This window comes from Mesorhizobium sp. CA8, assembly GCF_020164955.1.
In the GTDB taxonomy this organism is placed as follows: Bacteria; Pseudomonadota; Alphaproteobacteria; order Rhizobiales; family Rhizobiaceae; genus Mesorhizobium.
Genome location: NZ_JAIUHG010000032.1, coordinates 1 through 57,123 on the forward strand (window position 1 = coordinate 1; position 57,123 = coordinate 57,123).

Here is a 57,123-nt window from a genome sequence, read left to right on the forward strand (position 1 = left end):
ACGGCGACAGCGCGCCGGCCGGCAACCTGGTCATCAACATCGTCGACGACGTGCCGACGGCGCATGCCGATACCGACAGCATCGCGGCCGGCCAGTTCGGCCCGGCGACCGGCAATGTGCTGACCGGCGGCACCGACGCGGGCGACGCCAACACCACCGACGGCAATGCCGACACCCAGGGCGCCGACGGCGCAACCGTGGTCGGGGTCGTTGCCGGCACGACTGCCGGTGGCGAGGACGCCAATGTCGGCACGGTCATCCAGGGCCTCTACGGCAAGCTGACGCTCAATGCCGACGGCTCCTACTCCTACACCCGCGACGCCGGCTCGCAGGGCGGCCATGACGACGTCTTCACCTACACCATCAAGGACGGCGACGGCGACCTGTCGCACACCACGCTGACCATCTCGATCGGCGACTCCACGCCAACCGACACCATCCCGGCGCCCGGCGGCGCCGACACCACCGTCTATGAAGCCGGCCTGGCGGCCCGGCCCGGCGAGTCGGCCGGCTCGAACGCGGCGGCAAACTCCGAGACAACCTCGGGCAGCATCGGCTTCACCTCGCCCGACGGCATCCAGACCGTCTCGCTCGGCGGCCATGTGCTGAGCGGCGTGCCCCAGACCTTCACCGACGCCACCGGCTCGCTGACGGCAAGCTATACCTACAATCCGGCAACCGGCATCGGCTCGATCAGCTACACCTACACGCTGCTCGACAACACTTCCGGCGACAACACCCATGCCTCCTTCGCAGTCGTCGTCACCGACACCGACGGCGACAGCGCGCCGGCCGGCAACCTGGTCATCAACATCGTCGACGACGTGCCGACGGCGCATGCCGATACCGACGCCGCCCAGTCGGGCGAGACGGTCACGGGCAATATCGAGACCGGCACCAGCACCCACGGCACCGGTGCGGCCGACACGGCGGGAGCCGACGGCATCGCCTCGATCGCCTGGACCGGTTCGGTCACCAACGCCGGCATCACGACCGTAACGGGCACCTATGGCGTGCTGACGGTGCAGGCCGATGGCAGCTACAGCTACAAGGCCTTCGCCAACACCTCCGGAACGGACGTGTTCACCTACACCATCAAGGACGGCGACGGCGACACCTCGCCCTCGACGCTGACGATCAATGTGACCAACGGCCAGCCGCAGCCGGTGGCAGCGACCGTGCAGGTCGATGAGGCGGCGCTGGACACCAGCGCTGTCGGCGACCTGGCGGCCTCGACGGTGACAGGGTCGAACCTCTCGAGCACCAATGAGACGAAGACCGGCACGCTGACGCTGGGCGATCCAAACAGCCCGCATATCACCAACATTGTCGGTGCGGTCACGCAGTCGGCAGTGGGCGGCTCTGCGGTAACCGTGCAGGGCAACTACGGCCTGCTGCAGATCGACCAGAACGGCAACTACACCTACACGCTGACCAAGCCTTATACGACAAACCCGGCCACCGACAACGGCGCCGAGGTCGAAGCCGGTAAGGACGTGTTCACCTACACGGTGACCGATGCCTTTGGCAACACCAGCACCTCGACCATCACCGTCGACATCAAGGACGACGTACCGACGGCAGTCTCGTCGGACTATGCCGTCCTCTCTAACGGCGCGGGCGCTGCAGTCTCATTCTTCCTCGATGCAGACCACAACGTAGCAAACAACTACGGCGCGGACGGCGCCGGTACAGTGCGCTTCGCGGCGTCTCTCGACGGCACAGACAGCGGCCTCACGTCTGGCGGCGCGCACATCATCTATGACGTATCGCAAGACGGCCATACCCTTACCGGTACGGCCAATGGCGTTACGGTGTTCACCGTCGCTCTCAATCCAGCGAGCTCTACCTACTCAGTGGATATGGATGGGCCGGTCGACAGCTTGTCGCAAGTCACTTTCACCAACGGATCATATGCATTCTACGGGGGAAACAGCCCTTGGGCTGGCTTTGTGCCTACAGGACAGCAAAGTAATCCGGTCAACGATGACTCGAGGGACGTGCTTTTCACTCCCCTCGGCACCGGTTCGACGATCAACGGGAACGCTAATTCCTTTGGCGTCGGTGGCGGCTTCGCCGGACAGAACATCGGCTCAGGTGAAGGCATCCGGGTTGATTTCGTTCAGGATTTGACCGGTTCCGCGATGACTGCCGGCGCTCAGATCTTCGACAGCCATTATATCGCTAACGGCACCAACTTCACCTTCGGCGATGGAACCGCAAACTCTGTCCTTCAGATTACCGCCCGTGATGATTACAACGGCCTCGGCCCAAACAACACAGGCACCGACGGTAACTATGTGGTTGGCGACGGCCATTACGATTCGATCTCGTCGATCGTAATTACGTACAATGGGCAATCGCAAACAGTCGACTTCGCGGACACCGCGGCCCATTCGTATACAATCGGCGGCAGGACCTACACGGTTCAATTCGTCGATGTGGATCCCACCGCCGCGGTTCATTATGCCGCCCAAGTAACAGGCGTGCTCGATACGAGCGTATCGATCGCCACATTCACTGCCGACGGCTATAGCAGCCTGGAACTCTCCAATATTTCACCGCTCAAAGGCAATGGCCAACCCGACACCGGGACCGACTTCGCCATTACCGGCTTTGGCTCGGCCGTGCAATCCAGCGATCCTGTCAGCTTCACCCTTCCGGTCCAGGTCGTGGACGGCGATGGTGATACGGCTGCAAGCTCGATCGGCATCACACTAACCGGTACTGCGACCCAGGATCATTCGACCGATCTCGTGGGGGCTTCCCACGTCTACACATCTACGTCGGCCCTGCCCAACATCATCGGGTCCAACTTCGATGACTCTCTCACCGGCGACAGCTCCGCGAACGCATTGTACGGCGGCGCCGGCAACGACACGATCAATGGCAATGGCGGCAATGACACGCTTATAGGCGGAGCGGGCAACGACACCCTCGTCGGTGGGGCGGGCAACGACACCCTGATCGGCGGCGCAGGGGCTGATACGCTCACCGGTGGCACTGGCGCCGATACGTTCAAGCTTGATCACCTCGAGCTGAACATCAAAGATCTCATCACCGACTACAATAAAGCTGAGGGAGACCAGATCGACCTGACCGCGTTGTTCGACAAGGCGGCCGCCGGCAACATCGCCGACTATGTCCATTACGACACCAGCACTAAGACGCTGAGCGTCGACACGGACGGTACGGGCAATGCGGCTAACTTCGTAGATGTCGCGGTGCTGCAGAACGGACCGACTACCACCGGCACGATCAACATTCTTTACGATGACTCGAACCATCAGCAGCACACGGCAACGATTTAACACTTATGCGCGGGCATGCTGTCATGCTATGCATCAGCGAACCGTGAATTGATAATTCGGAGAGGGGTTTACATGAAACATTCCGTAAGATTGCTGGCTTCGGCCGCCGCGCTGCTGGTGGCCGGGTCGACGGGTTTCGCCGCCGACATCATTGGCGAGCCGGCGGTGAATTATTGCCGCACCGTCGGCACGTCGGACCTGGTGCTGACCGACAACATGGTCGAGCTCAAGGCTCATGTGGTGAAGCTGATGGACGAATCGGTCGCCGTCGCCAACAGCCCGGAATGGATCAACTCGTCGCGTCCCGCCTTCGTCTGGGCCTCGGAAGCCAAGGTCGCCTGCGGCATGGCCTATGGCTACCTCAAGACGAACTACAAGGACGAAGACACGCTCAACAAATGCGAGTGCTTCCACGACCGCATGGTCGAGTATATGCACTGAGCTGACAGGCAAGCGAACGCCGGCTGGCGCGATGGTGGCCGACGGAGAACCGGCGAAGGCGATCGCGCTGGACCGGTCCGCCGTTTCACCGAAACGGCGAAACGGTCTATCTCTTGTTTCGGCGCAATTGCGAACGGAAGACCGCTACGCTCCTTTCCTGGAGTTGCCCTGGCGGTCGCCTTGCTTAGCCTGGGGCAAACACCTGTCCACGCCAACTGGCTGGAACGACCACAACCGCCGGGCACGCAGCCCGTGCAATGCGACGCGGCGCCCGAGCGGACGCGCGAGACATTCAAGGCATTCGCCACCTGCCAGGCCTCGCTCTACGGCCTCGAGCCGGTGCTGGCGCATGCGGTGATGGAGATCGAAAGCGGCTTCGATCCCGGCGTGCGCGGCGCCGACGGCGAGGTCGGGCTGATCCAGGTCATGCCGGCGCCGGCGCGCATGCTCGGCTTTCGCGGTTCGCTCGAGGAGCTCGGCTAGCCAGCCACCAACATCGCGTTTGGCGTCAGATATCCGGCACAAGAAAAATGCGGGACGGCGGCGAGCAAGACGTTAAGGTCAGGTAGAAGATAGACCGGGATAATAGCTGGCGGCACATGGTGGAAGCGGCATGAAATCTGAGCGGCACGAACCGCGTTTACGGCACATTGTTCTGGCGCTGGTTGCGGCACTGTCCGGATGCCAGTCCAAGAGCGGCGCGTCGGACGTGCTCGATCCGTCGGCGATCGCGGCACCCGCCGGCCAGACGGGCGCCGCCGCGGCGCCCGCCCAGCAGGCCAGTGGTCAGACCTTGAGTCCGGCCTTGGGCAGCACGACGTCGGGCGGTCCGACATCGGTCGTCGCCGCCAAGGCCCAGCTGACGCTCGGCACGGGGCCGACCAAAGTGGCCATGCTGCTGCCGCTTTCGGCGCCCGGAACCACCGGCGAGAACGGCCGGAAAATGTATGACGGCGCGCGCCTCGCGATGGCCGATCTCGGCGACAAGCTTCTGACGCTGACGATCGAGGATACGCGCGGCGACAGCGGCTACGCGAAGGACCTCGCGGTGAAGGCGATCACCTCGGGCACGGCGAAGGCGGTTATCGGGCCGTCCGAGCTTGCGGCCGCGCAGCACCTTGCCAAGCTTTCTGGCTCCAAGCGGCCGCCGGTGCTGGCGCTGGCCGACAATTTCGCCGGCGGCCCCGGCGTCTATTCCGTGCGGCTCAGCGAAGCCGACAGCGCCGCAGCGGGCGCCGCGGCAATCGCCAGCAAGGGCGCGAAGAAATTCGTGCTGCTGGTGCCGGCGGGCGCGGCCTCGAGCGCCATTGAATCCCGGGTGGCCAACGCGCTCAGCATCTATGGCGCCACGCTTGCGGTGACGCTGCCCTATTCGCCGACCGATGGCGGCGCCAAGGTGGTGTCGGACATGGGCTCGCTGGTCGAGGCGCCCGACGCCGTGGTCGTCGCCAGCGGCGGCGGCAGCCCGACGGCGGTGCTCGCAGCGCTGAAGGCGAAAGGCATTCCAGGCAAGACGGTGACGCTGATCGGCACCGACCGCTGGCTCGAGCGCCCGATGGATCCGCTCTATGAGAGCGCCTATATCGCGACGCTCGACGAGAGCGAGACCGGGCCGATCGCCGACCGTTTCAAGGCGACCTACAAGTATCAGCCGGATGTCAACGTCGCCTATGCCTACGACATGGTGGCGCTGAGTGCGGGCATCGCGAGCGCGGCCGGCCCCGACGGCTTCAACAAGCAGGTGCTGGAGAACACGACCGGCTTCCGCGGCTCGACCGGCCTGTTCCGCTTCCGCAGCGACGGCTCGAGCCAGAGGTCGATGCCGTTCTTCAGGGTGGAGAAGGGTAAGCTTAAGCTGGTAGAGAAGCAGACGGCGGGGTTTTAAATTTCATTGGATGGGCGGGTCGTTGGATCTTCTTAGAAAGCTTCTTATCCTAGCAGTCGCTGGCGCGGTGGCAGCGGGTGCCGTCGCGCTCATTGAACAGCTGGTGTTCGAGGCGCCAAGGCCAGCTATTTCCGACGAGCCGCTGCCGGCGCCGTTCGTTAAGGGGAAGCCGGTTCGGCAATGGAACCGGCACCTGACATAGCTGCGAAATGAACGGGGCGGTCAGCCCTTTGCTTGCACGTCGTACCCGGGTTTCGCTGCTCAACTGGAGGTTTTGGAAGGCATTCCCGGGGAACCCGTTTCCGTCGCAGGAGCACAGAGCGTCAACCTTTGGTTAGTGGGAAAACTGCCGGGGCATGGGCTTCCCCACGATCGTAAGAGGCGATCGCCCTGACGGTAACAATGGAAGCAACGGCAACCACTGCGCCCGCAATCACGTCGATGAGGTGGTGTCCGCCTTCTGGAAGTGTGCTGACAATCATTACGGCATTCAGGCACCCGACAGACCAGAACAGCCAGCGGTAGTCTCGAAGCGCGTAGACTACCATGATGCCGAGTGCGGTATGATAGGACGGGAAAGTGACGAGACCTTCGGCCCTGGTCACGAGTAGGTTAAATGGCTCTCCTGATCGTATCCTCATCAGCTCGGTGAAGTGCCACATTCCCGCTCGTGCCGTGAAATTGCTGAAGTCGATTGGTCTCGGCTGGAAATACGCACAGGCTCCCGCCGCCGGCACAAGCGACATCAAGGTAGCGGTCAGCGCCGACGAAACCGCCAGCAAGGCGATGAACTCGGTAAGACGAGGACGCTTTGCAAAGGCCAGCAAAAGGAGCAGAAGCGGAAGCTGCCGCGCAAGCGCGTGATAAGCGAAAACGAGCGCCCCTGCCACTATCGGCTGCCTGTTCGTGAGGTCGAGAAAGGCTCGCCAGTCGAACCCTATAGCTGCGTCTAGCGCAGCCAATGTTTGGTCCATCAGCGGCCTGTCAGTTGCAGAAGCCAGATACATGAACCAGACCGACGCAAAACTCATTGGAACGAAAAGGCAGCCATTTTTGGCGAGCGAGCGGACGGCGGCGGCACTGGCCGCGATCAATCGCCCCACCAGTGAGCTGTCTTCTTCGATTCGCCATTCCACGAGCATCATCGCGACAATGATTGCCGCGAGCACCATCATAACTTTGGCCAATTCGAACCAATTGTGCGAATCGAGAATGACGCTGGAGCGTGGGAAATAGAAGAAGTCCACAACAAAGAAAGCTAGGGTGACAGTTGCTATCGTTGCAGCCAGTCTGAACTCGCTACTGCGCACCGCGACGCCTCAGTTTGGTCAGTTGAGTTGCTCAAGTATGCCGGAACTGGTTGCAACCACCACAGCGTGATACATCTGCAAAACTATTGCACAGATCGCCGCCATCGAAATTGGCACGCCGAACGGCACGACGCCCTTGCGGTCCATATGCTGCACATAATGGCGGAACATTCCTGCCGGCAACAGGAAGGGATTCTTGACCAAAGCAGCCGTGGCGACCGCGAACACCAGCAGGAACACGGAAAATACCGCGAGATTGCTCCCGCCCACCAAAAACGGAGTTACGCTCATCAGCTTGACGTCGCCGGCGCCAATCTTGCGCAAAAGCCAGAATGGAAAAAGCGCAAGAAACAGCGCGGCGCCGCCGAAGGCGCTAATTCCCATTTCCAGCCATGAATGAGTTTGCAACGCCTGGAATTGCAAAGCTCCTAGGCCGAGGCAAAGCAGCAGCAGCACGTCACGGTTGGATATCCGCTGCGTGGTGAAATCCGTCCAGGCAATTCTTACCAGCAGCAGGATCGCCAACGCCTTGAACACAAGTGACGCGGCAAGCAAAAGGCTCATGACCGCTCTATGTTCCGCACGCTGGACGACAGCAGCTTCAGATTGTTGGCCACGGTCGGATCGTTGGGGGCCAGTTCATAGGCTTTGAGGAAGTTACTGCGCGCGTCCTGCAGCTTGCCGCGCAGCAGATAGGAATAGCCGAGATTGTTGTAATATTCCGGCGTCGCGCCGAGCAGTCGGTAAGCCCTGCCATAGGCCATGTCGGCCAGATCGAACCGCCGGATGCGGTCGCATGAGGCGGCAAGGCCCAGCCAGGCGACGCCGTCGTTCGGAGCGAGTCGAGTGGCCTTGTAGAACAAAGCGCCGGCATTGCCGTAATTTTCGGAACGGAACTGCGTCTTCGCTTCGGTGATCGCCTGGTCCGAGGCGTAGTAGTCAACGTCGCTTATCGTCTTCAGCCCGTCGAAGGTATCGCCGAAGGCCGTGTAGTCGCCTTTGGCCGGCTCGTTGGTGCGGACCACCCCGCCGGTGGTGTCGTGCGTCTGGCATCCGGCCAGGAAGATCAGCAGCAGGCTGGTCGCGACTGCGAGGCGCTTTGTCATTATGTGTCCCACGAGTCCCCGACTCTGTTTTAGAATCTAATCATATGACGCACTAGAAGAAAATGCCCTTCATGCGAATGATCACCGGCAGCATAATGATCATCAGAACCACCGGAAAAATGCAGAGGCCAAGCGGAATTGTCATCTTGACGGGCAAGGAGTTGGCACGTTCTTCCGCACGCAGAATGCGCTGATCGCGCATCTCGGCGCTGTAAACGCGCAGGGCGTCGGTGAGACTGGTGCCCAGCTCTTCCGATTGCCGGAACAGCACCGCCAAGGCCTTGGCCTCATCCAGTCCGATGCGATCGGCTAGCTCACGCAATGCTTCGCGCAACGGCTTACCCGCCCGCAATTGCAGGTTCATGATCGTAAGCTGGATGCCCAGCCATTTGTGCGTGCCCGCCAGTTCCTGGCTCACCCGCTCGACCGCCGCCTCCAGGCTCATGCCGGCATCGGCGCAGGTGATCATCATATCCATGAAATCGGGAAAAGAGCGACGGTAAACCTGCTTCTGCGAATTCTCGAAACGATCGAGCATGATGCTCGGAATGACGATGCAGCCGAGGCCGATCAGACCCGCGCCCGCAAAGGCGAAGATGCCGGGCAATCGCGGCGGCAATACCCTCGAGAGGAGGGCATACATAAGCAGAAAACCTATGGCGACGGCCCCCAGCCGGCAAAGTGTATAGATAAGCGGTGCGCTCGCGCCATAAAAACCGGCGCGAAAAAGCTTGGCTTCCAGAGCGTCAGGCTCGTTGCGCTCCTTCTCCATGGATCTGAAGTAGGCTTCGACCGGCTTTTGCGCCGCGGCTCGGACGAGGTGGTCCTGTCCCAGGATTGAGCGGCGATCCACGGACCCATCGCCGACGAGACTGTCCGTCACCAGCCTGCGCGTCTGCATCGCGGGCAGGAAAACGAGCGCGGCAAACAGGAACAAGGTCACCGCCGCCACGAAGACGGCGAGCGACACCAGAAAGGTCAGGTCGTTCGTGTTCGAAAGCAGGTTCATGGCCGCGCCTAGAAATCGAAAGTGACCATGCGATACATGATGTACGTGCCAAGCAGCGCCCAGCAACCGAATGACAAGAACACCGGCAGGATCAATGGGCTACCCCAGATTTTGCCATAATAAGAGGGCGCCACAAGCATCAGGATCAGGAACATAAAAAGAGGAAACAGCGAGATGATCCATGCCGATACCCGCCCCTCGGCCGAGAGCGCTCTGATCTTCAATCCAAGTTTCCGCCTTTCGCGCAGAACGGACGACAGGTTCGCCAGGATCTCGGTGAGGTTGCCGCCTGTTTTGGCCTGGATCGAGAGCGAAACCGACAGCAGATGAAGGCCCTCGAAGCCGACCCGCTCCGACAATTTCCGAACCGCCTGCTCCATACTGAGCCCGAAGGTGATCTCGTCGGCGACGATGCCGAATTCCGTCCCAAGCGGATCGGGCATTTCACGCGCGACGAGACCGATTGCGACCGAGGCCGGGTGGCCGGCGCGGAGCGAACGGACGATCATATCGAGCGCATCTGGCAATTGCCCAGCGAACTTCAGGATTCGCTTTTTGCAGGCTCGCCGCAGGAAAAGCAGCGGTAATGCGAACCCCACCCCCAGGAAGATGAGGAAAGCCGCCGGCGCCGAGACACCAAACAGAAACCAGACAAGCAGCGCCAGCCCAAAACCGGCGAGAAGGAACGACACCGCGAAAGTCATTGGGTTTCCGGTTATGCCGGACCGGGTGTATAGCCGGTTCAACCAGATAAGGTTGGACGCGAAGTCTCCTGAACCAGTCAGGCCGCGCTCGCGCAGCAGGCTTTGCAGGGTCTGCTCCGCCGGCGCCTCGTCGGCGAGGCGACGAAGCCGGTGGTTGACCGCGAGCAGGTGCGAACGCCGGCGCGTGAGGGAGAGGTAGAATGCCTCGCCGGCAAGGATGACCGAGGCGGCCGCGACCACATAGATGAAATAGAGCAGCGTCTGTCCCGTCAGCATTACATCGCTACCTGCGGATTGAAGGCGTCCTTGGCGAAATGGAGGCCGAGCGTCGCTGCCTCAGAGGCAAAACGGGGGCGAACGCCGGTGGCGCGAAAATCGCCGACGATCGTGCCGTCGGCGGCAACGTCGCGCCGGACATAGTGATAGATTTCCTGCAGCTGGACGACATTGCCTTCCATGCCCGTGATCTCCGAAATCGAGATCACCCGCCGGCCGCCATCGGAAAGACGCTGCGTTTGCACGATGATGTCGATGGCGGAAGCGATCTGAGCGCGAATAGAGTCGTGCGACATCGGCATGCCCGCCATGCCGACCATCTGCTCCAGTCGGGAGATGGCGTCGCGCGGCGTGTTGGCGTGGATGGTGGTCATCGAGCCTTCGTGGCCGGTGTTCATGGCCTGAAGCATGTCGAAGGCCTCCTCGCCGCGCACCTCGCCGACGATGATGCGATCCGGCCGCATGCGCAGCGCGTTCTTCACCAGCTCGCGCTGACGGATCTCGCCCTTGCCCTCGACATTGGGCGGGCGCGTTTCCAGCCGGCCGACATGCGGCTGCTGCAGTTGCAGTTCCGCCGCGTCCTCGATGGTGACCAGACGTTCTTTCGACGGGATGTAGCTCGACAATGCGTTGAGCAGCGTCGTCTTGCCGCTGCCGGTGCCGCCCGAAACCAGGATCGATTTGCGCGCCTGCACTGCGATCCGCAGCATGTCGATCATGGGCTGGCGGATCGAGTTGAACGCCATCAGGCGTTCCAGCGAATAAGGATTCTTCGAGAATTTGCGGATCGAGACGAGCGGGCCGTCAACCGAGACCGGCCGCACGGCGATGTTGACGCGCGAGCCGTCGTCCAGGCGCGCATCCGCCATGGGCGAGGATTCATCTACCCGACGCCCGATATTAGAGACGATCTTGTTGATGATCCGCAGCAGATGCGCCTCGTCGCGGAAGCGGATCGAGGTCTGCTCGATCATGCCGCGTCGCTCGATGAACACGCGCTCATGCGTGTTGATCATGATATCGGTGATCGAGTCGTCCTTGAGCAGAGGTTCGATCGGACCGAGCCCCAGCATCTCGTCGGCTGTATCACTGGTCAGTTGATCGAGCTCACGGGCATTCAAAGGCACATTCCGGCCGCGCACGAACTCGCGCACGATCGGCCGAATCTCGTTCAGGATCTCGTCCTTGGAGGCGCTTTCCAGCGCCGTCAGGTTGAAACGGTCGATGAGATGGCGATGCAGTTCGACCTTGAGGGTCAGGAAATCGTCGCCTTGCGGTTCGGCCTCGGCCGCGGGAGAAGCGGCCGCTCCATTCGGGGCGACGACGACCGGGGCTAGCGGCGTCTTCTGTTCATTCGGACCCTTGATGAAGCGACCCAACATGCCGCCCGCCCCCTTTTAATTTCCGCCGTGAAACTAAGCGTTAACCACGAGGTGCACAAGCGGCTTAGCGGACACACTGCAGGTATTACTTGCGACATAGTTAAGAAACCAAGTTTTGATAAATCGTTTTATTTTTGCCTGGCTTTAGGCCCACCGACTAAAGTCCTAAGACGTTTGGTGGCTCCCGGGAATTCCTCGCGCTAACCTCCTTAATATAAATGGATATGCCATATTCCTAATGTATTGGCCTTTGCCCTTGGATGTGGCCAATTTGTGAATGAATGGTTAAGACCGCTTGAAAAGTGAAGCGAATCAAGCTGTTGTACAAATTTAAAGAGCTCTGAACGGAGTATTGAAGGGTTAAAAGACTGTTAATCCGTTTGACCGGATTTTTAGCGGCACCTAGGATTGAACGCGACGGGGGATGCTTTGGTTTGGGGTTCATTCCTTGGCTCTGTCTCGTCGGGTTCAAACCTCCAAGGGGAGAAATTGGCATGAAGAAGCTCATGACGATGGCCCGGCAGTTCCGCGACGACGATAACGGCGCTGCCATGGTCGAATATTCGATTCTGATCGGCATCATCACCGCAGCAGTGATCACCTTCATCATCTCTGTCGGCGTCTATGTCACCAATGCGTGGAGCACACTCTGCACCAATCTGCAGACTGACACGCAGAACGCCACGGGCGTGACCTGCTAAGCTGGAATGGCCAAGCCCCGGGGGACGATCCCGGGCCTGGCCGAACTGATATTGCAAACTCGGGCTGAGCCCGAGTTTGCAAGCGCCGAGGCGGGTCGAAGGGGGTTTGGGAAATGCGCGCCAATACACTCATCATGATTGTGCTCGCCGGCATATTCGGCGTTCTTGCGGTCGTGCTTGTCAACATCTGGCTGGCGGGTCAGCGCAACGCTATGGCCAATGGCGTGCAGGCCAGCACGGTGGTGGTCGCGGCGGTGCCTTTGAAATTCGGCGACGCGCTGAGCGCCGACAAATTACGCGAAATTGCATGGCCGGCGGGAGCGGTGCCGACAGGCGCCTTCAAGACAGTCAAAGAGGCGATGGCAGGGAATGGGGCGCGCCAGGCGCTACAGTCCATCAGCGCCAATGAACCTGTTCTCGCGGCTAAGATTACCGGCCCAGGTCAGCGCGCCACGCTGTCGGCCGTGCTTGACGAGGGGATGAAAGCCGTTTCCATCAGGGTCAATGACGTGCTCGGCGTCGCGGGATTTGTTTTCCCCGGCGACAGGGTCGACGTGCTGCTAACCCGGAATGTTCGCGGTGACGACGGCGCCGATAAGAGTTTTGTCGATGTGTTGCTGCAGAGCGTCAAGGTGCTTGCCGTCGACCAGGTTGCGGATGCGACCAAGGACAATCCGACTGTCGTCAAGGCGGTGACGGTCGAGGTGAGCACGAAAGATGCGCAGAAGCTCACCTTGGCCGCGGGTGCGGGCCAATTGTCCCTGGCGTTGCGCCAGGCTGCCGGCAGCAAGGGTGAGGCGAATCAAAGGGTTACGCTGGCGGATCTAACCGCTGACACGCCTGAGGATGTCGCTAAGCGTCAGGCCGAGCTGGACAGGCAGGCTGCCGAGGAAGCGGCGCGCAAACAGGCGGACCAAAGGATTGACGGCCTCGCCAAGGCGGTTGAACGGGTCGGCAGTCAACTCGACCAGATGAGCAAGGCAAAGCCTGCGCCGGCAGTCGCCACGCCGCAACCGGTGAAGGAAGTAGTCAAATACGTGCAGCCGGAGCCGCCCAAGTTGGCGACGATCGGAGTGTTCCGGGGCGTCAAGCTCGAATCATACGAAGTGCCGCGACAAGACTGACGAGGGTCGGCGCGGCGGAGGCTGCCTGGGGCAGCAAGCGGGGAGACGGGGAATGAAGGGGATTTGGGTCAGGATAGCGGCGGCCGCGCTATCTGTGTTGGGCGTATCGGCGATCTCCGGCCATCCGGCTGCGGCGGCCGACCGCTTCATCGACGTGTCGAGCCCTTCGCTGCATCGTGTGTTCGTGCCTGTTTCCCAATCCGCCACGATCCAGGTGAACGCTACTTTGGGCGACATCGTGGTCGGCGACGAGAAGATCGCCGATGCGCAGCCGATGACCGACAAGACGCTCTACATCATCGGCAAGAGCGTCGGCACCACCACCGTCAATCTGTTTTCCGAGGACAAGCGCTCGCTCGGCGCCATCCAGATCGAGGTCGGCCAGGATGTCAGCGACATGGCGGTGGCTATCCGCCAGGTGGCGCCAAAGGCCCGCGTCGAGATCGGTTCGATCAACGGCAAGATAAGGCTCAGCGGCCATGTCAAGGACGCCGCGACACTGGCATCCATCGTGGAAGTCACCCAGCAATATGGCCCCGACGCCATTATCAACGCCGTGACCATCGATGACAGCGAACAAGTCAATCTTTCCGTACGCATCCTGGAGGCCAAACGCAGCGCCGGTCGCGATCTTGGTGTGTCGTGGAGAGGCGCAAACCGCAGCGGCAAAACTATTTGGGGAACTGGCGATGCCACGGTGGACAAGGACGGAACAGTACTTGGAACCGGCGATCTGATCAGCGGTCTGTTGTCGAATTCAAGCCCGTTCGCGGCACTGATAACCCGCGTCATCGACAGCAACGTCAAGGTCGATCTGATTATTCAAGCGCTGGAGTCGAAAGGCGTCGTTCGTACGCTGGCCGAACCAAACCTCACCACGGTCTCGGGCGAAACAGCCAGCTTCAACGCCGGCGGCGAAATACCGGTTCGAAGCGTCAACAGCCAAGGCGAAGTCGAAATCCAGTTCAAGCAGTTCGGCGTCAACCTGAACTTCACGCCGGTCGTCCTCGACGACGGCAAGATCCACATCAAGCTTGCCCCTGAGGTCAGCGACCTGACCGGCTTCACCCCGGCTGGCGATCCGATCTTCACCAATCGCAAGCTGGCGACCGTGGTCGATTTGCGCGACGGCCAGAGCTTCGCGGTCGGCGGCCTGCTCTCGAGCAAAAACACCAGGCTGCAGGACCAGGTGCCGTGGCTCGGTCAGGTGCCGATCATTGGTGCGCTGTTCCACAATTCGAGCACGCAGAAGGAAGAGACCGAGCTTGTCGTCATCGTGACGCCGCATCTCGTGCGGCCGGTGAAACCCGGCCAGCAGCTGGCGACACCTTTCGACAAGACAAGGCCGGCCAACGATCCGGAACTCATGCTGCTCGGTCAGCTCGAAGTCAACAAGGACATGATCCGCATGTACGAGCATGGCGAAGGCGTCACCGGGCCCTACGGCCACATGCTGGATGTGAAATCGAAGGACAAGCTGGTCTATGTCAAGAAATAAGCTCCTGCTCGTCCTTCTCGGCACCAGCCTGCTCGCAGGCTGCGCGGCCGACTATTTGAACAATTACGACACGATGACTTTGGCATCGGGCGACTCGCAGAAAGCCAATCAGCTCCTGCAGACGGTCGATCCCTATAACCCGGCTTCCAACAACACGAAGATCGAAGGCAATGGAGCTCGGTCGGTCGCCGTGGTGCAGAAATACAAGCTTCCGCCAGGTGGGTCCGCGCCGGCAACCAACATGACCGTCAATGTCGGCCCGTCGAGCGAGACCAGCGCAGCGAAGTAGAAGGATGCGGTTTGTCAGGCGAGCGAGGACGCCTGGCACGAATGGAACAGAGAGTAAGATCATGTTGAGGACCATTCGTGAATTCTGGAACGATCAGCGCGGCGTAGCGATGATCCTCGTTTCTATCATGTTGCCGGTGCTTATCGGATTTGCACTGCTGGCCGTCGACATGAGCCGCGCTACCGGGCTGCACAGCGATCTGCAAAAAGGGGTCGACGCGCTTGCGCTGGCCGGCGCGGCGGAACTCGATGGAAGAGCGGACAGCATCACGCGCGCCAACAACGCCATCAGCAATCTGGTCGCCAACAGAACGCTTTTCTCGACGGCTGGCAGCCACGAGATAGCGCGCGCCGACATCACCGTGACGTATCTGACCGGGATCCCTGCCAGCGACAATACGGCGCTTGGCGCCAATGGTATCGATGCAAACGGCGCTAACTGGGCCAGTATCGATCCCACGGCGGTCAGTTTGGTCGTGGTGACACTTAATGCCGCGAGCGCCGGGACCTTCGAAAGCTTCTTTCCTGTAAGCATGTCCAGCCGCAGCACGATGGATATCCGGCCGCAGGCCGTCGCGGGCTTCAAACAGTCGATATGTGAAACCGTGCCGCTCTTCATGTGCAACCCGTTCGAAACGACAACGCCGGGGACCAGCAAGACGATTCAGCAGGCCTTTGCCTCTGGCGATACCTATGGCCGTGAATTTCGCGTACTGAAGGTCGATTCTAACCCGGGCCCAGGCAATTTCGGCTTGATCGACAACAACCTGACTTCCTTGCGCGATGCCATTGCGATGGGCACGGCTGGCACCTGCTATAGCCGGGACGCGCTGACCACGAAGACCGGTGTCACTCTCGGCCAAGTGAACACCGGGCTGAACACCCGGTTCGATCTCTACAGCGGCTCACTGAACAAGAATGACAAGGACTTCAACTATCGTCCAGCGAGCAATGTCCGCAAAGGCCAGAAGACCGGCTGCAGCAAATACGACCCGGTAACCGACGGCACGGCGCTGCCTCTTCCTCCTGGAACGAACTACAACGATTCAAAGGGCATGTCTGACCCAATCACAGCCCAAAGCTTCTGGAGTACCTACTGGTCTGTCAATCACGGGACGACATATCCAAATGTCCCAAGCGCCACCAATCCGACCGGCTCCAAGACTGCTCCAGCATCGCGATATGACGTCTATAAATATGAGATCGCGAGAGGACTCGTCGGTGATAAGTCGAAGGCGCCGACAAAGGAAAGCGGAACACCATCCTGCTTTAAGGGCAGCACACCGACGCCCGATCCTGATCGCCGTCTGCTAAATATGGCAATCGTGAACTGCATAGCGAACCGGGCAAAGATCAATGGCCATATTCAGTTAAGGCCAGACGGCTACGTCAGCGTGTTCGTCAACACTCCGGTTCAGAAGCAGGACAATACGAAAGATCCCGAAGACCCATCAGCCGGCGAGAAACCGATCAGCCTGGAGATCGTCGATGTCGACGGCGCATTTGCCAACAACACTCTTGTCGACAAGGCGTTTCGGAACGAAGCGCAGCTTTACCGGTAGAGCCATGCTGATCGCGCTCAAACGAATCCTCCACCGGTTCAAGCGCGACGACGACGGGGCTGTCCTGGTCGAGATGACCCTTGTGACGCCTTTCGTGTTGCTGTTGTCGGCCGGCGTCTTCGAATTCGGCAACATCCTGAACACACGCATGCTCCTCGACGCCGGCGTCAGGGACGCGGCTCGCTATATGGCGCGATGCAGCAGCGATTGGAACACTTGCTCCGGATACGCAACAAATCTTGCCGTGAATGGAGCCATAACCGGCGGCAGTGCAAGAGTTCCAGGGTGGACCACCGGCCAGGTCACAATCACCAAATCATTGTCCATTCCGGCGATCGATCCCGCTACAGGCACTGAGTTCTATCTCAGCCCCACCAGCAACGTCGAAGTCGTGCAGGTCAGCACGACATTTCCGTACGCAAATCTCGGGCTGTGGTCCTATCTTGGCTTCGGTCAACTCAGCCTGACCGTATTCCATCAGGAGCGCATCTTCGGATGGTGATACCGCGGCGCAAGTTCTGGGCGGCGGAGTCCGGTGCCGCAATGGTCGAAGCAGCGATAGCCATGCCGCTGCTGCTGACCCTCCTGCTCGGCTTCGTGGACTTCGGCTATGCCTTCTACCAATGGAATGCGGCCGACAAGGCAGTCCAGGCCGGAGCAAGGCTCGCGCAGATTTCCGGCCCCGTTGCCAGCGGGCTTTCGCTCGAGGCAAAAACGCCCAGCAACTCGCTGGATGTCGGCAAAGTCGTTCCAGCCAACACGTACAATTATATCTGCACGGCCAACGCGGCGGGAGCGGTCTCGTGCACCTGCGGAACGGGTGCGACATGCCAGGACCTCACCGCAAGTCAGGCGGCCTTTGATTTTATTTTCAGCGGCAGCGCGGGCCGGGCTGGAATGCAATCATACCTGCCGATGCTGACGAAGTCTCAGGTTCGCATCCAGTATCAAGCTTCGGGCCTTGGCTACTGGACCCGACCCAATGGTCCCGTCCCGACCATCACGGTCAGCATCGTCAATCATCAATTCCAGTTCTTCTTCCTGGGCGGATTGCTCGGGTTCGGCAACATCACCATGCCCTCCATGCTGAGTACTGTAACGGGTGAAGATTTAAAGAGTACGTACCCATGAACGCCATCGACACCAGAGTTCTCCCGACCAAGCGAAAGCAGGTGGCGCTGTTTTCCGGCGATGCGAATTTCAAGCGCGACGTCACCACGCGCCTCGACGCGCTGGCGATCTATGACGTCAAGGTCTCGGATGCGGCGGAGTTCCTGAAGGGGCCGCCGGTCGACGGCCGGCCCGGCATCATCATCCTCGATCTCGCCAATGGCGAGCTGCTCGGCAATCCGGGGATCGTCGAGGCGCGCGCGGCCTGGGCGTCGGTGCCGCTGATCGCGATTTCCGACGAGCTCACCTCCGAGCAGACGCGCGTTCTGGTGCGCATGAACGCGTCCGACTGGCTGCACAAGCCACTCGACGCCAAGGAGCTGCTCAACGCCGTCACCTTCCACGACACCGGCAGCCAGGGCACCAAGAGCCGCATCGTCACCTTCATTGCAGCCAGCGGCGGCGCCGGCGCGACCACGCTGGCGATCTCGGCGGCCGAGTATCTGGCCTCGAAGTCGGCCGAGCGGGCGGCCTCGTCCTGCCTCGTCGATCTCGATTTCCAGAGCGCCAATTGCGGCGCCTATCTCAACCAGTTCAACCAGTTCGACCTCTCCGGCATCATCGGCCAGCCGGACCGGCTCGACGTCGAGCTGATGGACGTCATCAAATTGTCGAGGCCATCCGGCCTCACGCTCTATTCCTTCGAGCGACCGCAATTGCCGTTCGAGCCGCAGGGTTCCGACTTCGTCTTCCGGCTGCTCGACCTCGTCGCCTATCGCTTCGACGACATCGTCATCGACCTGCCCAACATCGAGACGCCGTGGCACGATTCGGTGCTGCGCACGAGCGACGAGATCTTCATCGTCTTCGAGCTCAACGTCGCTTCGCTGAGGCAAGGCAAGCGGCTCTACAAGAAGATCCGCGAATTGCGCGGCAACAAGGTCAGCATCACGCTGGTGGCCAATAAGCACAAGCGCAAATGGTTCGGCAACCACTTCTCGCGCAGCGAGCTGGAGAAGATCTTCAAGGCGCCGCACATCAAGTCGCTGGCGCTGGACAACGCGCTTCTGGCCGACGCGCTGAACCGCGCCATCCTGCCCTCCGAGGTGGACGGCCGCGCGCGCTTCAACAAGGACCTGAAACGCATGTTCAAGGAGCGGCTGGACAATGCCCAGCGCTAGAGCAATTCCAGGAAAAGTGCGAAGCGGTCGGGCTCGGCAACTTCGCTGTAGCCTTCCGTCCGGAATTGCGGCAAAGCAAATGCTTCGCGTCGCCAGGCGTCTTGCCGCGGCCGGCCTGATCGGCATCGCGCTGGCGTCGGCCTGCGGTTCGGCGGAGGCCGGATCGGGACTGCCGCCGCTGCCCGCCATGGGTCCAAGCCTGCGCAAGGCGGTCGCCTTCGAGACCGGCGAGCAGCCGGGAACGATCGTCATCCGCAAGAACGAGAAGGCGCTTTATCTGGTGACCGCACCGGGGCATGCGCTGCGCTACCAGATCAGCGTCGGCCGCGACGGCTTCGGCTGGACCGGAACGGTGAAGATCGCGTCAAAGACCGAATGGCCGCAATGGCGCCCGCCCAAGGAGATGCGCGCGCGCCGGCCGGAACTGCCGGCGATGGTGCCGGCCGGTCCCTACAATCCGCTCGGCGCCCGGGCGCTTTATCTGTCGCGCGACGGGCGCGACACGCTCTATCGCATCCATGGCACCAATGATCCCAAGGGTGTCGGTTTCGACGGCACGTCCGGATGCTTCCGGCTGACGAACACCGATGTGATCGATCTCTTCAAACGCGTCGCGGTGGGCGCAAAGGTGGTGGTTGAATGACGATGATCAGCGAGCCGGACGCTCCGGCAATCGAACTCGGTCACCGGGAAGCCGCTCCGGGAAAGCCCAGCCGGGCCAAGGCGATCGGCGTCATCGCGGCCGGCGCGTTGCTTATCACTGTGGTCAACGTGACGGCCGCGGTCTATCTCTATCGCGGCGTCAGCGACCTCAGGATGATGGAGGCGCGGCTGGAAAAGCTCGGCCAGTTCGAGCAGCGCATTAGCGCCCGCCTCGACACCGTCAACAACGGTTTCCAGAGCCGATTCGAGACGCTGGACCGCCAGTTGCAGGCGAGTTTCGGCCAGATCAACGGCAATATCGCCAGACTGGAGCAAGGCCAGCCGGTCGCAGCCAGCGAGCCGGCGTCCGGCGCGACGCAGCCGGCCATGCTCGACAACACCACGGTGGCGGATGCGTCCGCGGCCGATGGAGGCGCTGGCGCCGGAGACGGGCAGCCCGCGTTCAAGCGCAAGGTCGCGCCTCCGGGGCCTAACCCGTCCTACCAGCGCATCCAGCAGCCCGACGGCAAGGTCTATTACAAGAAGATCAACTGAGCCCGCGGGCCCTCGCCGCCGACTGAGCAAGCCGGTTACAGATCGCGCTGCAGTGAAAGGATGCGGATCGCGCGGGCTTCGGCGCGCAGCCTTACCTCGCGCAGGAAAGCGACGTGGCAATAGGCGCAGGCCGCGAGACCGAGGCACAGCACCAGGCAATTTTCGGCGTTGAAATCGAGCATCAGTGAGAAGTGCAAGCCGTTCGGTATGGTGAAGGCGGCAATGGTGCTCGCCGTTTCCGCATTGCTGCTCAGCGCCATCATCTTGCCTGCAAAGATCAAGGCAGCGTGATTGGCCAGGAAGAAGCCGGCGGACCTTTTTGCCTGGCAAATCATCCAGCAGGCGCCTGCCGCGAAGACAATGATGGCCGCATCGAGCGCCATCGATCCGCCGAGATAGACATGCGCCTGCTGCCAGAACATGGTCGAGAACGGCCGCAGTTCGAGCCAGGCGTGCCACACAGCGGGGCTGGCGGGATAGAAGCCGAGCAGCAGCGCCGCCACCCGCTCCGCTACCAGCAGAAGCAGCATCAGGGCAGGAAAGGCAAAAAGCAGGATCGGCTTGCGCATCATGTCATCCCCTCGACATCCGTTAAGCGATTCTAGGCCGCATTGGTTGCGCGACGCTTAACGCAACGCCTTGCTTTTCAAGGAATGTCGCTCATGTCTAATGTGTGATCCGGTCCAACGGTCGTGGGTGGCGCCGTGTCGGCAGGAGCTAACGGGCTCGAGCAGCATCATCGACAGCCGGCACGACCCGGCGAAGGTTCGCGCGTCAGCCCGGCGAATCCGCCCGGCCGCCCGCTGCTGGCGTCCGCCCTCGGCGGCCTCGGGCTGCTCGCAGGCATGGTGCTGATCGCCGAGGGCGGGCGCTGGCTGCCGCCTTCGATCGCGCCGGTGGAGGGCGCCGGCGATCCTAAGCCGGCCTCGCCCACCCCGATGCATGACACGCAACCGGGCCAGCCGGCACGCAAGATTGCCGAGGACCTCATCGCCCCGCCGCCGCTCGACATGTCCGGGATCGAGCGCGTCGAGCCGCGTCCCCCGCTTGGCGAACTCGGGCTTGCGCCGGCACCGAAGACGCCGATGCCGCAGGATTGGCGCGAGACGCTGCTCTTCCGTCCGGTCGCGACCTCCTCGGCGATCTTCGAAGCCATGGGACGCACGGTCGCCATCAGCGGGACGGTCGACGTCGACCCCCACAGAACCTGCACGTTCGACGACACCGCCTGGCCCTGCGGCCAGCGGGCGCGGGCCGCCTTCGACGCCTGGCTGCGCGGCCGGGCGCTCAAATGCCTCCTGCCGCCGGATGCCGACCGTTTCGCCATCGCCGCGCCCTGCGTGCTCGGCAAGCAGGATGTCGGCGCCTGGCTGGTTTCCAACGGCTGGGCGATGGTGGCTCCCACGGGTATCTACGCCAAGGCGGAAGCGGTGGCGAGAAACGCGCGGATGGGCATTTTCGGCCCGCCGCAATAGCGCCGCCGCGGGAAAGCCGGCGGCCGGTTCCGTCTCGGACCTGCGTGAAAGCGGAATGGTCAGGGCGGTTCAGCCCTTCTAAAGCCTGGACTGGCCAGGCCGGTCATCAAATGCGCCAACCGCCGGCTGCGGCAGCCTTGTGTGCCGGATCCAGCCTGCCATGGAGAAGATGTCGATTGCATCAAATTGTATGCTTCTCTGACACCGAAATCGTAACGGACCTCCTGTAGGCCATGCGTCGAACAGGAGATTGGCCCTTGACCACGAGAACACCGACCGCGCCGGTTCAAACGTGGAAGCACCTCATTTTGCTGGCCGTGCTTGGCACCGCCGCCTGCGTCGGCCTTTCGCTCGGCTTGAACTACCTGCTGCTTTTCAGCGACAGCCTCACACCCTTTGGCCGCGGGACCGTTACGGCAATCATCGTGCCGATCGTCATCGGTCTGCCGCTGTTTGCCCTGATCGGCTGGCAACAGATCGAGATTCGCCGCTACCGGCAGGAACTCACCAGGTCCGGCACCTATGACCAGCTCACCGGCTGTCTGAACGGCAAGGTGTTCACCTCGATGGTCGACAGGAGGGCGCAGAGACCGGCCGGTCCGCGCTCGGGCGCTTTTCTGGTCATCCATCCGGAGCATCTGGCATCGATCAACCTGCGCTTCGGTCTCGAATGGGGCGACGAGGCCTTGCGGCTGATCGCATCGGCGATCCGAGCCGCGGTGCGCCAGGACGATCTGATCGGCCGGATCGGAACCTCGATGTTCGGCGTCTTCCTGCCCGGCGCGAGCGAAGACGACGCCAAGGACGTCGGCGAGCGCATTCGCGGCACGGTCGGCGAAATCTATTTCGCGCCGAAAGGCGACAAGGACGTGCTTGCGATCAAAGTCGGCGGCGTCATTTTCGAGCGGGAGCTGGATTTCGAGGACATGTTCCGCTTCGCGGAGGAAGGCATGGCCGAGGCCCCGGACGAAGCCGGCCTGCGGCTCTCGCATGTCACCAACTGAGCCGGCGCGATCGCCGGAAGGGCTCATGTCGATGTTTCGGTAAGCTGGTGCTGCGAGAGAGGATTGAACTCTCGACCTCTCCCTTACCAAGGGAGTGCTCTACCACTGAGCTACCGCAGCCTGCGATGGCGGCGCTTCTGCCATATCGAACCGGCAAGCGCAAGGCCAAGAAAAACCCAAAGCGTCGCATCTGTTTCTGGCCGACGATTAAGCGGGTTTGAGGCGGCATGCGCGGATGATCCACAGCGCGAAACCGGCTCTCGCCCGCTTTCATGACATGGCGGCGCGAAAATGCTAGCCATGCGGAATCGCGGCCGGCGAGAGCGGGTCAGGATCGGACGATGAACGACAAGGCAAATCCACCGAAAAAAGGCGACGGCGCGCGCAAGGACCGGCTGGCCGAGGCGCTACGCGCCAATCTGCAGAAGCGCAAGGCGCAGACGCGGTCGCGGCGCGCCGGGGACGCCGACAAGCAGCGCGCTCGCGACGCTGACAAGCAGCGCGCCCGCGACGCGGATCAAAGGTCCGAAGGGTTGCCGGCTGCTGGAAAAATGCACAAGGACTGACCAAATCAGCCATACTGCCCGGCCAAAGTCGGTCCGGCTTCACGAAAATCCTATTTCTTGAACCAAGCCGGCCAATGGTCTAAGCCGGGCACACTCAACCGATTGAAGCGGCCTGTTTGGGCCGAGGGGACATTTTCTTATGGATCGCATCAGAATTGTCGGCGGCAACGCGCTGGCCGGCACCATTCCGATCTCGGGCGCCAAGAACGCGGCATTGCCGCTGATGATTGCCTCGCTGCTCACTGACGACACGCTGACGCTCGAAAACGTGCCGCATCTGGCCGATGTCGAGCAGTTGATCCGCATCCTCGGCAATCACGGCGTCGACTATTCCGTCAACGGCCGACGCGAAAAGCAGCAGGAAGGCTATTCGCGCACGATCAATTTTTCGGCCCGCAACATCGTCGACACCACCGCGCCTTACGAGCTGGTGTCGAAGATGCGCGCTTCCTTCTGGGTGATCGGGCCCTTGCTTGCCCGCATGGGCGAAGCCAAGGTGTCGCTGCCCGGCGGCTGCGCCATCGGCACGCGCCCGGTCGACCTGTTCCTCGAGGGCCTGCAGGTTCTGGGCGCGGAACTCGACGTCGACAATGGCTATGTCATCGCCAAGGCCAAGAACGGCCGCCTCATCGGCAATCGCTACGTCTTCCCGAAGGTCTCGGTCGGAGCCACCCACGTGCTGATGATGGCGGCCTCGCTCGCCAAGGGCGAGACGGTGCTGGAGAACGCCGCCTGCGAGCCGGAAATCGTCAATCTCGCCGAATGCCTGATCGCCATGGGCGCCAAGATCCACGGCGCCGGCACCTCAACCATCACCATCCACGGCGTCGAGGCGCTGTCGGGGGCTCGTGTGCGCGTCATTCCCGACCGCATCGAGACCGGCACCTATGCCATGGCGGTGGCGATGACAGGCGGCGACGTGATGCTCGCCGGCGCCCGTCCAGACCTGTTGCAGACCGCGCTCGACGTGCTTGTCGAGACCGGCGCCGAGATCACGCCGACCAATGAGGGCATCCGCGTCAAGCGCAATGGCTCGGGCATCGCGCCGGTCGACGTGACCACCGCCCCCTTCCCCGCCTTCCCGACCGACCTGCAGGCGCAGTTCATGGGCCTGATGACCATGGCCAAGGGCAAGTCGCGCATCACCGAGACGATCTTCGAGAACCGCTTCATGCATGTGCAGGAGCTCGCGCGCCTCGGCGCCCACATCACGCTTTCCGGCCAGACGGCGATCGTCGACGGCGTCGCCAAGCTCAAGGGCGCTCCCGTGATGGCGACCGACCTACGCGCCTCGGTGTCGCTCGTCATCGCCGGCCTTGCGGCCGAAGGCGAGACCACGGTCAACCGCGTCTATCACCTCGATCGCGGCTTCGAGAGGCTGGAAGAGAAGCTCTCCGGCTGCGGCGCGGTGATCGAGCGTATTTCGGGCTGATACGCACGGAGCAGGTGCCCGAGACAAAAGAAACCTCTCGCGTGTTGGGGCCGCCCAATTTTCGAATCGGCGCCGCCCCTCATCTGCCTGCCGGCATCTTCTCCCCGTGAACGGGAAGAAGCGCTGTCCGCAGTCTTGGCGCCCTTCCTGAAACGTTCGCGATTGGCGAAGTCGCCGGCGAAAGCGCCCTTCTCCCGGTCACTATACGAGGAGGAGTGCCCGGCAGGGCGATGAGGGCGGCGCAGAGCTGACGTGATTGCCTTTTGCTGCGTCCGTGTCGAGGTTGCACGGACCGGAAAGACCGCCTAACAGAAGGCTGAAACAAACTTTAGGTGCGCATTCCGCATGGCAGCTCTCAAGCTCATCGCGCTCGACGACCAGGATCTGAGCATCATTTCGGCGCATGTCCAGGACGCCGTGATGAAGGTCTCCGATCTCGAATATCTGCCGGCGGCCAAGCGTTTCGTGATGACCATGAACCGCTTCGTCTGGGAGGCGAAATCGGGCCTGTTCCGCCAGCACAACGAACGCCGGCAGAGCGTGCTGCATTTCGACCGCGTGCTCGGCGCCAAGACCAGCGGCATTTCGCGCGACAAGCCGGCCGAGGTGCTGTCGCTGCTGGCGGTCAGCTTCATTGCCATCAGCAAGCCGGCCGGCATCGTCGAACTGGTGTTTTCGGGCGGCGGCACCATCATGCTCGACGTCGAATGCGTCGAGGCGCGGCTTGCCGATGTCGGCGGCTCCTGGGAAGCCACCTCGCGACCCGTGCACAGAGGCTAAAGACGCAATGGCGATTACGCTCCGACAGCAGGACGCCGATTTCGAACAGCGTTTTTCGGCCTTTCTCACCACCAAGCGGGAAGTGTCGGCCGATGTCGACGACGTGGTTCGCGATATCATCGCGCGCGTGCGCGCCGAGGGCGACAAGGCGCTCATCGACTACACGCTGAAGTTCGACAAAGCCGACCTCGGCAAGCTCGGTATCGCCGTGTCGAAGGACGACATCGCCAAGGCCTATGAAGCGGCTGATCCGGCGACCGTCGAGGCGCTGAAATTCGCGCGCGACCGTATCCGTTCGCATCATGAGCGGCAGAAGCCGAAGGACGACCGCTATACGGACGCCGCCGGCGTCGAGCTTGGCTCGCGCTGGACGGCGATCGAAGCCGTCGGCCTTTACGTTCCGGGCGGCACGGCGAGCTACCCGAGTTCGGTGCTGATGAACGCCGTGCCGGCCACGGTCGCAGGCGTCGAGCGCATCGTCATCGTCGTGCCGGCCTCGGGCGGCGTCATCAATCCGCTGGTGCTGGTGGCGGCCGAGCTTGCCGGCGTTTCGGAGATCTTCCGGGTCGGCGGAGCGCAGGCCGTTGCAGCACTCGCCTATGGCACCGAGACGATCAGGCCGGTCGCCAAGATCGCCGGACCGGGCAATGCCTATGTCGCGGCGGCCAAGCGCCAAGTGTTCGGCACAGTCGGCATCGACATGATTGCCGGGCCGTCGGAAGTGCTGGTGGTGGCCGACGCAGACAACGATCCGGACTGGATCGCAGCCGACCTTTTGGCGCAGGCCGAGCATGATGTTTCGGCCCAGTCGATCCTGATCACCGACGACGCAGAGTTCGGCAAGGCGGTCGAGCAGGCGGTCGAACGCCAGCTGAAAGTCCTGCCGCGCGGCGAGACGGCCGGGGCGAGCTGGCGCGATTTCGGCGCCGTCATCCTGGTGCCGACACTCGAGGCCTCGCTGCCGCTGGTCAACAGGATCGCCGCAGAGCATGTCGAACTCGCCTTCGACGACGCCGAGGCATTCCTTTCCAGGATGCGCAACGCAGGCGCCGTCTTTATCGGCCGCCACACCCCGGAAGTGATCGGCGACTATGTCGGCGGCTCCAACCACGTTTTGCCGACGGCGCGCTCGGCGCGCTTCTCGTCGGGACTGTCGGTGCTCGATTTCGTCAAGCGCAGCTCGATCCTGAAGCTCGGCCCGGAGCAGCTCAAGGCGCTGGCGCCCGCCGCGATCGCGCTCGCCAAAGCCGAGGGGCTCGATGCCCATGCCCGCTCCGTCGCGATCAGGCTGAACATGTAGCAATGTCCGGCCATCACCAAACTCGCGATAGGCTGATCGACGTCGAGCTCGACGAATCGATTGGACGTTCGACGCCCGACGTCGAGCACGAGCGGGCCGTGGCGATCTTCGACCTCATCGAAGAGAACAGCTTTCGGCCGGTCAATGATGACGGCGCGGGTCCTTACAAGCTCAAGCTTTCGCTGGCCGAGTCGCGCCTGGTCTTTGCCGTCAGCCGCGAGAACGGCGCCGACGTCGTCACCCACATCCTGTCGCTGACGCCGCTGAGGCGCATTGTCAAGGATTATTACCTAATCTGCGAAAGCTATTACGAGGCCATCCGCTCCTCGACGCCGAGCCATATCGAGGCGATCGACATGGGCCGGCGCGGCCTGCACAATGAAGGCTCGCAGACGCTGATGGACCGGCTTGCCGGCAAGATCGAGATCGACTTCGACACGGCGCGCCGGCTGTTCACGCTGGTGTGCGTGCTGCACTGGCGGGGCTAGATCAGGATGATGTTTCGTTGAAACACCATCCTGATACAGTGCTTTATTGGAGCATGATCTTTTCCAAAAACCGGTTCCCACTTTTTGGGATCATGCTCTAGTGGCCGCCCTGCCCCACTCGATCCTGTTTTTGTGCGGCATGAACGCCGTGCGCTCGCCGATCGCGGAACAACTGGCGCGCCGCATGCTTCCCGCCACCACCTTCGTCGCTTCAGCCGGTGTGCGCGCGGGCGAGCGCGACCCGTTCGTCGATGCAGTGCTCGCCGAAGAAGGCCTGTCGCTTGGCGAGCGCCAACCCAGGACGCTGGAGGATATGGAGGACGATTATTTCGACCTGATCATCACACTGGCGCCGGAGGCGCATCATGCGGCGCTCGAGCTCACTCGCTCGCTCGCCGTCGAGGTCGAATACTGGCCGATGCCCGACCCGACCGACACAGGCGGCACCCGAGAACACATCATGGCCGCCTATCGCGATGTGCGCGAGCGGCTGAAAGCGCGCATAAGCCGACGTTTTGCGGCACCGGGGGCGGAAAGCGCCCCGGATTAAGCTTGTTCACAAGCGGATGATTATCATATAGGTTCCGCGCAAATTCCGGTTGGAGTCGGATGATTTCAGGTCTGTTCGACCTGAAATCATCCGACCCCAGATCAAGAGTAGAGCATGATGCCGTCCGAAAACCGCTTCACACTTTTCGGCGTCAGGCTCTAGGTGCCGGAACCGCAATCCAAGCAAAGGTATCGAATGCCGAAGGAAGAAGTCCTCGAGTTTCCAGGTGTGGTCACCGAACTGCTGCCCAATGCGATGTTCCGCGTGAAGCTCGAAAACGAACACGAAATTATCGCCCACACGGCCGGCCGCATGCGCAAGAACCGCATTCGCGTGCTGACCGGCGACAAGGTCCTGGTCGAGATGACGCCTTACGACCTGACCAAGGGCCGCATCACCTACCGTTTCAAGTAACAGTCCGGCGCGCACCGAGCCGGATGATTTCAGGTCTGTTCGACCTGAAATCCAGATCCGGCTCCAAATCAAAGAGTGGAGCACGATGTCGTCCGAAAACCGCTTCACACTTTTCGGCATCATGCTCCCATGAGCATCCTGCAGAAGCTCGTGCTTGCCTCGGGTTCGCCGCGCCGCATCGAACTTTTGCAGCAGGCCGGCATCGAGCCCGACCGGGTGCTGCCCGCCGATGTCGACGAGACGCCACTGCGCGCCGAGCATCCGCGCTCGCTGGCCAAGCGCCTTTCCAAGGACAAGGCCGAGAAGGCGCTGGCCTCGCTGAAAAGCGAGGAGGACTATGCGCCTGCCTTCATCCTCGCCGCCGACACGGTGGTGGCGGTCGGGCGGCGAATCCTGCCCAAGGCCGAGACGATCGACGACGCCATCAATTGCCTCGGTCTGCTTTCCGGCCGCTCGCACCGGGTCTATTCCGGCATTTGCCTGATCACGCCCAGCGGCAAGCTGCGCCAGCGGCTGGTGGAGACCAGGGTTCGCTTCAAACGGCTGCCGCGCGAGGAGATCGACGCCTATGTCGCGTCCGGCGAATGGCGGGGCAAGGCCGGCGGCTATGCCGTGCAGGGCCTAGCCGGCTCCTTCGTCGTCAAGCTGGTCGGCTCCTACACCAATGTGGTCGGCCTGCCGCTCTACGAGAGCGTGGCGCTGCTTTCCGGCGAAGGCTTCAAGGCGCACCAGAACTGGCACGCCGCGCGCTCATGAGCATAGGTTACACATGAGTTCGGGCGACAAAGTAACGCCACTGAGGCCGAAGCGGCCCTGTCCCGAATGCGGCAAACCGTCGGCGCGCGAGCACTATCCGTTCTGCTCGGCGCGCTGCAAGGACATCGACCTCAATCGCTGGCTGAAAGGCGCCTATGTAATCCCCGGCCGTGACGGGGAAGAGGAAGAGGACGACGCGGCCAAGCCAAGTCCCTCGCCCGAGGACGAGGATTGAGCGGCGGCGGCCGCTGTTATCCAGCAATTTTTCGTTGCGACAAAGTCAGCACCTAAGCTAAGTGCTTGTTTTTACTTAGGTCAGGAGCGGCATGGAGCCGCGCACTTTTCCGGGAATTGCTCTTGTTTTTTACGCAATTCCGGGGCGGAAAACCGCTGCACACTTTTCCTGGAATTGCTCTGGACAGCCAAGATACTCGTGCTATAACCCACGCGCTTTCAAGGGGCGCCGCTTGGCGCTCCTCTGAAATCCGGCGGGCGGTTCACGTTAGCCGGCGCAGGCCCAGATAGCTCAGTTGGTAGAGCAGCGGACTGAAAATCCGCGTGTCGGTGGTTCGAATCCGCCTCTGGGCACCATCAGCTTATTTGTACGGCCCGGAAACATGGGTAACAGAATGTACCTAAGACATGGGTGACAACCTCGTGCCGAACGGGTTGTCGATGGTCTGCAAGGTCCTCTGTTCCAAGTCGATATATCCCAGATCATAGTGCATGAAGCTGACGAGCCAAATGCCGTCGTCGACCTCCTTTATGCCGAGCCTCTGACCGGCGAGCAGGATAGAGGCGAGCGTTTCCCCCCTTGCCGATGCGATGGTCAGGCCGCGCCTTCTGCCTGTCGCTTGCGCATCATATGGACCATCTGAACCCGGCCAGGGCTGCAGTCGCGCTTGCGAACGACTTGAAGCCGAGCATCGGCCGTACCCGGCGAACGCGTCTCCAACTGTCGCAGATCGTGCCGCGCGATGACCACCGCTGCGCCACTCGTTCGCTGCGGCACTGTTGAGGGCGCGCTCGCGAGCGACGGCGCTGCCGCCGGGAGCGCGCCGCATTAGGGTCCAGCCTGGCTTCGGTCTTTCGATGGCCCAAAAATTTACTGAAAATTAACTTAGATTAGAGACTACTTATAAACAGACCATAAACTGACCCAAGTTGTTCTGGGTGGGGGGCAGCAAAAAATTGCTCAAGGCTCCAAGCTGGGTGATCCAGCCTGAAGCCTTTAACAGGTTGGGAATCAAACTTTCACGTTCCAAAGATTGAGGGAGGCTTTGGTTGGCCGCCGCAAGGCGAGCCGTTCTGTGGAAAGGCGGTGCGAGTATGAGTTCTACAGTAGGATTGCAAAACTACACTTCGACAAATCAGTTGGGGATCCCCTTGAGGGGGATGGAGAATGTCCACGAGCAAGCAGGCAGGCAATGCCTCCTTATCCTGGACGGAAGGGCCCTTGATCGCGAATGTCTCGGATCGGCCCTCGAGGATCACGAACTCGGCATGGCGGTCGTCGCGGTGGGTTCGATCGAAGAATGGCGAGTGAAGAAGGCATCAGCCCCTCCTCTCGCCGCCATACTCTTCAACCTTGGCGGCCGGAAGGTCACCGATCATGGCATCGCGGACGAGATCAGGCATATTTCGTCCGAATTCAAGTCAGTCCCTGTTGTCATCCTGGCCGACACCGAGGACCTTGGACAGATACTGGCGGCTCTCGAATGCGGCGCACGCGGCTATATTCCGACCTCGGTCGCGATCGACGTTTGCGTTGAGGCGATCAACCTTGCAGCGGCAGGAGGCATCTTCGTCCCGGCGAGCAGTGTCCTGTCCATGCGGCACCTGATTGATTCAGGCAACTGCGACACGCGGCCTCTGACGGGCATTTTCACGCTCAGGCAGGCTGAGGTCGCCCAGGCGCTCCGGCGTGGCAAGGCGAACAAGATCATCGCCTACGAACTGAACCTGCGCGAAAGCACCGTCAAGGTCCATATCCGAAACATCATGAAGAAGCTGAAAGCGACGAACCGCACGGAAGTTGCCTATAAGGTCAACGACCTCTTCGCGGACGGAGCTGTGGCTGAAGAGTGATCGCAAGCGGCAAGACGGCCCCTGGTCAATCCAGCGGGCCGTTTTGTTTTCCGTGGATCATCTGTTGGGAGCTGGCCGAGATCCGCGGCGATAATCTTGGTCTAACCGTCCCCGAAAAGCTGTCGCATCGCGCAAAGAGCTCGGCTCGTGCGCGCCGGCTACCCCCCAAAGTGCTAACCGATGACCTTATGGACAACGCGAAATCCTGAGCCGAACTTATAGACTTCCTGCCGGATGGAGTGGTCCGCATGTCTGAGCAAAGCCTTCGTTTTCGCGAATCCGTCCGCCTGCAGGAACGCGGCCGCGAGCTAATCCCGGGCGGCAGCCACACATACGCAAAAGGCGAGGACCAGTATCCCGTCCTGGCGCCAGGCTTCATCGAGCGTGGTTTGGGATGCCATGTCTGGGACGTCGACGGGAACGAGTACATCGAATACGGCATGGGCAACCGTTCGGTCGGGCTGGGGCATGCCTACCCGACCGTGCTCAGAGCGGTGGAGGCCGCCCTCCACGGCGGCTCCAATTTCACGCGGCCCGCCAGCATTGAGGTCGGCTGCGCCGAGACGTTCCTGGAGCTCATCGGCGCTGAGATGGTGAAGTTCTGCAAGGACGGATCGGACGCGACTTCGGGAGCCGTCCGCCTTGCCCGCGCCTACACGGGCCGCGATCTCGTTGCCTGCTGCGCCGACCACCCTTTCTTTTCGACGGACGATTGGTTCATCGGGACAACGCCGATGAATGCCGGAATTCCGGAGGCGACCCGAAACCTGACCGTCACTTTCCGCTACAACGACATCGCCTCCGTAAGGGACCTGTTCGACAGATACCCCGGCAAGCTGGCCGCCCTGATCCTCGAGCCTTCCCGCGGCGACGATCCGAAGGACGGTTTCCTGCATCAAGTCCAGGGTCTCTGTCGGGAAAAGGGCGCGCTGCTCATCCTCGACGAGATGATCACAGGGTTCAGGTGGCATGCGGCCGGGGCGCAGAAGCTCTATGGCATCGAACCGGACCTGTCGGCATTCGGCAAGGCGCTTGGGAACGGATTTTCGGTCTCCGCCCTCGCGGGTAAACGCGAATACATGCGGCTCGGCGGCCTTGAGCATACGGACCGCCCAAGGGTGTTCCTGCTGTCCACCACGCACGGCGCGGAGACCCATGCGCTTGCGGCGGCGATCGCGACCATGCGGACTTACCAGAGCGAGCCGGTCATCGAGCACCTGTACCGTCAGGGAACGAAATTAAGGGAAGGGATCGAAGAGGCCGCCAAACGGCGTGGCGTAGATGGTCACTTCAAGGTCGTCGGCCGTGCCTGCTGCCTAGCCTATGCCACGCTCAACCCCAACGGCAAACCGTCGCAGGCATATCGCTCCCTGTTCCTGCAGGAGACGATCAGGCGTGGGGTGCTTCTGCCCTCTCTCGTCGTCAGCTTCACCCACGACGACGCGGCCCTCATGAAGACTATAGAGGCCGTCGACGATGCGTTAGCGGTGTACGCGCAGGCCCTGGAGTCTGGGACGAGCCGTTTCTTGGTAGGCCGTCCCTCGCAGGTCGTCTTCCGCCGCTTCAACAATGGCGACGAACGAGCTGAAACAGTTACGGACCCGGAGAATTCTCAAACCGCGAACAATACGACCAAGAGGCAACCGGAAACACGGCTCGCGGCGACATCTTGACGCCGTGAACGCTGCCTTCTCGCTCGGCTGAGGATCAGGATCTCACCTCTGTCACCGTCCCGTAATGTAAGGCGCACTGACAAACGTAGCACGGCCAGCCGGGCTAGGGAGAGCGCGGGCTAGCTTGTCCCCTCGGACCCGCCTATCAATCCGCCGCAACGGGAACAGACCGCGGGAAGGTGTGTCTGCCCAGCCATATGACGGCTTCCTCGATCGTGTCGAAATTCTTGTGCTGCCCGGTTAGCAGCCCGAAGCCTGTCTCAAGGAACCATTTGCCTTTCGTGGAGTACGCCTCCTCGTCGATCTGGGTAAGGACGGCAACCAGATGGTTGGATTTCCACACCAGAAACCCGGATTCTCCGCCCTCGATCGTTCCGATCCGAACCTTGCTGAGCGAAAATCCAGGAGCAAGTTTCCTCACCTTGATCACATTCCCCTGAGAGCGTATCGCAAAAAGGCTCTGGCTTGCACAGCTGCGTCCGCGCTGGCCTTCTTAAATCTGTTCGCCGAATGCGACTGGCGAGTTTACTAGCAGATCCACTGCTCTTTTTTCTTACAAAATTCTGGCCTTCCGGAGCGTGAAGGCCTCTGCGAAATGCTCGGGTGCGCGGCATTCCATTCCGCGCAATCTCGCGAGCCCAACGAATGTCTCGCGATCGAACCAATCCTTCGAGCGCTGCGTCCCGAAGTGCTCGTGGAGGAGTTCGATCTTGCGTTCCAACACGTCGGCCGTGAGCGACACGTAGGCATTGGGCTGGCCAAGGTCGCCATCCCATTTTGGGATCTCATATTCGAGCACAAGATGATCGCGGAAGACGTTCCAGGTCAGTTGGTTGACCTCCCTATGGTCCTGATGGGCGTCAAACCTTGCGTGCGTTAACACCACGTCGGGATGAACCCGTGATCTCACATCTAGCAGCCACTGCTTTATCGATCGGCTATGGGCGGGGAAGTAGCTGTCTTCGAAATCCGCAATGTCGACCCTGGACGAGCGCGATCCTTCGAGGAAAGCCGCGGCCGAAGCCCTGGCTTCCGCCGACCGTTGGCCGCCCGCGCTCAGCACGCACCAGTGCACGTCCACTTTCATCCCCGACGCGATCAGGCCGAGTATCGTGCCTCCCGCGCCGATCTCTATGTCGTCCGAATGGGCGCCAAGGCAGAGGATCGATAGTTCCTCCCCGCGACGAGCGAGGCCAAGCCCCTTCATGATGCGGCCAAAACCCTGTTGCGGCTGTTCTTCTCGGCGGTGATCTTCCTGTTCCAGGGCATGTCGCCCTTTTCGACCATGTCTTCGAGCGATTGCCAATCACGCAGCGTATCCATCGAACGCCAGAATCCCTCGTGCTTGTATGCCATGAGCATGTTGTCGTCGATCAGCCGCCTGAAGGGCTCGAGAACGAGTTCCTCGCCGTCGCGCATGTAGTCGAAGATTTCGGTACGGAATACGAAGTAGCCGCCATTGATCCATATCTCGGCAGTGTCCGTCGTGCGGAACTCGCGCACGCGCCCGTCTTCCGCGATGTCGGCCAAATGGTATGTCAGTGGCGCGCGCACGGCGAGGAAACAGCCGATCTTGCCGCTTGCCTCGAATTTCGCAATCACGTCGTCGAGGTCGACATTGGTCAGGCCGTCGGAGTAGTTGGCCAGGAACATCTTCTCGTTCCTGACATGATCCCTGGCGGCCCAAAGGCGCTCTCCGATGTTGCGCCAGATGCCGGTGTCGAGCAGGGTAATGCTCCAGTCCTTGACCGCGTCACCGAGCAGTTGCACGTCCTGGCCGCCCCGAGAGACCACGCAGTCGGAAAAGGTCTGCGGCCGAGTGTTCAGGAAGAAATCCTTGATGACGTTGGCCTTGTAACCCAGGCACAGGACGAAGTCGTCATGCCCGTAATCGCTGTACCATTGCATTACGTGGCGCAGGATCGGCTGGTGGCCGAGCGGAATCATCGGCTTCGGAATGCTGTCGGAATAGTCGCGTATCCGGGTTCCACGCCCCCCGCAGAAAAGGATGACTTTCATCTCGGCAACTCCGATGGATCAATCACCATTACGAAAGGAATCGGCACCACGAACTTCGCGCCCCAGGCGGCAACGTGGTGCAACTGCTTGATGATCTCATCCTTCAAGTTCCACGGAAGGATCAAGATGTAATCCGGCTTGGCCTGTTCGATCGCCTCGATAGGTTTGATCGGGATGTGCATGCCCGGTGTGAAACGGCCGTGCTTGTAGGGATTGCGGTCGACCGTGAAGTCCAGGAAGTCAGTGCCGATGCCGCAGTAGTTGAGCAGCGTGTTGCCCTTGCCGGGCGCGCCGTAGCCGCAGATCTTCTTGCCTTCGCTTTTGGCCGAGATCAGAAACGCCAGGAGATCGCGTTTCGCGCGCTGCGCCTTGTATCCGAAGGAGGTGTAGGTCGTCATTTCCGTCAACCCGCGCCGCTTTTCGCGGTCGAGGAGTTCGGCGACACGGTCATCGGTGAGCCAGTTGCTGTCCTCGTTGGCGAGATAGACGCGGAGCGACCCGCCATGGGTGGGCAGTTCCTCTACGTCGATCAGCCGCAACTCATGGCGGGCCGCCATCAGGTCGATCGTCAGCAGTGAGAAATATGAAAAATGCTCGTGGTAAATGGTGTCGAACTGGTTGTCGGCCATCAGCCGCTCGATGTGCGGGAACTCGAGCGTGATCACGCCCTCCGGTTTGAGCAAGATTTTCATTCCCGCGACGAAGTCGTTGAGGTCGGGCACCTGCGCCAGGACGTTGTTGCCAATAATGAGATCGGCGAGCAGTCCCTCGGCCACCATCTGAAGCGCCAGCCGCACCCCGAAGAAGTCGACCCGGGTGGGCACGCCCTTCTCGACCGCCACGCGCGCGACATTGGCCGCCGGCTCGACACCGAGGACTGGAATGCCGAGCGGCAGGAAGTGCTGTAGCAGGTAACCGTCATTGCTTGCGAGTTCCACGACAAAGCTGTCCGCGCAAAGTCCAAGTCGCTTCGTAATCGCTTCGCAATAGGCTTTCGCGTGGGCCACCCAGCTTGTCGAGAAGGAAGAAAAGTAGGCGTATTCGCCGAAGATGGTCTCGGGGCTCACATACTCCTTGAGCTGGGCCAAATAGCAGCTCTCGCAGACCAGGACGTTGAGCGGGTAGTAGAGTTCCATCTGGTCAAGTTGGTCGGCCTGCGGGAAGCTCTCGCAAGGGGGCGACATGCCAAGGTCGACCAGAGTGTGGCGCAGGCGCGATCCGCAGAGCCTGCAACCGACATTCCGGCGTGCCGTCTTGGGGTCGCAAACAATTTCGGCAGCCTGAATGTTCATTCGGTACTCCTGTCGCGATGGCTCGAAAAAACGGCCGCGCGGTGGCCTGAAGGTGAACCCGCCGCGCGCCCGTGGAGAGTGCTGCTGTTTCAATGCAGGTTAGGACGGGGCGCCCCCGGGTTCGATTTCCCAATCCGTTGTCAGCCTTAATTCTTATAGAGAAACGGCAGGCGTCGATGACGCCGCCGGACCACCGAATGGCTAATGCGGTCCGCCGGGCATAACGCGATCGGAGAGGCCACCTAAGGCTTAGGTAGACCTTTCAGTCCAGACACCCGGTGCCGACAATCGAACCGCCGGTCCTTGCCCGGTCACCGAGGGTTTAGGGGCAACATGCGGTTTACCGAAACGGAGCTGAAGGGTGTCTGGCTGATCGAACCGACGCCCGTGATTGACGACCGCGGCTCGTTCACCCGTCTTTTCTGCGAGAGAGAGATGGCCGATTGCGGGCTGGTGACGCGCTTTGTCCAGCACAGCCGGGCGCGTTCGATCAGAAGGGGAACCCTCCGAGGGCTGCATTATCAGGAGGAGCCATACGCCGAGGTGAAGCTCGTCTCCTGTGTCAGAGGCGCGATTTTCGATGTGGTCGTGGACCTGCGTCCGAACTCGCCGACACGCTTCGATTGGCTGGGCTTCGAACTGACGGCTGAAACCATGAAACAGGTTTACATCCCCGCCGGCTTCGCCCACGGGCTCCAAACCCTGACGAACGACGTCGAGGTCTCCTACCTCATATCGCAGTTCTATACGCCCCACGCATCAACGGGCGTCCGCTACAACGACCCCGCCTTTTCGATAAACTGGCCCTTCATGCCGACCGCGATATCGCAAAGGGACATGAACTGGCCGCTGTTGAAGACGCCGAAGAAGTGCTAGCGCGGTTGTGATGCCGGACAGAAGCGGTTCCACACTGCTCCAGGTGGCGATGAGGATTTAAGGTTGGGATTCGCAGGCTGGGGCAATCAGATTCAAGAGTGCTTCAGTCTTGGCCGAGAGCTACGATCCGGATCGGTTGAATGACGCGCAATGGGCTCGGGTGGCCCCTCTGACGCCTGGTGGCTGAATATGGGCAAGGGCGGTCCGCACCAACAACCGGCTGTTGATAGATGGGCGGCTTGGCACCAAACTGCACGTCGGCAATCCTGCCTAAGACAAAGATCTCTACAAGGAATGCAATCTGGTCGAACGCTTCTTCAACAAGCTCAAGCAGTTTCGACGCATCGCAACCCGCCACGACAAGCTATCTGCTGACTTGATGGGCTTGGTCACACTCGGCGCGATCCATATCCTGCCGACGCAAAAGTTAATTCCTCACCACCACCAGCTAGCGAGCCGCCTCAGGCGCGGCCTCGGCCAACAGACCATGATCCAACAGCAATCTTGCCGCGGCCGCCAGTTCCATGAACGGCAGCCCCGAGCGCTCCGCCATAGAGAGAAGCGAATGCCGGCCGTCGGCGAGATTGAGCACCCAAAGCAAGGACATCGAGGTTGCCCCCGAAGACTTCTGCCCTCCCAGGGCCGCGTAGAGACCGCGCCTGCCGAGCTGCGGTTCGCCTTTGGGAGAAAGGTTCAACGGCGTCCAGTCCTCTTCTACGATGTCGATGACGTCCGTCAGGATGCGGAAGGAGTCCTCCAGGTGCTCCGGCCCGATGAAATCGAGATTATCGGCCGACGTGTGGTATTCGGGGAAAGTGCCGTGGACGCCGCGCTGGAACATGCCGACCGGAAGATTGAAGCCCGGCGAACAATACTGCCTCTCATCGTAGCCGTAAGGGGAGAAATCCATCAGCCTAGCCCCGGCTTCCCGCCCGAGCACGTGCGCCATCGCGCGGTCGATGAAGGCATCACCGCAGCGGCTGCGCTTGTATGTCGGGCTTGCGGCGTCGCCCACGCAAGACAGCACCAGACCGTGGTCGATGAGATGTACCCGGTCCTCGTTGCGGGACAGCCAAGTGATCGAGCCAATCGTGGCGGGGGCAAACAAGAAGCGGTAGCTGTAGCGTGTTTGCCTTGTCCTCAGGCTTCTCGCAAGGATCGCCAGCAGGGCTAAGCCCGAGCAATTGTCGTTGGCCAGCGAAGGATGGCAGATGTGCGCCGAGAGAAGGAATTCCCGATCCGTCCACCCGCGGTGCAGGTATTCGCCATAGGTCAGGCTGCCGTCCTCGAGGTCGGCATCGATCTCCACCCGGTAGAAACCGTCGGGCATCCGGGCCAGCCGGTCGTGAGCCATGCAGAAGCCCCAAGCCGGAGCGTAATAGGAGGTGCGGTAGGGGATCACCTGCGGCTGTTCAGGCAGCGTATGGATGTGCGCTCTCAATTGATCGAGCGGCAGGATACCGTTGAAGCGCACGCTGTAGTTGACGACATGCAGGTTGGAGCTTGCAAAATCGACGACCTTCTGCCCGTCCGGTCCCGTGATGCTAGCCGAGCGGATATTCCATTCCCTCGGAACAGTCCAGTCGAGCACCTGCGTCCCCGTGGGCACCTCGTGCCGCTCCAAATCGACATGCCGTGACAGGATATCCAGAGTCCGTCGCACGCCATCTCCGGTGATGCTCCTGCAGATTGGGAACAGCTGTTCGGCCAAGGCGTAAATTCGCTGGCCGACGCCAATGGAGGCCGGCGGTGGGCAGGTCCCGTCGGGTTTCACGTGCTCCATGCCGCCTATCCTGCCGCCGCCTCCAGTGTTCTCGAGGCTTCCGGGACCCGCATGCGCGCATCCAGTAGTCCATTGGCTAGAAGATGCCTGATATGGCCTATGCGCTGGAAGCGCGGCCCCTCGAATTCCTCGAGAGTGACATTCGACTTTCGGTAGGCCTGGTAAAGCTGCTCTGCCCCCTTGCGTGCATCCCATTGCGGCTTGAAGGCAGGAAGGGTGCGCGCAATCTTGTCGAAGCTGACGCGGTAGGACCGCTTGTCGGGTCCGGCGTCGGACGCGAATTCGAGCCGGCAGCCCGGCACGACGTCGGCGACAATTTCGGCTATGTCGCGGATCCTGTAGTTGTGCTGCGTGCATCCCACATTGAAGGCTTGGTTGTGGACTGTCTCGCGTGGCGCTTCCAGTCCGGCGATGAATGCCGTGGAAATGTCTTCGATGTGGACGATCGGCCGCCAGGGTGTCCCGTCGGACTTCAGGAGGATCCTCCCTTTCGTCACTGCCCAGGCGACGAGATTGTTCAGCACGATGTCGAAGCGGAGCCGAGGCGACAGGCCGTAGGCCGTGGCGGGCCGGAAATAGGTGGGAGAGAAGACGCCGTCGGCCAGTTCGGAAATATCCCGCTCCGAAAGCACCTTGGACCAGCCATAAGGCGTGATGGGGTTCAGATCGCCCGTTTCGTCAACCATCGCCTCTCCCGCCTGTCCGTAATTGCTGCACGATGATGCGAATAGGAATCGCGTCACGCCGGCCTCCTTGGCGGCCTTTGCAAAGCGGACGCTGCCCTTGTGGTTGATCTCGTAGGTGATGTCCGGATCGAGATCGGACAGCGGGTCGTTGGAAAGAGCCGCAAGGTGGATGACCGCATCGAACCCTTCGAGGTCGCGCGCATGCACGTCCCTGACATCTTTTTGGATGGCGGGAACGGGGGCCTGCTCGCCGCCCAAAGCAAAAGTGCAACGCCGGTATAGATCACTGTCGTAACCCGTCACCGAATGCCCCGCGCGGAGCAGCATCGGCACCATCACCGAGCCGATGTAACCTTGATGGCCGGTTACCATGACTTTCATAGCGCATCTCTTCGCAAGCTGGATATGGATTGCGCAGAGCCTACTGAGGCGGAAAGGGCCGGGCGAGAACGCCAATAGGCGGTCGGAATGCCCTGTTGGATGAAGCCTGGCCGCCGATTAGTTCTTTTGGATGGTGCGCGCCTTCTCCTTTGGGGTGTTCCCTCAGCGGGACTCTGCGCGGCGGTCCTACAGTCCGAAGGCAAACAGTGCCCGGCCGGCTGCGATCGCTATGACCTGCTGGCCGTCCACGACAAACGAGATCGGAGCTGCTCTTGTTTCTCCGCCTACCGGCATGTGCCAAAGCTCTTGTCCGGTGGCGGAGTCGAGCGCGAACAACACCCCTCCGGAGGCGCCGAAAACCAGTCCACCGGCGGTCGCGAGCAGACCGCCGTAACCTGAGTCCTTTGCCGTGGGGGAACGGAATTCCCACCTCCTCTTGCCGGTCGCGGCATCGAGCGCACGCACGGCCCGCACGGGCGGAGTGACCCACGCTGCCCCGCTTGCAACAAACAATCCCCCTTCCCCTCGTTGGACGTTGTCCGGATCGGTTTTCGTGAAGATCGATGCCCCTTCGCTGGTCGGCACGAAGACCAGCCCTTGGCCTTGGTCGAAGGCCGGATTTTGCCAGTTCGTTCCACCGCCGCCTGGCCATATGAGGCGTCCCTCCGTCGAAGCGCCCGCGGATAAGATCGGCCGGCCCGCGTGATCCAGGCCATCGGCCCAGTTCTGCTCAACAAAGTTTACGCCGGTCAGGAATTCGCCCGTGACCCTGTCGAGCACATAATAAAATCCATTCCTGTTCGCCCAGCAGATCACCTTGCGGTTGGCGCCGTTGATCGCGAGTTCGGCAAGAATAGGCGACTGGTTCGAATCCCAGTCCCGCTCATCGTGTGGCGAGAACTGGAAGTGCCATACGAGCTTCCCGGTACTCGCACGCAGCGCGATCACGCTGTTAGTGTACAAATTGTCGCCGGGGCGTACGTCGCCATTGTAGTCAGGACTCGGATTGCCCACGCCCCAGTATAAGAGATCAAGGGAAGGGTCGTAGCTGCCCGTCACCCATGTCGGGCCGCCGCCGGTTCGCCAGGCGTCGTTCTTCCACGTCTCGTGCCCCGGCTCGCCAGGACCAGGAATGGTATTGAATTTCCACAGTTGCTTGCCGCTAGCGGAATCATAGGCCGCCAGAAATCCGCGAATGCCGAACTCGCCGCCGGCAACGCCGACCACGACGGCATTGTTCGCGACCAGAGGCGCCCCGGTCATTGAGAAGCCTTCGGAGGGCTTGGCTACCTCGGTTTCCCAGATCTCCTTGCCGCGGTTGGCGTCCACAGCGACCAGGACGCCATCCAAGGTGCCCAGAAACAGCACGTTGCCGAGAACGGCAAGTCCTCTGTTTACGCGGCCACAGCACATGGGCAGGTTATCGGGTAAGGGCCGTTCGTATTTCCAGATCACCTTGCCCGATTTCGTGTCGTAGGCAACGATGCCGGCGGGAGGAACGCTGGTGAAGAGCGTTCCGCCGACGACGAGCGGTGTTGCTTCCATAAGCCGGTCGTCGGTGTCGAACTGGCTAATCCAGCGGGCACGAAGTCGGGACACATTTTCCTTGGTGATTTCGGAAAGCGGTGAATAGCGCCGACCGTCCAAAGAACCCGAATAGGTCAACCATTGGCCCGAGTTCGGAGCAAGCAGATCGTCGCCCTTCACATTGACATCAAGGTGAAACAAGGTGTCGTCGCTCGTGGCCGAAGTTTTGGCCTGAAGCGATCTGATGTAACCTACAACCCTCCAACGGTCGTCGAACAACAGATCAGCGTGGGACGCCATGGAAGTGCCGGGAATACCGTCGCGCACGACCTTGTAAATGGCCAGATCGCTGTCGCCGTGTCTGAGTGGCCGATCGAGAAGGGGAGCATGTGCCCCCGATCCGTCGTGGCAGGCCGCGCAGTTCCTTTGAAATATCTCAGCGCCGCCGGCCCGATCCTCCGGGCTGACAAAAGGATTGCTGACTGCGGCATCCAGGGAGCGCCCTTCCGTGACTGTTGTCGTCAAAACGAACCCACTCGAAGGGTTCGTCATCTGAAGAAGCTCGTGCCAGGAAAGGTCCGGAACCCCCCCTAATCCCTTGCGCGTATAGAGCTGTAATCTCCAGATCAATGAGTGCCAGATCTTTGTACTCTTCGGCCCGTCCGCCGGCTGCGGCAGGTTGTTGTAAAATACAGCGCCAACCATCACGGCTACAAAAGCAGATATAGCCACAGCGTAGATAAGCCGTGACTTCGGCCTCCTTCGGTCGGCTGAACGTTCCATTCTCTTTAATCGACAGTTTTGCCCGTTTGCCAGCTTATCGCGTATTCTTATGAGATTCATTCTCACGAGTGCGAAGAAGTCAGATCGAGACCCCATTGATCGCCGAGAGGAGCCAAGGGCAAATCCCGTCCTGTCGTCCCGATACGGTGGCCACGCCTGTTGCTTGTCAAGGCACTCTCCCAGCAAGCGGGCCTTACCCGCAAGAACGGCAAAAGGAGTACCTGTGCTGGTGCTTAACCCTAAGCCGTACGAATGGGGTTCTAGCCGCATTGCCGATACGTGCAACAAGAGTGGCAGCCTGCTGAGGAAAAGCGGGCTTGCCGAGGGCAATCCTTAGGCAGCCAGATGCTTTAGGGACCGTGTCGGGGCCCCCGTGATCAACACGCCAGCTATCGGCGCCCTGCTCGCATGCATCGACCGTACGAGTTCCTTCAGTACGTCCGTGGAGGTTCTGCCCCATCTGGCGACCAGGATGACGCCATCGAGAACCGAGCTGGCCGCCAATTTGGATCCCGAAGTGAACGACGGAAGAACTATGATGATAATGTCGTACGATTCCAATCCTTCAAGGACGGTTCGCACCGTCTCCGGGACAAGCAGCTCATTGGCGTCGGAGGACGAGCATAGAAGCATGTCGAACTGCCGGTTCGGCACAGCTACTATGTCTGGCGCAACAAGGCCCGCTGCCCGCTCGAGAGCGGCAGGGGATCCCGCCAGCAGCAGCTTGGTCAACTGCGGGTGAGCGACGTCCGCGTCGACGAGCAACACGCGCTGCCTGCACATCGAATAGAGCGAAGCGAGGTTGATTGCCGCCGAGCATTTGTCGTCGCCATCCGCCGTTGAGGTAATGCCGAGCCATTTCATCGGTCGGTCGCTGACGGCGAGGCCGATCGCAGTCTTGACCCGCCTGAGGCTATGGCTGAATGGCGAGTATGGAGCGCTTGTCACCTCTTCCATCGGACCGATGTGTCCTTTCCGGCCGAATGGCGGGAGCTCGCCAACGCATTCCAGCCCGAGCTCCTCGCGGACTTGTCGCGGCGAACGAATGGTCTTGTCGAACATGTTGCGGATGAAAGCCAGGCCCATTCCGACCATCATGCCCAAGAGAGCGCCGAAAGCCACCACCAGTTCGCGCCGCGGATAGCTGGCCGACAGCGGTCGCGAGGCGGGTGTGATGACCCGCAGGTCGGCAATCGGAAACGTCTCCTGGCTGAGCGAGCTTGTATGGGCCTGCAAGAAGTTGCGGTACATCTTGCGGTAAATGTCCGCGGTGAGATCGAGTTCTTGGAGCGTACGCTCCTGGGTCTCGCCGCCTGCATCTCCCGTATCGGTTCTATTGCCTTCGGTCAGCGCGACGCTCGCCGGTCTGGCGACACTGTAGTCGTGCCGGGCGCGGAATTCCTGGGCGATCCGCGTGGCGTTGTTCATTTGGCTCCGCAACTCCCCCAGACGCTGGTCGAGCCATACGCCATCCTCATGCGCCACCGCTCCCTTGGTCCCCAGTTGCTCGAGCACGAGGGCATTCGCGGTGGCGTTGGCTATCCTGGCGGACAGTTCGGGATCGCGGGAGCTGAAAGAGATTTCGATCGCGTAAGAGCCATCCACCCGACGCATGTCCAGTCCGCTCTGAAAAGCCTGCATCGTACGGCGGCTGCGCTCGAATTCCGCGACCTCGGACGTTGTGCTGTCAGCGCCGTCCGGAGCCGGTTTTCTATTGCCTTTGGACCCGACGGCATCTTCACCTGTTCGGAAGCCGAGCGTTTGCAGCAAGAGCGCGCCGAATCGGTCAAATCGTTCGGCCAAGGTAAGACTTTGCGGCCGATTGAACGTCGCGTCGTCCCGCAGGTTGAGGTCGTCTATAACCATCATCGCGGTCTTTTCCGACCTCATGAGAGCGATCCGACTTTCGATCTGCGCTCTGTCCAGGGACGGGTTTACTTCGCCCGACTGCTGCTGGAGGAGCTTCGAGAGGTTCGGCTCGATGAGAATTTGGGTGCTCGCCATGTAGATCCGGTCAGTGGTGACGACATAAAATCCCGCGGCAAGGATGCCCATCGCCAAGCAACTTATGATGGAGCGCGTGTACAGCCTCACGAAGGATGCGATGTCCGACAGGCTGATGAATTCGCGGTCGATGGGATCCTGCCTGTTGGACGCCGGCGGCCACTGCCCGGATGTCGTCGCGCGTCTCGAGGCAGCTGAGTCGTCGATCAATTCTGGGGAGTTCTGATATCCGTGCGACTGCCGCGCGAAGGCCTGCCTGTTCCTGCGGGCGCGGACCCTGGTGGCGGCGACGACGGCAAGAGCGATGAAGAAAACGATGCCCGGGTCCGCGGTCCCGCTCGAAATGGAAGCGGCAACCATAGCAGCCAAGGCGCATGCCTGGACGGAGGACACCACCGCTTCGGTTTCGCCATCAACGTGAGACCTCAATCCTCCAAGCCCGCGGATCACCACGGCCAGAAGCGTCGCCATCATCAGACTGCCGACTAAACCGAGTTGCGAGACAACGGCAATCGGCCAGCTGGAAGCGCGAGAGCTGCCGAACCCGACGCCCAGGCCACTGGTATCGGCAAAGGACTGGAGGCTCTTGATGTTCCAGTAAGCCCGTTCATGGCCGGAGTCTGTACTGCCCTTGTTGATGACGGTCGAGTCGATGAGCTCAATTACCGGATCGAGGATTCGTTCGTTGTAGAGGATGATTGCCATTACCGCGCAGACCCCGGCCGTCAGCAGGGTGACGATCAGGATTTCGTCAGCAGTGACGCGACCGGCCAGAAATGAACGTGCAAGGGAAAAAGCAACGGGAACGCTCAGCACGGCCAAGCCGACATATGCTGTCGACGACGTACAAAGAAGCAGCAGGACCAGCAGTAGCCCGGACAGCCAGCGGGCCAGCCGCGAGCCTGTCTTGCGCCAGTAGACATAGCAGAACGACAAGCACGCCAGGGAGACGCCGCCGAAGGCCGACGCTTCGGAATAGGCTCCGGCAATGCGGAAGAAGCCTGCCTGGACCTGGTCTGTGAGCATCGCGTAGCTAGCGCTCCGGATCACCTGCAGAAGGTCCCCGGTTCCCGCGAGCTTGCCCGCCACGTCGAGCATTCCCATGGCGACATGGAGTACGCACCAGATGAAGAAACCTCGACGGATCTCGTCCATCCTGTTCTTGTTCAGGAGCAGGATACAGAGGGCGATGACGACAAGGCCGCCAAGAATGAAATATCCGGTTTGCGAGATATTGGACGAGACCGGCTCGAGTGAGGCCTCTATGACGACACCGTGGCGCGTCTTGGACTGCACGAAAGCGCTGGTCTGTCCTGCAAACAGACGCGGGAAAAGCCACGCGCCGGCCACTGCATAAAACATAAGGCCAGAGAGAACCCAGATGGCCCGGATCTTGCCGAATACATCACCTAGGTCCTGCCAGAGCCGCCTCCTGGCGGCGACCCCCGTCACCATGAGGCCGCCGAAGAAGGTATAGACAAGCGGCGACGACCCGCCTAGCGAACTGAGCGTCATCAAGGCTGTCGAACCGAAAGCCAGCGATGCGATAAGTCCTATGATCAGAGGCGCCCGGTAGTAAATCGCGGTCAGCAGAACTGCGGCACAGACGATGAAACCGACAGGCGAGAGCTCCATCTGTCGTCAGGCCCATCCGAGCCGGCCGCAGCGCTGCGTTTCCTTCATACGGCTGGTTCCCGGCGCGTCCACGCGTATGTCACAATTTCCAGGCCGGCTACCCGCAGCAATGCCCTGGTCCGGACGCGGTTGCCGATGCCTGACTTTCGGGGAGCAATGCCTGACCGGCAAGCGGAGCAATAGGAGTAGAAGACGGCGCCAAGGATGAGCGAACTATTCTTTTGCCGTATTGCCGTACCTCCATCAAACCTATTCATCGGCTCTTGCGATCAGCAAGGGAGCCGCCTCGATGCGTTGGCGGCTCCCTTGACGAACGCTGCACGAAACGTCCTATCGAGCGCCCTCCATTCGGCCTGCTCGTCAATCACTGCGAAAGCAAAGACAGTATCTTCCGCCTGCGTGTATATCTCCGCCAAGGATACACCCACTTCATACGAAATCTGCTGCGCTCCCGGTGGGAGAGACCCGCGACTATCTGCGCCTCTGGGGGTACCGGAAGCGTGACATCGCAGTTTCGTAGCCGCGACTCTGCCTGGCGATAGAATTTGTTGAAATACTCACCCCAGGGCCAGTCGGACGCGTCCCAGGGTTTGGGTGCGCCGACGAAGTGCCAGATCGTCGGTTTGATTCCTAGTTCGCGCGGGTCCAACGCCATCATGTATTCGCTCTGATAGTTGTAGCGAAGAGGCAGAAAGTCGACGTTTCCCCGCGCGGCGTGATTAAGCGCGCTTTGATCCGACGCGATGCAGCGTTCCGGATGCTCACGCAGAAAGCTGACAGCCGACGATGCGATGGAATTCCATGCGTTTTTCGACGCATATATTACGCCGGAATTGAAATATGCAGTCGGACTACACCCCAAGCCTCTAAGATGGTCTATGTCTCTTCCCTTAGACAAACTTACCTCGTCAATGTATATTTTCATGAAATCAGGCACCGCCATTAGACCGTACTCGGGCGGCGAAATTGCCAACAGGCTGTCGAGCTCGCCGTCCACCATGGCGTCGCCGTCGATATACAGAAGACGTCCGATATCCTCTTCCAACAGTGAACCGACCCACAACCGCGCCAGCGCGATTGGGGGAACGACGTCGCGATGAAATCGGGAGAGTTCGGCCAATTGCGGGAAGCTCGCCGCCCTGATTGAAATCTTCGTCCCGGAAACAGCCGCGGCGAATTGCTGCAACCATGCCTGTTCCGCATTGACGACGAACAGACAGATAGGGGTGCCGCCTCCGGTATGGGCGTCCGCGGACAATGCTGTTGCAAAAGTCGGAAGAAAGTAGTTCTGATCAGTAATCAGAACTACTGCTGCCTTCCCGGTGGTTTTCGGGCACCGGTTTTGTTCGGGAATTGGCGGAGGTATAGTCAGATCCGACATCTGCTATCCCAATCGTTGCTTTGCAAAACGCTGAAAATACGGCTAAGGGCGCGTGCTCGCGAGAACTTGTAAAATGACCTGTCTCGCCCGTTTGAGGGAGCCTTCCATTCTGAACAGATGACCGATGGGCGGTAAAAGCATGGAGGCCGGGGCCAGCCTCCGGCCGAACTTTAAAAGCTCGACGCCGGCCGCGCGCTTGCCCCGCACCAGATGCGATACTGCCGACCAATAGGCGGCCGCCGCCAAATGGTGTCGAACCGTGCGATGAAGCGTTGATGCGTTGGGCATGGTGCCGCCTTCGTGAGCAAAGAAGCTCCTCAAGACAGTTTCGTATTCCTGCAATCTGCGGAGCGCGTCGTGCCACATGACCTGAGAGATGTTGGTCGCGTGCTCGCGCGTTATGGCCAGCGGCACAGACAGCTCCGCAACCGATCCGTGGCGGGCCAGGCGCAGCGCCATCTCCAGGTCGTCGAGCAGCGGCACGGACGGCCGATAGTGGCCGACCGCTTTCTGTACGGATGTCCGCACAAGCATTGCGTGGGCAGTCAGGTTGAATTTCATCTTCCGGCAGCATGTCTCGATCAAACGATCCCCATCCGTCAGGGTCCAGCCGTCGGCGTGCGCAGGCAGGGCAGGAAAGTCGTTCCCTACCCATGGTGCCATGTGCTTGCCCAGCACGAACGATACCTCCTGGAAACGGTCGAGGAGAGTCATCCCAAGGCGAAGGGCTCCCGGCATAAGCAAATCATCGGCACAGAGGATCATGAAGTAATCTGCACGGGCCAAATCCACGCCTTCGTTGAACGAGGCGTGGGAACCGACATTCACCTGATGGCAAACGACCTCGATCCTGTCGTCCGTCGCCGCCAGCCGATGCGCCACCTCGACGCTGTTGTCAGTGGAGGCGTTGTCGATGATGACGATCCTGACATCCTCGATCCCCTGGACAAGAACGCTTTGAACGCATTGCGGCAGGAAGTGCGCATAATTGTAGCAAGGGATGACTATGTCGACGCTAGCCATCAATCACAACCTCCGATGAGGATGCGGATCGCCAAGCTCGCCGACGTCCTCTTGAGCTTCTTCAGCATTGTTCCCACCGATGATGCTGCTCGCACGAGTGAGACCGCAACAGGCTAGCATTTCGACGCCGTCCTTGACCTTCAGACGATGGATGTAGCCCTTACTCCTGGTCCGCGACTTTCGGATGAATACCGGTTACGCATCACCTGGAGACGCCGTGGGGGCGATCGACACCTTGCGCTTCAACCGACCACGCTGGAAAGAAGGCAGGCGCCTTGCCTGTCGACCTGCTTCCTGAACTCGACGAGCCGCCCGCCGATTGCCTGTTCGTGTTTTTCCCTGGCCGCCATCAGCTGTGAAAACTGCGCGATCAGCGTTTCGACATTGAAAGTCTCGACATGGTGGCAGTACTCGCCCAGGCCCACTTCTTCCATCAGCACATCATTCTTCCTCGCGTAACTCAGCGAGATGGTCGGCCTGCTCATCATCAATGCGCAGACGATGTTGTGGAACCGTGTGGCGACGACAATGTCGGTAAGCGCCATCTGCCCCATGACGTCGCCCAGCGAATGAACCTGTTCGTGCGCCAGTCTTGAGCCGGGCCGGAGGACGTTCACGGCTGCCCGGAGCGCGTCGACGGCGACGCTGTCTTCTTCGTCACCTATAAGAAGCCGGACGTCGTGGCCGCTGTCGAGGAGGTGGACGACGAAATGCGCCAGTTTTCCGATGTAACCGGAAAGGATCGACTGGCCGCCCTCGGCAAAGCCGTACCAGCCGCGGTAGGCCATGACGCCGACACCCACCCTCAGCGCCTCGGGCAGTACCCGGGGAGACGGAATTGGCGCGGGCAGGCCGAAGGCGAGGTCTGGATAGATCGCGTCTCCACGGGTGTCGAACCCGACACTTTCCATAAATTCCCTGGATTGCAGGTCTCGGTAGGACCGGTAGTGAGCCAGACGGGCCGCAGAGGTCATAAAAAGGCGGCTTAGTCTGTTCCTAATCGGGCCGGCCCCGATGCTGACAAAGGCGATGCGCGTCCCCACGAGGCGAGCGGCAAGGCACCATTTGAAGATGTCGTACGGCATACCTGCCGGCCTTTCACCGAAATCGTCCAGAATGCCGGTGCCCGGGAAGATCATCACGTCAGACTTGCGGATGCGGCGGATCGTCTGCGCGAAATCGGCAAGTTTTCCGGGGATTTTCAGGAGGAGGCGGTTGATACTTCCGGACAGGCCCGTCGCCGGGCCATTCCGGCGGATGGGCGACGTCTCGATCGCGAATGCCTGTTTGACCACGTCGGGTTCACCGCAGACACATGACAGTTTCACCTCGGGTCTCTCTCTCCTCAGAAACCCGACCATTGCTTCGAGTGAACCTTCATTGCCGAAATTGCCGGAGCCGAAGAGCCCGAACAACGTTATTCTTCGCGGCGTTCGGCGCACCCCGTTGCGGCCGCTTGGCTGGCGGGACCCTGCGATTACGCCGGCGCTGGCCAGGTTGTCGGAGCTGTCAGCAGCGTCGTTCCTGGCACTCATTGGCTTAGTACTGGTCGCGCATAGAGTTCCGGTATCCAATCGGCGTGATCGCGTTTTGGCGACGCGAAAATATTGGTGGCAAACGGGTGATCCGGGAATGCCCGAAAGCCCCGGAAAGAAGCGCCTGGTAGACACGCACCCGCACGCGACGGGCGTCCCCGCCGAACTCGTGTTCGTAGGCGCTCTCGATCAGGAAATAAGGCATGTCGCCCGAGGCGTGCTGGACAAGTGCCCTCCGCGTGGACGGATTCGTAGATGTAGACATCGCTCACCGAAAGCCAAGGCTGTTCCCGCCAGTCCAGAGCTGCCGTTTCGGGTGCGCCGTGGGCGTTTTGCAGGGCATCCGGGTCGGTTTCCTGGATTCCCTCTTCGACCGCCCTGACAAGGCTCCTGTCCGGCGGGTTGTAATCCCCGCCTTCCACCCAGATGATGTTTCCGCTGTCCGACGAATTGGCCGTAGGCTCCCGGGCTTCTCGCGCTGAGCGGTCATCTCGTGGTACCAGCCCGGTCCCCGTCGCCATAGCCACGACAGGAAGGGACGTGCCGCACCACGAAACCGAGATTCGCGTGCCGTGCGCAATACCCAGTCCGCTTGCCTGAAATAGGCTCCGTTGGGAGGGCCGAAGTCGCCCTCGCGAAGGAAAGGGCGGTCCCCGTAGGAATTGGCGGGGCGTCAAATCGGCGATCAGCGCCCACGCGCCGTCGCCATTGATCAGAAAGGCACAGCCGACAGCGTCTTCCAGATATCGTTTGCCGGGTTCCACGAGAGGGAACGGCTGCTGGATCTGGGCGGCCATGGGCGCTTCGCAGGCGTGGCCGGCCAAGGCCGTCGCAGCCAGCAGGTAACCACAGAAGCGCAGATCCATGACAGTCCAGACCTCTATTCGGCCGCACCGCAGGCTAGTTTGCCATTCCGGCGGGATGAGCCGTTTTCGCGTTCGCGGCGAGGTGGACGGAATACTTGTCGGTGAATTCGCTGGAGGTGATCATGCCGCGAGCGATGGAATCCCTCGACATCGAGCCGTCCCTCAGCTGTTTGGAATAGACGTCTAGCCCGTACCCGTCGCTGTCTCTGTCCATGAGCAGCCGGTAGAGGAAGCCGACATAGGTACGGTCGCTCAGGCCGATGATGGAATACTTCTTCAAGAATTCCCTGGAGTGCATCAGTTCAATCATCATTTTGGGAACGTCGACCGAGCCGTCGTCCAGGGCTACTGACCACCGTTCGACATCTTCGTCGCTTGCCTTGCGCCCCAGTATCAAGCAATGGGCGAAACTCGCCTGGCGCATCGTAACGGTCACGATCTTATCGCTGTCCGCAAAATCGCAACTGCGCTGCGGCCTCGGCAGCGGCTGCGGGCCGCGAATCAAGTCCCTCGCTGCAATGTATGCGGCCTTGGGTCCTGCCGGGCTCCAGCCACGGTCCGCGGAGCCGACAAGCCGGACCAATCCCATAGACGCTTCGAAGTCGGGCGCCCAATAGGTTTCATCCAGAAGCTCATAAATATGGGCCGCTTCCACATTGTACTTGGCCTGCAGTTGGCGGAGGCGCAGCATGGCCCGCATCAGCCCTTCGGCCTGCTGCCTTTCGCCCTGCCGACTTCCATAAGGATTGTTGAATTCGGTGACCCAGATCGGCTTCCCGTAGCTGGCGAGCATCTTGAAGGCAGGCTCCGGATCCTGGCCATACATATGCCAGATCGAAATGTCCCATTTGATGCTGTCCTGTTTCATTCGTTCGAATGCCGCAGTGTGACCCCACCCTGCCGTGCCCACGGCCTTGCGGATGCCCGGGTCGACTTCGCTCATGCCGTCGGACAATCCCTTCAGGACGGCGCTGACCTTGGCCCAGCGCGGGCCGAAGTAATCCAGCACTCCGGAGCCGCCCGCTGGACCCCATTCGCAGGGGTAAGTCGTGCCGTCGTCGCGCTTCTCGCATGATTTGATGATGGCATAGTTCTCCATCTCGTTGCCAAGTTCCCAGGCGCGGATGTCATCCTTGAACCGGGATCCGAATGCGACTGCCAGAGCCCGCGCCTTGCGGTAGAGCTCGTCGGTGTTGTCTTTATCAAGATCGATATTGCCGGGGGTGATCACGGGCAGCACCTCGATGCCGTGCTTCTTGCCCTCCGCCACGAGTTCCGCCAACCTGTCTGCCGAGGGAAGGTCGGAAATGTTCACGCGGTAGGACTTCATCCCCAAGTCTTCGAGGTAGTCGAACTGACGCTCGACCGAAATGCCCGGATAGGCCGTAATCGGGTGGCCGTTGGCCCCCCAGAGGATGTCGCCGGAGGCCGACGATACCATGGCAAGCAGACAAGCCGCCCCGATCAACGCACATTTCAACATTTCAGTGCCCCGTTCTAACGAGTTCTGCAACACTATCCTCGTCGCGGGTCGCAACAATCTGTCTATATTGGGAGACCGCCCTCATCCGACTACGTCTTTCGAATGCGGTTCATCATAGCCTTTCGGCCGCGCGGCGACGCTATCCAGTAAAGAGCGACCGCTTTCGAGACCTTCTCCGGATGCGGTGTTTGCCGCCGGAGAAGCGGGTTGAGGCGCCTCTTCGGTCTCAACCGAATGTGGGATGGCCCTACCCCCTTTTGGTTTCTACTTCGAACCGCCGGCCTGTGTTTTTCTGCCTTGGGAACGGTGGGCGGACCCGGACGTCACCGTCGGCGCTTGCTCACTAGCAGCCGGCGTCCGGGACCATCATGAGCGTCAAACGCGCACTTCTGCTGAGCACGGGCGATCGTTATATCGTGATCGGCGTGAATTTTCTCACCATCGCGGCCGTTTCCCGCATCCTGACTCCCGAGGAAATCGGCATTTCGGTGATCAGCCTGGCAATCCTCGGCATCGCACTGTCGGCGCGGGAATTCGCCAGCTCGAGTTTCATGATCCAGCGCCCGGTCCTGAGCAGGGAGGACATCCGCGGCACTTTCAGCTTAATGCTCGCCCTCACGGCCGCAATTGCAGCCTTTCTGGTTGCAGCCGCTCCTATACTCGCGTCCTCCCTCCACGAACAAAAGCTGGTTCCTTATCTTCGGCTGGTATCCGTATGCCTGTTCGTTGAGTTGATCTCCATCCAAGTCATCACGCTGATGCGCCGTGAAATGGCGTTTGGAAAGGTCGCCATGATCAACGTTGCCGGGGCGGCGACGGGAGGGGTGGCGACGATCGCGCTGGCGCTAACGGGGTTCAGCTATATGAGCTTTGCCTGGGCCTGGCTGGCGAGCAGCACGGTCACCGGCATGCTGGCCATCGCGCTCCGGCCGGATTTCTGGATGTTCAGGCCGACATTCAAGCAATGGCGCGGGATAGCCGCTTTCGGCGGTTACAATGGCGCGATCGTGTTTCTTTACAGGGCGTATGAAGCCTTGCCCCTCCTGTTGCTGGGCCGTGTCCTGTCGCCACATGCGGCGGCGCTCTTCAGCCGCGGACTGACGGTGTGCCAGATACCCGACAAATTGATCCTTGGCGGAGCCATGGCAGTCGTGCTTCCTGCTTTTTCCGCCTCGGCCAGGCAGGGCGGCGATCTTAAACGATCCTATCTGCATGCCATCGAAATCATCACCGGACTTCAATGGCCTGCGCTGCTGGCCCTCGCCGCACTATCCTATCCTGTCGTGGACATCGTGCTCGGCCACCAATGGCGGGCAGTCGCACCGCTGGTGCAAGTCATCGCCCTGGCGTCCCTTTTCACCTTCAGCTTCGAGCTGAACCACCCGGTGATGATGGCGATAGGCTCGATCAGGGACATGTTCGTACGGTCGTTGATCGTCGTTCCTGTCTCAGCAGTCGTCATGACGAGCGCGGTCTTGGTTGCCGGACTTATGGGCGCGGCGTTGAGCCTGATGTTCATTGTGCCGTTCCAGGCCTTTGTGTCCTTGAGCTTCGTGCGTCGCAGGCTTTCGCTGCGGTGGGACGAGATAGCTGTCGCCGTCCGAAAGAGCGGCGTCGTTACCGCGTTTACCGTACTCGGTCCACTGGGCATGGTCGTTGCCGGCGGCTTCAGCTTCGACCTGTCGTTGGGACAGGCGATACTCGCTGGGTGTCTTGCAGCGGCCGGCTGGCTGGCCGGAGTGTTCGTGACCAGCCATCGCTTATTCGACGAAATCGTGATTGCCGGTCGAATCTTCCGTAATGCAGTTGCTCCGGCATGATTGTCGGTGCTGTTGCGAACACCTTCCCAGACGGGTGACGCAATTTGGGCTTCATGAAAAGGCGAAGCGCTTCATCCGCTGGTTTTGCCGAAATTCCGGACGGAAACCCGTTTCACATCTTTCTTGGAATTGCTGCCGCGGCCAGCAGTTCCCTCCATTGCTGCAGGAACCAAACCTTGGTTGCAGCTGACGCGATGTCGCGCAGCAAGCGGTTCGTTTGCACCTTCTCCGCGGCGCTTCGCGAAAGCGCTGTCCCCATCGCCTGCGCGATCGCGGCGGGGCTATCCGGCTGCACCTGGGAGCACACGCCCCCGACGGCCTCGGCGAGGGCGCTGCCGGTGGATACTATCGGCAACAGTCCCATATAGGCTGCCTCCAGTGCCGGCATGCCGAAACCTTCGAGAAGACTTGGCAGTACGAATGCCTCGGCATTGCCGTAGAGCCAGCGCAACTGTGCGTCGGGAACGTATCCCATGAGCCTCACACCCGGAACGGTTCCCGCAAGTTCCGCAATCTTCGCGTAGCCGTCGCCGCGCGCTCCGCACAGCACATATCCGACACCCTGGCCATGGAATCCGCCGTCTCGATACGCCTTCAGGGCGGCGATCTGGTTCTTGCGGGTTTCGAACGCGCCGACGGTGAGAAAGAACGGACCGCGCACGCCGGGGGGTGCTTCTGCCGGGCCGTCGAACAGTTCAGTGCGCAGATAGAGCGGGATTGTCTTCAGGAATCGGAAACCGGACCCGAAAAGGATCCCGAAGTTGTTTGCGGAAAAATTGCTGACGAAAACGATGCCGGGCCCGACGCGCCGAATTTTCTCGTAGGCAAGCCGGTAATTGGTGCAGGTCCGTTCGTCGTAGAGATCGCCATGCGTCAGCGGGCCGACATCGTGGCAAAGGACAATGTCGTTTTCCGTCAGGCGTGACCTCAGGACGTAGAGCGGGTCCAGGAACAGCCGGATGCCGCGTTCGTCGACCTTATCACGGATGAGGAAGATTTCTCTGTCCCGGAACCAGTTGATTTCCAGCATCATCAACCGGGCGACAATCTTGCGGACCAGGCCCTCGGGAGCGAAGGAACCCAGCCGCCAATACCGGATTCCCGCCCTGGCCGGGACGAATTCCCGGGTCAGGTCCTTGGCGATGTGATAGGCTCCGGTCCTGTTCAGGATCGACAGCGAGTTGTCGAAGAGAAGGGTGCCGGCGCAGGCAATTCCGCCCGGACCACGTAATCCGCGCGGACCGATCCGTTCGTTCATCTTGCCTTCTCCACGCCACCATCTGATAGAGTGCGATGCCGCTCCAGCTATAATTCCACTCCCGCGCATGCATAACGAGCCGCCCGGTCTCGCCGCTTTGAACATCCCGGCAAGGTTGATCCGTGCCAACCCGGTTAACCGCCGAATTCCCCGAAGTCGGCGTCGACGTGAACCATGAGCTCGAGGTATTTCCATGCGATCCATCGCCAGGAATAACTGCTGGCCCTGGTATATCCCTTGGCGACCAGCCGCTCCCGCAAATCCCGGGTGAGCATCAGCAGGCGGACGGTTTCGGCCCATGATTGGACGTCATCGGGATCGGCATAGAGAGCCGAATCCCCGCAGATCTCGGGCAAACAGGGCGAGGTCGAGGCCACGACTGGGCAGCCCGAGGCCATCGCCTCGACGGCGGGCAGTCCAAACCCCTCGATGCGTGACGGAAACAGAAAGCACAGGGCGCCTTCGAGCGCCTTCTTGAAGTCATCGTCCCCGATCCGCCCAAGGAGGACTATGTTGGCGGGCATGTCCGGGAGGTATCGCAGGATCGTCTTCTCGTCGACATCGCCTGGCATCCAGAGATCGAGACCCATCTCGTCGAGGAGCGGGGCCAGCCTGGCGAGAAGCGCCATGTTTTTGTACTCCTGGTCCCGTCTTCCGAGGCAGAGGACATACGGTCTATCTCGGTCGACTGTCAGGGACGATCTCGTTGCATCCCATCTCTTCGCATGGTCGCTGCCGTTGTAAGTGACGACGATCTTCTCGTCCGGCGCGATGCCGAACTCCACCAGATGGCTGCGCGAGAGCTGCGAGACCGTGGTAATGCGGGCGGCCCGCCTGCCGAGCGTCGGCAGGATAAGGCGGTGGGCCCACCGGAAACCCCGCCCATAGCTCGATGGCATGAGCCTTGTGTGCATATCGTGGATGCACGCGATCTGGCGCCTCAGTGCGATGGGAGCGAGGTTGCAGAAGCTCAGCAATCCTCCCGGTATATGCCAGGGCAACTGCGCCTGCACCCAGAATTGCGGGAGACGTGGCCTGCTGAATTCGGGCACGATCCGGACGGAGATGGCGTCGAGGCGGAAGGTTTCGGGAAGCGGACGCGGAACCACGAGATCGATCTCCATGTCGCGGCCAAGCGGATGTCCTTCCGAAAGGAGAGCATCGAGGGCCATGGTCACTTCGCTGGCGTAGCGGGCTACGCCGGTCGGCCGAAGCGTCGTGAAATCCCCGTTTATCGTCCAGCGCCGTGTCGGCGGTTGCCGGTCCGACCATGTCCAGGCCGTATGTCCGATCAAGGATCCGGCGTCCCCGGCAAGCGAGGTCGCGAGCGGTGTCCTGGGGCGGTGTCCATCCAATAGCTCGGCTGATCGTGCTGGTAGAGATTGCGTTGTGTCGAACTCGATTTTACCCATCTCCACCTCCCCCGGGCCTTTTCGGCGCCCGGACCAGACTAGCATCGCGGGAGGCACGAAGGGCCTCGAATGTTTGAGGTAGGCGGACTACGCATCCTCGCCTATCCGGATGATTTCCGGGTTACCGGATGACCCGATGGCCATGGTGACCTGAGGCCTTCGCAGCCCCACATTGAAGGTTCAAGGGGGGACGACATGGCGCGGCGCTGGACAATCAATGGGCGTTTTCTTTCCCAGCCGACAACAGGCGTCCAGCGCTATGCGCGCGAGGTCGTCCGTTCACTCGACGCTTTGCTCGCGGAACAGGGGCCTCTCGCGCGCGGTCTCGACGTTCGACTGCACTGCCCGCCCGGGTCGGAGGATATTCCCCTGGCTTTCATTGAACGCTTCGAGATCGGCCGCACGAGCGGCCATATCTGGGAGCAGACGCAACTCCCCTCGTCTCTCGGCGGCGGCGGACTGCTCAGCCTCTGCAACACAGGACCTCTGCTTTCCCGCAAGCATATCGTCTGCATCCATGATGCGAACGTATGGAATGCTCCGCAGAGCTACTCCCTTGCGTTCCGGAGCTTCTACCGTATTTTGCTGCCATGCCTCGGCCGGACCGCATGGGGCATTTCGACCGTTTCCAACTATTCGCTGGGGGAGTTGGTCCGCCGCGGCGTCGTCCCCGTGCACCGGGCCTTCTTAGCCCCGAACGGCCATGAGCATGTCTTGCAATGGACGCCTCAACATTCCGCGGGAACAC

The 57,123-nt window shown here is 61.1% G+C and carries 52 protein-coding genes, 2 tRNA genes and 2 pseudogenes (1 of these 56 only partly in view); 32 read left to right on the forward strand and 24 right to left on the reverse strand.

The annotated features are described in order from the left end of the window. The 4 genes from LB553_RS26590 to LB553_RS26605 all read left to right on the forward strand — a co-directional run. Positions 1–3,311 (forward strand): beta strand repeat-containing protein (locus tag LB553_RS26590; RefSeq protein ID WP_224517681.1); only part of this gene is annotated, 3,311 nt, incomplete at its 5' end. A gap of 72 nt (positions 3,312–3,383) precedes the next feature. After that, positions 3,384–3,752: a hypothetical protein gene (locus LB553_RS26595; RefSeq protein WP_224517683.1), complete on the forward strand. Its 369-nt coding sequence runs from the start codon at positions 3,384–3,386 to the stop codon at positions 3,750–3,752. 180 nt (positions 3,753–3,932) lie between these two features. Then, positions 3,933–4,235: a lytic transglycosylase domain-containing protein gene (locus tag LB553_RS26600; protein WP_224517685.1), complete on the forward strand. Its 303-nt coding sequence runs from the start codon at positions 3,933–3,935 to the stop codon at positions 4,233–4,235. 130 nt (positions 4,236–4,365) lie between these two features. Continuing rightward, on the forward strand, positions 4,366–5,637 hold the full coding sequence (locus LB553_RS26605) for an ABC transporter substrate-binding protein (protein ID WP_224517688.1): 1,272 nt from the start codon (positions 4,366–4,368) through the stop codon (positions 5,635–5,637). Positions 5,638–5,960: 323 nt separating this feature from the next. Here the strand turns inward: LB553_RS26605 and LB553_RS26610 are convergent, their stop codons facing one another. The 6 genes from LB553_RS26610 to LB553_RS26635 are packed head-to-tail and all read right to left on the reverse strand — an operon-like array spanning position 5,961 to position 11,424. Beyond that, positions 5,961–6,947 carry a phosphatase PAP2 family protein gene (locus tag LB553_RS26610; RefSeq protein WP_224517690.1) on the reverse strand — a complete coding sequence of 329 codons (987 nt, stop codon included), beginning with the start codon at positions 6,945–6,947 and terminating at the stop codon, positions 5,961–5,963. 18 nt (positions 6,948–6,965) lie between these two features. Then, positions 6,966–7,511 carry a prepilin peptidase gene (locus LB553_RS26615; RefSeq protein ID WP_224517692.1) on the reverse strand — a complete coding sequence of 182 codons (546 nt, stop codon included), beginning with the start codon at positions 7,509–7,511 and terminating at the stop codon, positions 6,966–6,968. Continuing rightward, positions 7,508–8,053: a tetratricopeptide repeat protein gene (locus LB553_RS26620; RefSeq protein WP_224517694.1), complete on the reverse strand. Its 546-nt coding sequence runs from the start codon at positions 8,051–8,053 to the stop codon at positions 7,508–7,510. Before LB553_RS26620 ends, LB553_RS26615 begins: the two co-directional genes overlap by 4 nt. A gap of 52 nt (positions 8,054–8,105) precedes the next feature. Next, complete coding sequence (locus LB553_RS26625; RefSeq protein ID WP_224517697.1) at positions 8,106–9,062, reverse strand: type II secretion system F family protein; 957 nt, start codon at positions 9,060–9,062, stop codon at positions 8,106–8,108. Positions 9,063–9,070: 8 nt separating this feature from the next. Continuing rightward, on the reverse strand, positions 9,071–10,042 hold the full coding sequence (locus LB553_RS26630; RefSeq protein ID WP_224517699.1) for a type II secretion system F family protein: 972 nt from the start codon (positions 10,040–10,042) through the stop codon (positions 9,071–9,073). After that, on the reverse strand, positions 10,042–11,424 hold the full coding sequence (locus LB553_RS26635; RefSeq protein WP_224517701.1) for a CpaF family protein: 1,383 nt from the start codon (positions 11,422–11,424) through the stop codon (positions 10,042–10,044). The genes LB553_RS26630 and LB553_RS26635 overlap by 1 nt, the downstream gene beginning before the upstream one ends. Positions 11,425–11,918: 494 nt before the next feature. Between LB553_RS26635 and LB553_RS26640 the strand changes: the two genes are divergently transcribed. The 10 genes from LB553_RS26640 to LB553_RS26685 all read left to right on the forward strand — a co-directional run bounded on the left by LB553_RS26640 (position 11,919) and on the right by LB553_RS26685 (position 20,085). Next, positions 11,919–12,125 (forward strand): Flp family type IVb pilin, encoded by a 207-nt coding sequence (locus tag LB553_RS26640; RefSeq protein WP_224517702.1) that lies wholly within the window; start codon positions 11,919–11,921, stop codon positions 12,123–12,125. 113 nt (positions 12,126–12,238) lie between these two features. After that, positions 12,239–13,249 (forward strand): Flp pilus assembly protein CpaB, encoded by a 1,011-nt coding sequence (gene cpaB, locus LB553_RS26645; RefSeq protein ID WP_224517704.1) that lies wholly within the window; start codon positions 12,239–12,241, stop codon positions 13,247–13,249. A gap of 52 nt (positions 13,250–13,301) precedes the next feature. Next, complete coding sequence (locus tag LB553_RS26650; RefSeq protein ID WP_224517706.1) at positions 13,302–14,747, forward strand: type II and III secretion system protein family protein; 1,446 nt, start codon at positions 13,302–13,304, stop codon at positions 14,745–14,747. After that, positions 14,734–15,036 (forward strand): hypothetical protein, encoded by a 303-nt coding sequence (locus tag LB553_RS26655; protein ID WP_224517709.1) that lies wholly within the window; start codon positions 14,734–14,736, stop codon positions 15,034–15,036. The genes LB553_RS26650 and LB553_RS26655 overlap by 14 nt, the downstream gene beginning before the upstream one ends. 61 nt (positions 15,037–15,097) lie before the next feature. Beyond that, positions 15,098–16,597: a TadE/TadG family type IV pilus assembly protein gene (locus tag LB553_RS26660; RefSeq protein WP_224517710.1), complete on the forward strand. Its 1,500-nt coding sequence runs from the start codon at positions 15,098–15,100 to the stop codon at positions 16,595–16,597. 4 nt (positions 16,598–16,601) lie between these two features. Then, positions 16,602–17,099 (forward strand): TadE/TadG family type IV pilus assembly protein, encoded by a 498-nt coding sequence (locus LB553_RS26665; protein ID WP_224517712.1) that lies wholly within the window; start codon positions 16,602–16,604, stop codon positions 17,097–17,099. Then, the gene (locus LB553_RS26670; protein ID WP_224517714.1) at positions 17,093–17,728 is read left to right on the forward strand and encodes a TadE/TadG family type IV pilus assembly protein; all 636 of its coding nucleotides are present in this window, start codon (positions 17,093–17,095) and stop codon (positions 17,726–17,728) included. The genes LB553_RS26665 and LB553_RS26670 overlap by 7 nt, the downstream gene beginning before the upstream one ends. Further along, on the forward strand, positions 17,725–18,888 hold the full coding sequence (locus LB553_RS26675; RefSeq protein ID WP_224517716.1) for an AAA family ATPase: 1,164 nt from the start codon (positions 17,725–17,727) through the stop codon (positions 18,886–18,888). The genes LB553_RS26670 and LB553_RS26675 overlap by 4 nt, the downstream gene beginning before the upstream one ends. A gap of 79 nt (positions 18,889–18,967) precedes the next feature. After that, positions 18,968–19,531, forward strand: a complete 564-nt coding sequence (locus LB553_RS26680; RefSeq protein ID WP_224517718.1) for a L,D-transpeptidase — start codon at positions 18,968–18,970, stop codon at positions 19,529–19,531. Then, positions 19,528–20,085: a hypothetical protein gene (locus LB553_RS26685; protein ID WP_224517720.1), complete on the forward strand. Its 558-nt coding sequence runs from the start codon at positions 19,528–19,530 to the stop codon at positions 20,083–20,085. The genes LB553_RS26680 and LB553_RS26685 overlap by 4 nt, the downstream gene beginning before the upstream one ends. A gap of 35 nt (positions 20,086–20,120) precedes the next feature. On the opposite strand, the gene LB553_RS26690 is transcribed toward LB553_RS26685, so the two are convergent. Continuing rightward, positions 20,121–20,657, reverse strand: coding sequence for a hypothetical protein (locus LB553_RS26690; protein ID WP_224517722.1), 537 nt, complete (start codon positions 20,655–20,657; stop codon positions 20,121–20,123). A gap of 132 nt (positions 20,658–20,789) precedes the next feature. Here LB553_RS26690 and LB553_RS26695 point away from each other — a divergent pair, with 132 nt between their 5' ends. Then, a complete protein-coding gene (locus LB553_RS26695) occupies positions 20,790–21,560 on the forward strand; it encodes a thermonuclease family protein (protein ID WP_224517724.1) in 771 nt (256 codons plus the stop codon). A 257-nt stretch (positions 21,561–21,817) separates the two neighbouring features. Continuing rightward, a complete protein-coding gene (locus LB553_RS26700) occupies positions 21,818–22,564 on the forward strand; it encodes a GGDEF domain-containing protein (protein ID WP_224517726.1) in 747 nt (248 codons plus the stop codon). 45 nt (positions 22,565–22,609) lie between these two features. On the opposite strand, the gene LB553_RS26705 is transcribed toward LB553_RS26700, so the two are convergent. Further along, positions 22,610–22,684 (reverse strand) — tRNA-Thr (locus LB553_RS26705). 221 nt (positions 22,685–22,905) lie between these two features. Here LB553_RS26705 and LB553_RS26710 point away from each other — a divergent pair. The 10 genes from LB553_RS26710 (at position 22,906) to LB553_RS26755 (ending at position 29,441) form a co-directional block, all read left to right on the forward strand. Continuing rightward, positions 22,906–23,130, forward strand: coding sequence for a hypothetical protein (locus LB553_RS26710; protein ID WP_224517728.1), 225 nt, complete (start codon positions 22,906–22,908; stop codon positions 23,128–23,130). Between the two features lie 139 nt (positions 23,131–23,269). Further along, positions 23,270–24,562 (forward strand): UDP-N-acetylglucosamine 1-carboxyvinyltransferase, encoded by a 1,293-nt coding sequence (gene murA / locus LB553_RS26715; protein ID WP_224517730.1) that lies wholly within the window; start codon positions 23,270–23,272, stop codon positions 24,560–24,562. A gap of 345 nt (positions 24,563–24,907) precedes the next feature. Next, positions 24,908–25,342, forward strand: a complete 435-nt coding sequence (locus tag LB553_RS26720) for a DUF2948 family protein (protein WP_224517732.1) — start codon at positions 24,908–24,910, stop codon at positions 25,340–25,342. 7 nt (positions 25,343–25,349) lie between these two features. Next, a complete protein-coding gene (gene hisD, locus LB553_RS26725; RefSeq protein WP_224517734.1) occupies positions 25,350–26,642 on the forward strand; it encodes a histidinol dehydrogenase in 1,293 nt (430 codons plus the stop codon). Positions 26,643–26,644: 2 nt separating this feature from the next. After that, on the forward strand, positions 26,645–27,130 hold the full coding sequence (locus LB553_RS26730) for a UPF0262 family protein (protein ID WP_224517736.1): 486 nt from the start codon (positions 26,645–26,647) through the stop codon (positions 27,128–27,130). 100 nt (positions 27,131–27,230) lie between these two features. After that, a complete protein-coding gene (locus LB553_RS26735; protein ID WP_224517739.1) occupies positions 27,231–27,680 on the forward strand; it encodes a low molecular weight phosphatase family protein in 450 nt (149 codons plus the stop codon). Positions 27,681–27,875: 195 nt separating this feature from the next. Continuing rightward, a complete protein-coding gene (infA, locus tag LB553_RS26740) occupies positions 27,876–28,094 on the forward strand; it encodes a translation initiation factor IF-1 (RefSeq protein ID WP_006200926.1) in 219 nt (72 codons plus the stop codon). Positions 28,095–28,223: 129 nt separating this feature from the next. Then, the gene (locus tag LB553_RS26745; protein ID WP_224517741.1) at positions 28,224–28,850 is read left to right on the forward strand and encodes a Maf-like protein; all 627 of its coding nucleotides are present in this window, start codon (positions 28,224–28,226) and stop codon (positions 28,848–28,850) included. Positions 28,851–28,863: 13 nt separating this feature from the next. Next, complete coding sequence (gene yacG, locus LB553_RS26750; protein ID WP_224517742.1) at positions 28,864–29,085, forward strand: DNA gyrase inhibitor YacG; 222 nt, start codon at positions 28,864–28,866, stop codon at positions 29,083–29,085. Positions 29,086–29,365: 280 nt separating this feature from the next. Further along, positions 29,366–29,441, forward strand: a tRNA-Phe gene (locus LB553_RS26755). A 238-nt stretch (positions 29,442–29,679) separates the two neighbouring features. Here LB553_RS26755 and LB553_RS26760 read toward each other — a convergent pair. After that, positions 29,680–29,801 (reverse strand): annotated as a pseudogene (locus LB553_RS26760) (IS6 family transposase); the annotation flags it as partial. Positions 29,802–30,245: 444 nt separating this feature from the next. Between LB553_RS26760 and LB553_RS26765 the strand changes: the two are divergent. Together LB553_RS26765 and LB553_RS26770 are read left to right on the forward strand one after the other, a co-directional pair. Continuing rightward, positions 30,246–30,938 carry a response regulator transcription factor gene (locus LB553_RS26765; protein ID WP_224517744.1) on the forward strand — a complete coding sequence of 231 codons (693 nt, stop codon included), beginning with the start codon at positions 30,246–30,248 and terminating at the stop codon, positions 30,936–30,938. A 248-nt stretch (positions 30,939–31,186) separates the two neighbouring features. After that, entirely contained in the window at positions 31,187–32,611 is a 1,425-nt protein-coding gene (locus LB553_RS26770) for a glutamate-1-semialdehyde 2,1-aminomutase (protein ID WP_224517746.1), read from the forward strand. Positions 32,612–32,756: 145 nt separating this feature from the next. Here the strand turns inward: LB553_RS26770 and LB553_RS26775 are convergent, their stop codons facing one another. The 4 genes from LB553_RS26775 to LB553_RS26790 form a co-directional block, all read right to left on the reverse strand. After that, entirely contained in the window at positions 32,757–33,041 is a 285-nt protein-coding gene (locus LB553_RS26775) for a hypothetical protein (protein WP_224517748.1), read from the reverse strand. 123 nt (positions 33,042–33,164) lie between these two features. Then, on the reverse strand, positions 33,165–33,818 hold the full coding sequence (locus tag LB553_RS26780; RefSeq protein ID WP_224517750.1) for a PIG-L deacetylase family protein: 654 nt from the start codon (positions 33,816–33,818) through the stop codon (positions 33,165–33,167). Continuing rightward, on the reverse strand, positions 33,815–34,630 hold the full coding sequence (locus LB553_RS26785) for a sugar phosphate nucleotidyltransferase (RefSeq protein ID WP_224517752.1): 816 nt from the start codon (positions 34,628–34,630) through the stop codon (positions 33,815–33,817). Before LB553_RS26785 ends, LB553_RS26780 begins: the two co-directional genes overlap by 4 nt. Continuing rightward, complete coding sequence (locus tag LB553_RS26790) at positions 34,627–35,922, reverse strand: class I SAM-dependent methyltransferase (RefSeq protein ID WP_224517800.1); 1,296 nt, start codon at positions 35,920–35,922, stop codon at positions 34,627–34,629. Before LB553_RS26790 ends, LB553_RS26785 begins: the two co-directional genes overlap by 4 nt. Positions 35,923–36,255: 333 nt before the next feature. Between LB553_RS26790 and rfbC the strand changes: the two genes are divergently transcribed. Both rfbC and LB553_RS26800 read left to right on the forward strand, forming a co-directional pair. Next, positions 36,256–36,798: a dTDP-4-dehydrorhamnose 3,5-epimerase gene (rfbC, locus tag LB553_RS26795; RefSeq protein ID WP_224517754.1), complete on the forward strand. Its 543-nt coding sequence runs from the start codon at positions 36,256–36,258 to the stop codon at positions 36,796–36,798. A 274-nt stretch (positions 36,799–37,072) separates the two neighbouring features. Next, positions 37,073–37,195 (forward strand): annotated as a pseudogene (locus tag LB553_RS26800) (IS5/IS1182 family transposase); the annotation flags it as partial. Between the two features lie 51 nt (positions 37,196–37,246). On the opposite strand, the gene LB553_RS26805 reads toward LB553_RS26800, so the two are convergent. The 9 genes from LB553_RS26805 to LB553_RS26845 form a co-directional block, all read right to left on the reverse strand. Continuing rightward, positions 37,247–38,581, reverse strand: a complete 1,335-nt coding sequence (locus tag LB553_RS26805) for a DUF4910 domain-containing protein (protein ID WP_224517756.1) — start codon at positions 38,579–38,581, stop codon at positions 37,247–37,249. A 5-nt stretch (positions 38,582–38,586) separates the two neighbouring features. Then, positions 38,587–39,648 carry an NAD-dependent epimerase/dehydratase family protein gene (locus tag LB553_RS26810; protein WP_224517803.1) on the reverse strand — a complete coding sequence of 354 codons (1,062 nt, stop codon included), beginning with the start codon at positions 39,646–39,648 and terminating at the stop codon, positions 38,587–38,589. 186 nt (positions 39,649–39,834) lie between these two features. Continuing rightward, complete coding sequence (locus LB553_RS26815) at positions 39,835–41,880, reverse strand: PQQ-binding-like beta-propeller repeat protein (protein WP_224517758.1); 2,046 nt, start codon at positions 41,878–41,880, stop codon at positions 39,835–39,837. A gap of 411 nt (positions 41,881–42,291) precedes the next feature. Then, positions 42,292–45,597, reverse strand: a complete 3,306-nt coding sequence (locus tag LB553_RS26820) for a GNVR domain-containing protein (RefSeq protein WP_224517760.1) — start codon at positions 45,595–45,597, stop codon at positions 42,292–42,294. A 364-nt stretch (positions 45,598–45,961) separates the two neighbouring features. Then, positions 45,962–46,978: a glycosyltransferase family 8 protein gene (locus tag LB553_RS26825; RefSeq protein WP_224517763.1), complete on the reverse strand. Its 1,017-nt coding sequence runs from the start codon at positions 46,976–46,978 to the stop codon at positions 45,962–45,964. A gap of 42 nt (positions 46,979–47,020) precedes the next feature. Next, positions 47,021–48,001: a glycosyltransferase family 2 protein gene (locus tag LB553_RS26830; protein ID WP_224517765.1), complete on the reverse strand. Its 981-nt coding sequence runs from the start codon at positions 47,999–48,001 to the stop codon at positions 47,021–47,023. A gap of 242 nt (positions 48,002–48,243) precedes the next feature. Beyond that, entirely contained in the window at positions 48,244–49,416 is a 1,173-nt protein-coding gene (locus LB553_RS26835) for a polysaccharide pyruvyl transferase family protein (protein WP_224517767.1), read from the reverse strand. 116 nt (positions 49,417–49,532) lie between these two features. Continuing rightward, complete coding sequence (locus tag LB553_RS30860) at positions 49,533–50,402, reverse strand: DUF4038 domain-containing protein (RefSeq protein WP_411962209.1); 870 nt, start codon at positions 50,400–50,402, stop codon at positions 49,533–49,535. A gap of 34 nt (positions 50,403–50,436) precedes the next feature. After that, a complete protein-coding gene (locus LB553_RS26845; protein ID WP_224517769.1) occupies positions 50,437–51,885 on the reverse strand; it encodes a DUF4214 domain-containing protein in 1,449 nt (482 codons plus the stop codon). Positions 51,886–52,253: 368 nt separating this feature from the next. Here LB553_RS26845 and LB553_RS26850 point away from each other — a divergent pair, with 368 nt between their 5' ends. Further along, positions 52,254–53,705, forward strand: a complete 1,452-nt coding sequence (locus LB553_RS26850) for an oligosaccharide flippase family protein (RefSeq protein WP_224517771.1) — start codon at positions 52,254–52,256, stop codon at positions 53,703–53,705. Between the two features lie 112 nt (positions 53,706–53,817). Here the strand turns inward: LB553_RS26850 and LB553_RS26855 are convergent, their stop codons facing one another. Continuing rightward, positions 53,818–54,963 carry a glycosyltransferase gene (locus tag LB553_RS26855; protein WP_224517773.1) on the reverse strand — a complete coding sequence of 382 codons (1,146 nt, stop codon included), beginning with the start codon at positions 54,961–54,963 and terminating at the stop codon, positions 53,818–53,820. A gap of 134 nt (positions 54,964–55,097) precedes the next feature. Further along, positions 55,098–56,375 (reverse strand): glycosyltransferase family 4 protein, encoded by a 1,278-nt coding sequence (locus LB553_RS26860; protein ID WP_224517775.1) that lies wholly within the window; start codon positions 56,373–56,375, stop codon positions 55,098–55,100. A gap of 195 nt (positions 56,376–56,570) precedes the next feature. On the opposite strand from LB553_RS26860, the gene LB553_RS26865 reads away from it, so the two are divergent. Beyond that, a protein-coding gene (locus tag LB553_RS26865) for a glycosyltransferase family 4 protein (protein WP_224517777.1) crosses the window boundary here: on the forward strand, positions 56,571–57,123 show its 5' end (the start). It continues 587 nt past the right edge of the window; 553 of the gene's 1,140 nt are visible here — the first part of the coding sequence; the start codon lies at positions 56,571–56,573; its stop codon lies off the right edge, out of view.

Excerpts from the sequence above, each read along its gene's own strand:
- LB553_RS26630 (WP_224517699.1), bottom strand. The coding sequence starts at position 10,042 with ATGCTGACGGGACAGACGCTGCTCTATTTCATCTATGTGGTCGCGGCC.
- LB553_RS26780 (WP_224517750.1), bottom strand. The coding sequence starts at position 33,818 with ATGAAGGGGCTTGGCCTCGCTCGTCGCGGGGAGGAACTATCGATCCTC.
- LB553_RS26850 (WP_224517771.1), top strand. The coding sequence starts at position 52,254 with ATGAGCGTCAAACGCGCACTTCTGCTGAGCACGGGCGATCGTTATATC.
- LB553_RS26670 (WP_224517714.1), top strand. The coding sequence starts at position 17,093 with ATGGTGATACCGCGGCGCAAGTTCTGGGCGGCGGAGTCCGGTGCCGCA.
- LB553_RS26675 (WP_224517716.1), top strand. The coding sequence starts at position 17,725 with ATGAACGCCATCGACACCAGAGTTCTCCCGACCAAGCGAAAGCAGGTG.
- LB553_RS26690 (WP_224517722.1), bottom strand. The coding sequence starts at position 20,657 with ATGATGCGCAAGCCGATCCTGCTTTTTGCCTTTCCTGCCCTGATGCTG.
- LB553_RS26845 (WP_224517769.1), bottom strand. The coding sequence starts at position 51,885 with ATGTTGAAATGTGCGTTGATCGGGGCGGCTTGTCTGCTTGCCATGGTA.
- LB553_RS26855 (WP_224517773.1), bottom strand. The coding sequence starts at position 54,963 with ATGAACGAACGGATCGGTCCGCGCGGATTACGTGGTCCGGGCGGAATT.
- LB553_RS26790 (WP_224517800.1), bottom strand. The coding sequence starts at position 35,922 with ATGAACATTCAGGCTGCCGAAATTGTTTGCGACCCCAAGACGGCACGC.
- LB553_RS26685 (WP_224517720.1), top strand. The coding sequence starts at position 19,528 with ATGACGATGATCAGCGAGCCGGACGCTCCGGCAATCGAACTCGGTCAC.
- LB553_RS26820 (WP_224517760.1), bottom strand. The coding sequence starts at position 45,597 with ATGGAGCTCTCGCCTGTCGGTTTCATCGTCTGTGCCGCAGTTCTGCTG.
- LB553_RS30860 (WP_411962209.1), bottom strand. The coding sequence starts at position 50,402 with ATGGATCTGCGCTTCTGTGGTTACCTGCTGGCTGCGACGGCCTTGGCC.
- LB553_RS26745 (WP_224517741.1), top strand. The coding sequence starts at position 28,224 with ATGAGCATCCTGCAGAAGCTCGTGCTTGCCTCGGGTTCGCCGCGCCGC.
- LB553_RS26660 (WP_224517710.1), top strand. The coding sequence starts at position 15,098 with ATGTTGAGGACCATTCGTGAATTCTGGAACGATCAGCGCGGCGTAGCG.
- rfbC (WP_224517754.1), top strand. The coding sequence starts at position 36,256 with ATGCGGTTTACCGAAACGGAGCTGAAGGGTGTCTGGCTGATCGAACCG.
- LB553_RS26770 (WP_224517746.1), top strand. The coding sequence starts at position 31,187 with ATGTCTGAGCAAAGCCTTCGTTTTCGCGAATCCGTCCGCCTGCAGGAA.
- LB553_RS26680 (WP_224517718.1), top strand. The coding sequence starts at position 18,968 with ATGCTTCGCGTCGCCAGGCGTCTTGCCGCGGCCGGCCTGATCGGCATC.
- LB553_RS26650 (WP_224517706.1), top strand. The coding sequence starts at position 13,302 with ATGAAGGGGATTTGGGTCAGGATAGCGGCGGCCGCGCTATCTGTGTTG.
- LB553_RS26810 (WP_224517803.1), bottom strand. The coding sequence starts at position 39,648 with ATGAAAGTCATGGTAACCGGCCATCAAGGTTACATCGGCTCGGTGATG.
- LB553_RS26710 (WP_224517728.1), top strand. The coding sequence starts at position 22,906 with ATGAACGACAAGGCAAATCCACCGAAAAAAGGCGACGGCGCGCGCAAG.
- LB553_RS26825 (WP_224517763.1), bottom strand. The coding sequence starts at position 46,978 with ATGTCGGATCTGACTATACCTCCGCCAATTCCCGAACAAAACCGGTGC.
- LB553_RS26815 (WP_224517758.1), bottom strand. The coding sequence starts at position 41,880 with ATGGTTGGCGCTGTATTTTACAACAACCTGCCGCAGCCGGCGGACGGG.
- LB553_RS26730 (WP_224517736.1), top strand. The coding sequence starts at position 26,645 with ATGTCCGGCCATCACCAAACTCGCGATAGGCTGATCGACGTCGAGCTC.
- infA (WP_006200926.1), top strand. The coding sequence starts at position 27,876 with ATGCCGAAGGAAGAAGTCCTCGAGTTTCCAGGTGTGGTCACCGAACTG.
- LB553_RS26635 (WP_224517701.1), bottom strand. The coding sequence starts at position 11,424 with ATGTTGGGTCGCTTCATCAAGGGTCCGAATGAACAGAAGACGCCGCTA.
- LB553_RS26860 (WP_224517775.1), bottom strand. The coding sequence starts at position 56,375 with ATGGGTAAAATCGAGTTCGACACAACGCAATCTCTACCAGCACGATCA.
- murA (WP_224517730.1), top strand. The coding sequence starts at position 23,270 with ATGGATCGCATCAGAATTGTCGGCGGCAACGCGCTGGCCGGCACCATT.
- LB553_RS26620 (WP_224517694.1), bottom strand. The coding sequence starts at position 8,053 with ATGACAAAGCGCCTCGCAGTCGCGACCAGCCTGCTGCTGATCTTCCTG.
- LB553_RS26655 (WP_224517709.1), top strand. The coding sequence starts at position 14,734 with ATGTCAAGAAATAAGCTCCTGCTCGTCCTTCTCGGCACCAGCCTGCTC.
- cpaB (WP_224517704.1), top strand. The coding sequence starts at position 12,239 with ATGCGCGCCAATACACTCATCATGATTGTGCTCGCCGGCATATTCGGC.
- LB553_RS26785 (WP_224517752.1), bottom strand. The coding sequence starts at position 34,630 with ATGAAAGTCATCCTTTTCTGCGGGGGGCGTGGAACCCGGATACGCGAC.
- yacG (WP_224517742.1), top strand. The coding sequence starts at position 28,864 with ATGAGTTCGGGCGACAAAGTAACGCCACTGAGGCCGAAGCGGCCCTGT.
- LB553_RS26615 (WP_224517692.1), bottom strand. The coding sequence starts at position 7,511 with ATGAGCCTTTTGCTTGCCGCGTCACTTGTGTTCAAGGCGTTGGCGATC.
- LB553_RS26605 (WP_224517688.1), top strand. The coding sequence starts at position 4,366 with ATGAAATCTGAGCGGCACGAACCGCGTTTACGGCACATTGTTCTGGCG.
- LB553_RS26595 (WP_224517683.1), top strand. The coding sequence starts at position 3,384 with ATGAAACATTCCGTAAGATTGCTGGCTTCGGCCGCCGCGCTGCTGGTG.
- LB553_RS26830 (WP_224517765.1), bottom strand. The coding sequence starts at position 48,001 with ATGGCTAGCGTCGACATAGTCATCCCTTGCTACAATTATGCGCACTTC.
- LB553_RS26805 (WP_224517756.1), bottom strand. The coding sequence starts at position 38,581 with ATGGAGCACGTGAAACCCGACGGGACCTGCCCACCGCCGGCCTCCATT.
- LB553_RS26625 (WP_224517697.1), bottom strand. The coding sequence starts at position 9,062 with ATGAACCTGCTTTCGAACACGAACGACCTGACCTTTCTGGTGTCGCTC.
- hisD (WP_224517734.1), top strand. The coding sequence starts at position 25,350 with ATGGCGATTACGCTCCGACAGCAGGACGCCGATTTCGAACAGCGTTTT.
- LB553_RS26665 (WP_224517712.1), top strand. The coding sequence starts at position 16,602 with ATGCTGATCGCGCTCAAACGAATCCTCCACCGGTTCAAGCGCGACGAC.
- LB553_RS26720 (WP_224517732.1), top strand. The coding sequence starts at position 24,908 with ATGGCAGCTCTCAAGCTCATCGCGCTCGACGACCAGGATCTGAGCATC.
- LB553_RS26765 (WP_224517744.1), top strand. The coding sequence starts at position 30,246 with ATGGAGAATGTCCACGAGCAAGCAGGCAGGCAATGCCTCCTTATCCTG.
- LB553_RS26640 (WP_224517702.1), top strand. The coding sequence starts at position 11,919 with ATGAAGAAGCTCATGACGATGGCCCGGCAGTTCCGCGACGACGATAAC.